Source organism: Peribacillus sp. QJM3NY_7 (assembly GCF_056173225.1).
The window spans coordinates 225,172-282,842 of sequence record NZ_CM149663.1 but is presented as its reverse complement, the minus strand read 5'-3'; the positions used below and the strand labels follow the sequence as shown (position 1 = coordinate 282,842).

Below are 57,671 nucleotides of genomic sequence, written 5' to 3'. Positions count from 1 at the left end.
CCTGACCTTGCAGCTTACGGATCCAGCCGTCAGCATATCCGATTGGCAAAGTTCCAATCCATTCATCACCTTCAGCCGTATAAGTCGCTCCATAGCTAACGCTTTCACCCTTAGCAAGCTGTTTAACCGCGACCATCTCCGTTCTCAATGATATAGCCTGTTTTAATGGAAATGGCAATATCGGCTTCATCTCCATGGAAGGACTCAAACCATACATGGAAATCCCCATTCTTACTGCATTCCATTCTGAATCGGTGAACCTTAGAGAAGCTGCACTATTGGCTGCATGAACATATTCCGGCTTTCCCGTCAATTCGGAAAGCATCCCTTTAAAAAAGGCAAGCTGCTTTTCATATAAGTCCGTCTTCATTTCATCCGCAGTCGCGAAATGAGTGAATATCCCTTGGAAATTGAAACAAGTTTCCCTCTTAAGCAAACTTTCCACTTTCATGAGTTGACCTTTATCTCGAATGCCGATTCTCCCCATGCCGCTATCCACTTTTACATGGATTTGCAAAACTTGTCCCGGTTTCAACAAATCCTTCGCCTTCTCCAACCATGCTTCATCGAAAACCGTCACGGAAATACCATGCTCGGCAGCAAGCGCTGCACTTTCAGGCCTAGAAGCCCCAAGGACAAGAATCGGAGCCAATATACCTTTATTCCGTAAGGCAAGAGCTTCATCCAAAAAAGCTACACTTAAAAAATCCGCCCCCGCATCAAGCGCCGTTTTAGCCACTTCATAGTCCCCGTGGCCATAAGCATTGGCTTTGACGACAGCGAAAAGACTAACGCCCTTTTTCAGACTTTTTTTCATTGAAGAGATATTTTCAAAAATATTATCCAAATTTACTTCTGCCCACGTATCTCGATGAAATACTTTCGTTTCCAAGACCTTTTCCTTCTTTCCTATACTCACCATAAGATTCTTCCCAGTAGAGAAGTTTTCGTTTCATTATAGGACCATTCTATAACCAACCGCTAGAAAGATAAAGTGCTTTTTCACCTTGATCCTCATTTCCCGGCTGCCAGCCTAAATCGAATAATGGGTTAAAAAGGTCAACAAGCCGCTTTCCCGCCTATCCTTCCCAGAAGAAAACCTTCGTAAGGAGACGGGAAACATCAGCTTGTTATGTAATCCTATTTGACTGGATCTTCCCCAACCGAACGGGCGACTTCTATCATCTCTTCCTGTGACAAATCCTTTGATGCTAGCATGTAATCGACACCTTCAAAAGTCCATGCAATCGTATTTCCCGTCATTGCCCCGACAGTATAACCCAAATCAACAGGTTCTCCATTCACATTCGTCGAAACGGAAGTTTGGACTACCTCAGCTTTTTCCTGAACTAATGTAAAACTTTTTGTACCCTCATAGGTCAAAACGACACGTTCTCCCTTTTCCGTCGTAATTTCTTTTTCTTCCGTTAAATTCATATCGCCAATATTTTCAGGGTATTTCACTGCAAACCCCTCATTTTGGACTTCTGCCATAACGGGAGCTTCAAGTTGTGCACTTGTCATGTTTTTCTTCATGTCAAATGAATCTTTATCAAAACTCGTATCGAATTTTACTTTTGAGAATTCAACAAGAACCAAAGCGGTCCTATCAGGGTCCATGACTTTTACACTGACTGGGGATAAATCCTTTTTGTTTATAGTAATCTCTTGATATGGCAACATTTTATTGTTTTGGTAGCGCGTTTTCGTTTCAAAGACATAGTGTTTATCCGTTTCTTTATATGTTGCACTTTTATCTTCCGTAATGTCTTTCACCAACGACTCGAACAAATAGGCCTGACTGCTGTTCTCCGGCCACTCGCTTTGAAATTTAAAACTTTTATTCAAAGCAGGCGTCAAAACGTATACACCATCATCATTTTTCAAAATCATCTGGCTTTGATCTTTCTCTTCATTTTTCAGATTCACGCGGTAAAAAGAAGGGTCCTTATGCCAAATCTCCACATTATACACTTGAGGTTCCGTCCCCATCTTTAATGTCATCTTCGCGTTAGCTTTATATCCTTTCATTTCACCAAGCTTCTCATTCAATTCACTAACTACGTCACTCTGCGATTTTTGGCCGCAAGCAGAAAGAGCAAGCAAGAGCATGATCCCTGCAAAAAGCATTACCATCTTCTTCATCTTTTCAACCCCTTTTTGTCATTTGAACGTAAAAGGGAGAGGAAAAGGCAGGATCCGGACATTGGCTCGACTGATGTCTTAAATTCCTCAGTATTTTAGACAGGACCATTTCTCGATCCGGCTAAAAACTTTTCGAGAGCACCTACTCTGCCATGTACCTTTTACCGGGCCTTGTCTCCCTATAGCACTAAATGTATATGAGACAACCTTAAGGTTTATGACCCGATTGGACAAAACTCCACTCACCCTTCAATTACGACTTGAGCAACCGCATAATCCCTGCTATGGCTAATCGAAAGATGGACCCCTTCAGAAAACGGCTTTGAAATCACCGGCTTTCCTTTATCATCCGAGATGATTTCAATATCCAAAAAGGATAAGTGCTTACCGATCCCTGTACCGTTCGCTTTTGAAAATGCCTCCTTAGCTGCAAAACGGCCAGCAAAATACTCGACCTTTCTTCTTCCATTTAACTTTTCGAAAATCAAGATTTCACTTTCCGTCAATATACGCTCCTTTAAACGGGGTTGCCGATTAATCAATGTTTCCATTCTATCCAACTCAGTAATGTCCACGCCTATACCTTTAATCACTTTGACACCTCTTCTATTAATTTAATAAGTTGCATATCATTAGGAGGACTCTTTTACATGAAAATGATAATATTGTATCCAATTAAAAACGATATAAGGAGGAATTTATGTTTACAAGAACAGAAAGCTTCCGCGAATATGCAAATTCTTATCGAGCTGTAACTGTGCTCATACTCATTATGATGCTTGTATTCGTTATCGTCCTTTTCCCCGTACTTCCCGGCAATGTACTCTTTTATTATGGCACAGGTGTGAATTTATACATCGCTGATGGACAATGGTGGCGTTTGATCACCCCCATCTTTCTACATAGCACGTTTACACATTTACTGTTTAATGGATTCTCACTTGCCATCTTTGGTCCATTCCTGGAGAAGTTACTTGGAGCCTTCAAGTTTTCAATTTTCTTTTTATCGACAGGGATCCTTGCCAATATCGCAACCTTCCTGATTAACCCACTGACATATAACCACGTAGGTGCCAGCGGAGCAATTTTTGGTTTACTCGGATTCTTTCTATATCTTGTACTGTTCAATAAAACCAATTTTACGAACAACGAAAGAAATACAGTATATACATTGACCGGAATTGCCATTATCATGACTTTCATCCAACCGCATATCAACGTTGTCGGTCATTTGGCTGGAATGGCAAACGGCTTTTTAACAGCTCCATTATTCTTAAGAAAAAAATGGTAGGCCAAACAGCCGACTCTTCCCTTCAATCATTGGGAGTCGACTGCTTTTTTAGGTGAATACCATGATTTAATTATTAGGCAATCCTTTTCTTCCACATCAGCAACCATACCGACCCGGGAGGTAATTCCTGATTTAATCGATGCTGTAATGGTGGCTAATTCTTTTCGATTTTGAAACCAGCTTTTTTTATATGTGATTGATTGAATTCTGCTTCTCTGCATGATCAATGTTTGCTTCGAGAAAAAACGGCTGCTCAATAGCAATAAATTCCCTTCTATGCTCCAACCTGCATCTCTATATTGCATGTATGCCCAAAAAACCGCCAACGGTACAAGCATGATGGAAAGATAACCCCAAGGTCTGAAAAACCATACCAAGGCACCGATGATCGGGATAAGGTATAGAAACTTTCGAAACACATACCTGGAAAGTGCACGCTTGGGTATTGGTTTCATCTTCGTATCCGTTTCATAAACCGGTAAAATTTCCAGGATTTTTCCCTGTAAATGCTTCTTTCTGATTAAAGGGAACAGCATGATGGAAAGACTTTCTTTATCTTCCATGCTCCCTCCCGCATATTCAATATAAACCGTCGCCAATCCCAATGGCTTTCGAATTAAATTCTCCATGATCCGGATACCTTGAATTTTATGGATAGGGATTGTCAGCCGTCTTTTCTCGAGAAGCCCCCTGGAAATAACGATCTCCTCATCCGTTTTTATCACGGTAAAGGAAGCGTATTTAATTACCATACTTAATGTGGCCAGCACATAAACCGCCAATAAAGCCACAAGGGCAAACAAGGTCAGAATGAAGGTCCCCATTTCAATAAAATCTTCATAATCCTTAAATATTCTCTGAAAAGGTATCATTTCATCGAACTGTGAAATAAAAGCGACTGCCCCGGATAGGAAGACACCTACTGCTCCCGAAGTGGCAGCCATAGCGAATAACTGCGGCAGCGTCTGCTTAAAAACGGAAGATGATTTTGCAACAATTTCATTATCCGCGACTTCATCTTTATCAGATGGGTTATTCGCATTTTTTTCCTCACTTATATAAGCATTGAGTCGATCAGCATCACTTTTCCTTATGGCTGATAATATGGCATCCGCCTGAGACCCGCCTGCCGTTTCAATATTCAGCTTCACCAGGCTGAATACCCTCTGGATGATGCCCTCTGATATATCTATGCTATGAATCCGATCAAACTTTATATACCGTTTCTTCCTTACGAATACCCCGGACTCAATTCTGAATTCTCCCTCTTCTATCCGATATGTAAAGCGTAACCATTGAAGGAATGCATTCCCTATAATCAAAAGTATAATAATGGCAATGACTAGCGGTTGTATCCATCCAGGAATTCCTTCATTCTTCCCAGGAATGACGACAACTAATAAAAAAGGGATGACTAACTCCTTAATCGATTTAATGATGTTGAGCAATACAGCTATGGGGTGAAGCCTTTTAGGTTCAGACATCTTCTTCCTCCACACTTGCCATTCTCGAAATATAATGCCGCAATTCATCTGCCTCTGCAAGGTCCAATGCAGGGATAACATGAAGGGTCGCTGCAGTGGAAATTTCAACGGAGGCTAAATCGTATTTTCTTAATAATGGCCCTTGCTTCGTTTCAACATGCTGAACCCTTATCATGGGTATGAGTGTTCTTTTAATGATGAAAATACCACTTTGGATATCAATTTCAGTATTTCTTACTTCGTAACGCCACCTCTTCCATTTCACCGACGGAATCAGAAAGATGGCCAGATAGGATTGGATTATTGAAATTAGGAGCAACGCGCCAAACACCCAATATGTCCAATCAAAAATGATTGTAAGCACGAGTACGGCGATGCTTATAATCCAGGTTATTGAACAGCTTATAAGACCACTGATTTTCCATACGGTCAAGGCCTTATTCGATATGCGATTTTCAGGTTCCATGTGCTTCTCCTCTTCCGGACAGGTAATGCTAATTGAATCTTCATCATCCATCCTTGCTTTCATCCATTATACTATAATTAAATACTGGAAATTAACCCCTTTTCAAACAAAGGCTGTGGGCATTCCATCCAAAAACCGCGGATACCTTACATGAAGAAGTTGGAGATGCACATAAAAAAATGCCGCTCAAATGAGCGGCATTTCCAATTCAATTAAATCTTATTTGTTTTTTCTCTTTTTTGGCTCGTGCTGCGGTTTCCGTAACCATTCGATTTACGGTTCGTGCTTGGGCGTTTACTTGATCCGCTGCCGTAATCTTTTCTGCCTGAAGAACTGCGGCCATTGCGCTGTCTGTTGCCAGAAGAACTGCTGCCACCGCGATTGCGACGCATTGGAGATGGAGATTCTTCCGTTAACTTGATAGGCGTTTGATCCGGTTCTTTTGTCATTGATTTAAGCATGGCTGCAACTAAATCCGCTGCACTATGTTTTTGTAATAATTCTTCCGCTTGACCAAGGTATAATGTTAAATCCTCATTCTCGATTGTATTAAGAATTTTTTCCGTTACTGCTTTTTGTTGACCTTCCAACGCTTCAGTTAACGTAGGAGTCTTAAGTTTCTCCATACGTTTTTTCGTTGTATGTTCAACTGCATGCAGTTGGCCTCTTTCTCTTGGTGTTACAAACGTAATGGCTATACCATGTTTACCCGCACGTCCTGTACGTCCAATACGGTGAACGTAGCTTTCCGGATCTTGAGGGATATCAAAGTTGTATACGTGAGTAACGCCGGAAATATCAAGTCCACGTGCAGCAACGTCAGTAGCGACAAGTACGTCGATGTTTCCATCTTTGAATTTTTTCAAAACGGATAGACGTTTTGCCTGACTAAGGTCACCATGAATGCCTTCAGCCATATAGCCGCGGATATTCAATGCAGATGCCAATTCATCCACACGGCGTTTCGTACGTCCGAAGACGATGGCAAGATCCGGTGTTTGAATATCGAAAAGGCGTGCAAGTGTATCGAATTTTTCACTTTCTTTTAACTCCAAGTAATATTGTTCGATACGATCCACTGTCATTTCTTTTGCTTTTACACGTACAAGAACGGGTTCCTGCATGAATCTTTCAGCAATTTTACGGATCGGATCAGGCATTGTAGCTGAGAAAAGCAATGTTTGCCTTTCGTCAGGAACCGTTGAAAGGATCAATTCGATATCCTCAATGAATCCCATGTTAAGCATTTCATCCGCTTCATCTAGAACTACAGTGTGAACTCCGCCTAATTTAATATTTTTACGTTTGATATGGTCTAAAAAACGACCAGGCGTACCAACGATAATATGTGGTTTTTTCTTTAAAGCACGGATTTGACGGTCGATGTCTTGTCCACCATAAACTGCAAGTACACGAGCACGTTTTCCGTAACCAAGCTTGAAAAGTTCCTCTGAAACTTGAATCGCAAGCTCACGTGTAGGTGCGATGACGATCCCTTGTACGTTTTCGTTATTAATATCGATGTTTTCCATCAATGGAATACCGAATGCTGCTGTTTTACCTGTTCCTGTTTGCGCTTGACCGATTATATCTTTACCTTCAAGTGCTAGAGGTATCGTTTGGGCTTGAATCGGGCTCGCTTCCTCAAATCCCATTTTTTCAATTGATTTCATGGACGTTCTATCTAATCCTAATTCGCTAAACAATGTCAATGTTTTCGTACTCCTTTTATATCGTAAATTTACACGTGCATATCATGCACAGATGTTTTAGTTCAAATCCTCATCATCATGACGGATGTTCTTCTTTATCTCTTATAAAAAGTTTATCATTATCACCTAAAAGTATGTCTGCCTTTTAGTTCAAATGAACTCAATATGATTTTTTAAAAAGGAAATATACCAGTACGGACATTCACCGGCATTTTTAACTTCGCGCACGTGTAGACTTATCATTTACATACGCTCATCTTTTTAAAAGTACATGTAACCAAAATTAAATTCAATATGGAAAATTAAAAGTAGCATAAACGGGTGTTTCACCGTTTTATTCAGGTGAGGGCTGCTGCACCTATTATTCATCAGACTTAAAAAGGCTGTATGAACAAAACTTGACGAGAGCCAAGATTCTTATACAAAACAGGCCCGGTGCGTTGAGGATTTGCAGAAGTGGAAAAGCGCTTAAATGCGGCTTGATTCCCTAATAGCTACTAAAGCCGCCAAGAGATGCAGCTTTTATATATGACCAGACGCGCGGCCTATTTAATCTAAAATAATCTCAAGAATGAACTCATGAAACATGTAAGAACATACAATTTTGTTGCCTCAACCTGATTAATTTAAATAATCATCAATGATAAGACATTTAAACTCATACTCATATTACCATTTTCAAACTGTTAATGCAATAAAGGATATCGCCCCATTCAGAGTTACTAAAACTTTAGATCGTTTTAAAAACGGTTAAATTGGATATCTCCACCTGATAATTGTGCAGCTGATTTATTCAACAGAATTACCTCAGTTACTATAACCTATCATGCGTAAGTGGATTCAGACTGCAAACGACAGTTGGCTTAAGGAATCCAGTTGGAAGGATTTCAGTAACCTATTCCTGTTTTAAAATAACGATTCAGGATAGACCACTCCAAACCACTAACTATATTCATGTGAATTTTTCACAAAACGAACATCCCCATTTATATATGATATGAGTTTAAATCAAATAGTTTCAACAAACCTTTTTCAAGAAGGATTAAATCTAACGATTACCCCCGTTGGAGGAAAGGGCTTATCATGAATGAATTTCCAGGTATATGGGATCATTCATTTTTCGAAAATTTCATCTTTTTGTATAAAAATTATAGTAAATTAGTCTAAATGCAGTATGATTGACCTATCAACAAATCAACGGGGGGTTATATGAACATATTCACAATAGATGTTCCTTTATGTAAGGATTTTGGTCGAATCTTAAAGAAAATGAACAAGAAAGTCACTTTTTTGGAGGATCCACTCAATCAAAGTCATCTATTCGAAGATTCATCGGACTTAATGAAATCATTATTTATTTTGCCTTTGCACATATCAACAGATTCTTGGCAGCAAACTTCTTTATTTGCCTTAGCTGAATCTCACGAAATCCCTATCTTATTCATTTACAAACGCGCTTTAGGAATGGAGCCCCCTCAGGCCTTACCGGAAAAGACCTTTTATGAAACCATGGCAGTCCCTGCCGATTCAGTAGAAGTCCGGATTAAATTAAAGTCACTCAAAAACATCAGCATGCAATTGTTTTCGGCAAAAATGAAGGGGCAAGAGCTTGAAAAGATACACCAAAAATCAGCAAGGAGCCTGCGAATTGCAAAGGGGATTCAACTTTCAAGTTTACCTTTGTCGATCAATAATGAAGATATAGAGGTCAAAGGCCTTTTTCAGCCTTCGAGTGAGCTTTCTGGGGATTTATTTTACTGGGCCGAGGTCGGCGACAGGATATACGGCTTCATCATGATCGATGTATTTGGAAAAGGCATCCACACAGCACTTATAAACATGTCCATAAGGACTTTGATGCCCGACCTTATCAAACGGGTAAAAGACCCCATTTACATAACAGAGGAACTGGGCAAACATATTCAGGACCTATTTCAAGGAGTTAATCGGGAAAACAAAAAACATGCTCGTATTACAGCCTTCATCGCATACGTGAATACAAAGGATCGACTCATCGAATATGTGAACTACGGACTTCCTTCGGCCTTTTTGTATTCCCCATGCACCAATCAAATTCTCAACTTAAACGAAGGGGCCACCCCAAGCGGACTGATCCCCGAATTGCCCATAAAAAAAATAGTCTTTCATTATGAACCAGGAAGCCGTTTCATCATCTATACAGACGGACTGTCTAAAACGCCCACACCTTCCGCCATTGACCGAACTGACAATATCGAGAGGGAATTCATTGAAAATGTCCATCTCGATACAAATGACCTTCTTCAGGAGCTATTGGTCTCAAGGATGAGGCATTCAGTGATTAACGATGACATCTGCATTATAGCCGGGACACTGTTTTAAAGACAATAAAAAAGGCCGTTTCAAAAAAGAAACGGCCTTTTCTTTATTTTTTATTTTTGTAGAGCTTGAACGACTTCCTCCAGCTTCATGCCCCTGGAAGCTTTAACAAGTATGATGTCATTTTCCTGTGTGAACGACTTAAGTTCCTCTATAAGCTCCTGCTTATCTTGAAAAGGGCGAACCTGCTCCGATGAAAAGGACTTGCTCGCTCCCTTGGCAATAAACTCGGCTAAAGGACCATATGTGAAAATCTTATCAATCCGCTCATTGGAAATCAATTCACCAATTTTCGTATGAAAGTCTTTTTCCTGCGGCCCTAACTCCAACATATCTCCCAATACAAGGATCTTATTCTCGAATCCAGATAAGCCCTCAACCAACTCCACTGCCGCCTTGACTGAAGTTGGACTGGCATTATATGCATCATTGATGATTTTCTGCCCTTTTGCGCCTTCAACCAATTCCATCCTCATATTAGTCAACTGAATGGTCGATAGGCCTTTACGGATCGAAGAATCATCCACATTGAATTCTTTAGCAACCAAGATGGCCGCCAACGCATTAAGAACATTATGATGACCTAACACAGGTAGCTCATAACCGATCTCCTTATCACCGCTTGCGATTGTAAACGCGGTACTGTCCGCCCCTTGGCTAATGGCCTGTGGATATAAATCATTTTCTTCCGTACGTCCAAAAGATATTACGTTTAAATCAGGAAAATCCTTTTTGATCCGATTGCGAAGCAATGGTTCATCACCATGATATATCAGCGTTCCATCTTTCGCCAAACCTTCGACAATTTCCAACTTCGCATTCGCGATTTCCTCGCGTGATCCTAAATCCAATAAGTGTGATTCACCGATATTGGTAATGATCGCTACATCAGGCTTTGCCATTTTGGATAAGAACTCGATTTCACCGCGGCTGCTCATCCCCATTTCCAAAACAGCCGCTTCCGTATCCTGTGCCATAGAAAGTATCGTTAGCGGCAAACCTAAATGATTATTGAAGTTTCCATTGGTTTTATGAACCTTATAGGCAGTGGCCAGCAGCGCAGCGGTCATATCTTTCGTAGTGGTCTTACCATTGCTCCCTGTTATCCCAATGACTTTTATATTCAACTCCTGGCGGTAAGAACGCGCCAATTGCTGAAGTGCTTTCTCAGTGTTTTCGACAATGATTATCGGTAAATCATCAGGAGGATTCGGAACATCCCTTTGCCAAAAGGAAGCTGCAGCCCCTTGCGCTAAAGCCTGCTTGACATACTCATGGCCGTCAACCTTCTCTCCCTTAAGCGGAATGAACAAACATCCTTCCTTAACCGTTCTTGAATCGATGGTAACCCCATTAATTCCTTTGGACTGGAATGGACTGATATCATTCAATCCCTCTGCCATTTCATGTACTTGTTTTAACGTTCTCTTTATCATTTTGTTCCTCCTACATTCATCGAACCGTTAATCGCTCTCCGTTAACCAAACGAAGCAGAAACCAGTTTAAATCGCACCGGTTCCTGCTGATTGGAATCCATCAAATCAAGGCATGATGGATTGGGAGTTTACTGATACTTTACCTGCATGATCAAACTGTATATTTGATTTGTTGTTTTTCCTGATGACGTTCCAAGGCAAGTTTCACGAGTGTTTCAATTAACGCTGGATAGTCGACACCTGTGTGCTTCCACAATAACGGAAACATGCTGAAAGGAGTAAAGCCAGGCATTGTATTCACTTCATTAATATAGATTTGCCCCTCATGCGTCAAGAAGAAATCTGCGCGGACCAATCCAGAGCAATCCAATGACTTAAAGGCAGTAATGGCCATTTCGGATAAAGCTGCATACTCGCTTTCCGTTATCTCCGCCGGAATGACCATCGCTGAATTACCGTCTACATATTTTGCTGAATAATCATAGAAGGCAAAATCTTTCTTAGGGATGATCTCGCCTGCCACTGAACAAGACGGTTCATCATTACCAAGAATACCAAACTCGAGTTCACGAGCAATGACCCCTTCTTCAATGATGATCTTCCGATCGAATTGAAAAGCTTCCGCTACCGCTTTTTCCAGTTCATCAGCATCATTACATTTGCTGATACCGACACTTGAACCTAAATTGGCAGGTTTGACAAAACAAGGGTACCCCAATTCATCCGCTACCTTTTTGATGGCACTTTCAGTATTCTTCTCCCATTCGGAACGAATGAACCAAGTGTATTTCACTTGAGGTAGTCCTGCCTGGGCAAAAATGTTTTTCATGATGACCTTATCCATTCCTGCTGAAGAAGCTAAAACGCCATTCCCTACATAAGGAAGGTTCAACAGTTCCAGCATCCCTTGTACGGTTCCATCTTCTCCATTCGGTCCGTGAAGCAATGGGAAAATTACGTCATACCCTGTTGATTCACTATCTTCATCAGTTGAATGTGCTTGCAGGGCAAGAGGCGAGCTAGATTTTTCCGGTGAAAATGTCAAAGCCTCCACGTTCTCGGCAGGACCTGTTAACTTTGGTCCATTAATCCATGAACCATCTTTTGTTATGTAAATCGGATATATATCAAACTTTGCTAAATCGAGAGCTTTAATGACCGCTAAAGCCGTCTGCATAGAAACCTCATGCTCCGCAGATTTTCCACCATAAAGCAAACCAAGTTTAGTTTTCATGAGTTATTACCCTCCAATATTCTTTTAACCATGTTCATTGTATCACTTTACACTAAAACGGATAAAGCGAAACTTCCATCATTGAGGCTTTTCCAATGATTACTATTTTGCAGAACACAGAATAAAACCGCCACATCCTGTGGCAACTCCTGTGCTAGCACGTCCTGTGCGTCGCAATCGGGCATTTACAGGCTGTTGGCTCACCACATTTCTTTTTCATTACATTTATCATCAGGCCTCGCTTACAGCCTGTTAATGCGGGGTAAAGCGAAACTTCCATCATTGAGGCTTTTCCAATGATTACTATTTTGCAGAACACAGAATAAAACCGCCACATCCTGTGGCAACTCCTTTGCTAGCACATCCTGTGCGTCGCAATCGGGCATTTACAGGCTGTTGGCTCACCACATTTCTTTTTCATTACATTTATCATCAGGCTTCCTTACAGCCTGTTAATGCGGGATAAAGCGAAACTTCCATCATTGAGGCTTTTCCAATGATTACTATTTGCAGAACACAGAATAAAACCGCCACATCCTGTGAACACCTCTACGTTTCCCTCTCTTATCTTTTATGCATGAGACGGTAAGTCTTACACCTAAAAAGTTCAAAGACTTCAAATAAAATCAGGAGGATGGTGTATTTCTAATAACGCTTTCCCAAATCTTCTCTTTTCGATTGAAAATAATAAATGCATCGGGCTCCTTACTATCTCTATCCAAAAAGGAATCATGCATTTCATCCATGTTTAAATAATCCCCTACGACCCATGCCGGTATCTCAATTTTCGTTCTAGTATACTTAACATCCCGAAAGGAAAAAACGAGCCCCTCTGCCAGAATATGAGCCAAGGAAACGATGATTTCTGCAGGAATCGCCGTCAGCTCTTTTTTCTTTCTGATTCCAAGCCACGTCCTCTCTACTTTTAACGGCTCCAGCTTTAGCGGAATCAGCCTTCCTAACATCATATAATATGTCGAAAGAGAACGAAAATAAATTTTATTGAACCAGCCATCATCCTGGGCAAGGTACACATATTGGTTATTCAATTTACGGAAAAACGGGGGATCCAGATGGGTTTTAGCGTGTCCTAAATATAAAAGTTCCGCTATTTCCCTTCCATCCAATTCATCCAGCCCTTCCGCTTCTTCAAAATCGATCCAACAGAAATCTCCATATGTCCGGACATTTTCTTTAACGAGCTTCGCAATAGCTTCAGATGAAGCGCTCTCAAGCAGGACATTCAAATTGTATTCCCCACCATCGAATTGATGTTTCAATAATAAGATCGAATCCAAGGTATACGGAAGCGAATTGACGAATTCACGAAAATTGAGTCCATTAAAAAGGACAAACCGTTCGGAAGCCTGCATATACATGTATAAGATATCATTACTTTCATTCTTCATAACCTGACCCCCTCCGAGCTCTCAATCAATAATGTTATTTTATCAAACTTTTGGAGTTTCACGTAAGTTATATAACCCCAATATTAATCATCATCATCTGCATCAGGTAAATAACATGAATCAAAATCCATATTAACCAATAGGAAAAAATATAGGGCCACTTCCCTTTTTGCTGATGCTTCCCCAACTCAAAATGACCGACATTAGCTTTTGAAAACAAATCAACCGTATTTTAAAGCCGGAAGGTAGTTTCATTTCACAACACATGACCTTCTGGGCCGAGAGGAAATGATTTGGTTTTGGGGTAAACAAGATGAAAGGCTTTATGAATTTGGGGGTATTTTGACATCCGGGAAGACGCGTCAAGAAGGTAGTTTCCTCCATAAAACAATTCAACTTGAAGTGCTTGAGTATCTGAAGGAAGCAGAGTTTACAGTCAACTAGAAAAATTAAGGAAGCGCTTTTTCATTCAATAAAAAAATCCAGAGTGACATTTCACTCTGGATTTTTTATATTAAGAAACTTGCTCTAACTCTTTTTTGGAAGGAGGGTTGAATTGACCTTCCCATTTAGAGATGACGATTGCCGCAAGTGAATTACCGATAACGTTTACCACTGTACGTCCCATATCAAGAATACGGTCGATACCGGCAATAAATGCTAGACCTTCAATAGGAATACCGACAGTTCCCAATGTCGCTAAAAGAACTACGAAAGATACACCCGGTACACCCGCAATTCCCTTGGACGTGATCATTAACACTAGCATCAGCGTAATTTGCTCATACGCGCTTAAATCGATTCCGTACATTTGAGCGATGAAGATAGCTGCTAACGCTTGGTATAATGTAGAACCATCAAGGTTAAAGGAGTATCCAGTCGGAATAACAAATGTAGCAATATGTTTTGGACATCCCGCTTTCTCCATTTTTTCCATGAGTTTCGGAAGAACCGCTTCTGAACTTGCAGTAGAGAAAGCAAGAATCAATTCTTCTTTTAGAAGTTTAATCAGCGTAAAGATATTGAATCCGACAAATTTCGCAATAAGACCAAGAATGACTATTACAAAGAAAATCATTGTTCCGTATACAGAAAGCGCTAACTTCCCTAGCGGAATTAAAGATTCCAAACCGAACTTGGAGATCGTCACACCGATTAGTGCAAATACACCGATAGGAGCGAATTTCATGACCATGTTTGTTAGGTAGAACATTCCTTCAGCTGTACCTTGGAAGAAGCGGAATACTGGTTTACCCTTTTCACCGATGGCTGCAATACTAAGCCCAAACAACACGGAGAAGAAAATGATCGCTAGCATATCGCCTTGTACCATAGCTTGAACTGGATTGGATGGTACAATGTGAACGAGTGTATCTACAAACGATTCATGCTGCTTAGTTTCTGCTGTATCCACATATGTGGAAATATCAGTTTGTTCCAGCTTATCCATATTCACACCAGCACCAGGCTGGATGATATTCGCTGAAATTAAACCAACAGCAATCGCTATCATAGTTACCACTACAAAGTATGATAATGATTTAGCACCTAGCTTACCTACCGCTTTCAAATCGCCTACACCAGCAACTGCAACGATAAGGCTTGAAACGATGATCGGCACTACAATCATTTTAATCATTCGTAGGAAAATGTCTCCGAATGGCTGTAAAAAGTTTTGGGCCGTCTCATTACCATAAAAAATGGCACCAACGATAATCCCTAAAATTAAACCAATGAAAATTTGGCTAGCTAAACTTAATTTGAATTTCTTCATTTACTTTCCTCACCTTCCATAAAGTCTTTGATGCAAAAACATTTTTGTCTCGGTAAGGGAAACAAGATACTAATAAAAGAAAGTAATTTTTCTTTTTTGAAAAACTCTGTCTTTACGCCGAAAAAAAAGACACTTCATGTGTCGATTTCTTATAGGCGTGAATATTCACACATGTTCCCTTGAAGACGCTGACGAGGTTAGCTGTCGGGTTAGGATTGGAAACACAAAAAGCCCTTTCATTTCTGAATTCACCCCTAGCGGATAAAATCCACAAAAATGGGTCCCCCGTTCTTGGAATAAGATTAAGCGAGTTAACTTATAATAAAATATTATACTAAAAATGATAATCTGTAAATATTTATTCGCATCCGTTCTAGAAAAAGGTCTTTAAATATGTCTGAATATTCTGTATTATTAGCTATTCTATCTATAATTACTCTTCCTGATTTTTAATCAAATAAGTTATATTGATATAATTAATAAATAATTTGACATCACCTCTCTTGTTGAAGGAATGGTTATTTTTCCAAAATGCCAAGTAACAGGTATCTTACTTTTTCCCTAGAGGTGAATTTTTTATAAGTTGCAACTTTCACTTTTTCAAATTGAATCGGAGTAATAAAATCAGAATGGTTCTTCACGGCCACATTCGGCTTCAGCAGGATGACGTCACCTACCGACGGTCCCTTTATGATTTCCTGCTTTCCTTCAGCCTTAAGACCTTTTGTAATGTAATGTTTATCCACATGGCCTTTATTCGTCAACTTGTAAATATAAGGATGCTTTTGGTATTGTACCGCCTCTATCGGTATGGAGGGTACACCGGCTTTCTCATTGGTTATTACAGTAAGATTCACTTTCGATCCCACCAACAGAGGTTCCGTTTCCGTTTCTTCGCCTTCCGGTTCGATTAAAGCCTGAAATGGAAATCTGTTATCTTTTTTTAATGATGGCTCTTCAGCGGGATAGGAATGGATACGGCCTATCGTCCCTTTCAATGCCTTTTTTGAATCAGAGGAACTTGCTTTTATAGTCATGCCCACTTCAGCCTTTTTCATTTCCTCCCCGGAGAAATACCCTTCAATTGCCATATTTGTCGAAACGATGGATATAATGGGATTATCAAGGTTTTTATTGATTTTTTTAACGACACCATCAGCCTCGCTCGTCGTCACAATTGCACTGGACTGCTCCTCAATCGAACTTAATTGAACGTCAAGCATTTTCACTTTTTCATCCAACCTGTTTTTTTCTAGTTCCTGCTTGTACATTTCTTGCTCAATGTTACTTTTAATAAGGTCTGAAGTGCTTGTCGTTATATCAATATTCAAGTTTTTTTCCACCGATTCATCAATTGCCGCTTCAGGTTCACTGTTCACGGTCCCCTGATAAGACCTCAATTCCCCTATGTATTCCTCAATCCCTGCCCTTTCCCCCTCAGCTGCCGTTTTCTCCGCTTCCAAACTCACTTTAAGCGCATCAAGTTCGGTCGCCTTATACTCAAACAACGAGGAGCCAGCCGTAATCGAATCGCCTTCTTTTACAAGGAATTTCTTAAAATCATTTTTCTTGGCATCAAAATAGATATCATACTCTTCTACTGGTTTAATTACCCCATTTGTTTGAATAGTATCCGTAATTGTATCTTTTTTTACCTTAGTCCAGTTTTCAACGAAAACCGTCCGTTCCACTTTGCTTTCCTTTTTTTCAATAAGGTATAAGTTAACGGTTATTAACACTATCGACGCAACGGAGACCGCCGCTATTTTCCAGTTACCGCTCATTCATTTCACCCGCTTTATACAAATACGCCTACTTGGATGTATCCTAAAAAGGCTTTAACAAACCATGTGGCCAAATAGAATAGAACAATCATTAAAAGGACCAAATAATTATTACGTTCTGTAAATTCCTTTAAATAAAAATATTGCAGAGCAATAATGAGAAATTGAAAAATGGTAATTTCACTGAAAAAGTGAATGAAATAATCGCTTCTGAGAAAATACTGACTGATGATCCCCAAAGAAAAAGGATTGGCATCGCTGCCTATATCCATTAAAACGAATAAGGGAATCAATAATATTTTTTCCACTAATTGCAGGCCAAAAAGAATCATTTGAACGATAACTAATTTTATATAGGGGATATCAGTAACGATCCAAAAGAATAGAGCTGCTAAAAATATGTATATGGAAGGGTGGATTATTCCTGTTATTATATTGCCGCTCAAAATCAGCAACTTTGCTGCTTCAAATTCATTGGCGCTCATCTTCGTGATTTCTTTGGAAAATGATTCTGAACCAATCCCAAAATATCCCCCAACGGCGAATACTATAAGACTAAGAAAATATATAAATATTAATTTCAATCCAAACTTTGTGACTGCCTCTGCACTTTGCAGCTGATAACGACTCCGATAAGGCTGTAAAATGCCCTTTAACAATCCGACCTGGTACACCATAATTGGTCCTCCTGCAAAAAATGATATATCATCATACATTTTATCCTATTTTGGAAACAATTGCAGAAATAAGGAATGAATATACAAAAAAAACACATAAGCCTTTCCTTTTAAATAGAATCCCCATACTAATTTGGTTTTAATACCGACAAATGGTGGGCAAGGACTTTAATGCGTGAAGGAGTTTGCCTATAGTTCTCTCCATCCATATCCACATCAAGCGGCCTCTTGGATTCAATAGTCAAGGTACCAGCTTGTAAATAAGTCACCCCAGAGTCAGAACTCATATTTTGAGTCCATGAACGTTTCATCGCTATTATTTCTAAAAATGCACCAAGGTTTGCATTTTCCAAGATGGCAACGCCAAAGAGCCCATCGTCTGGTCTAATCATGGGAAAGGGCAATAAATTAGTGCCGATAAAACAACCATTCAAGACCAAAATCATAACTGCTTCCCCTTCAATGAAATTCCCATCATATTCCACTTTATAGGGAAAGGGAGCATTCTCACCAATCGTCCTTACAGCGCTTAATAAATATCCTATCTTTCCGAACCTGCTTTTTTCCTGCTCATCAATATTATTTGAAGCATCTGAAATAAGCCCAACTCCCCAGAAATTGGAAAAATAATCGTTATTGGACTTACCAATATCAATTGGACGAACCTTGCCGTTTACTAATGCTTCCGCAGCTTGACGAACATTTTGAGGAATCTTTAATGTCCTGGAGAAGTCATTGCAAGTCCCTCCAGGTAAAATCCCAAACAACGGCCGCCTCTGAAGGGGTGAAAGGCCATTTACACACTCATGTACCGTTCCATCTCCTCCCAATACGAAAACTACATCCATTTCTTCACCATATTCCAAACAATAACGGCATGCATCGCCTTTTTGCTTTGTTTGTAGAATGAGAAACTCATCAATATGTGGAGCTAATACCGGAAGACACCCTCCTAGATTCCTTTCGAGTTTATCATTCCCTGCATTTTTATTATAAATCAGCATTCCCTTTTTCCATCGCATGATTCTAGCCCCCATATTATTGAAAGAATTGTCTTCTTCCCATCACTTTTTACTTTTCCCTAAATCTCCGTTTTTAAATCTCATTAAAAATTTAAATGAAAAAGAGGCTTTCGCCCCTTTCAGTAAAGCCTTCATATATTCAGCAAATAATCCTTCATCAATAAGATAAGCTTTGAACACAAGGGGCTCCTTTTTTCATTTTTTTCCAAAAATAACAAAAGGCTTTCCAAGATGATTGAGCTTGGCCTAACTTTTGAAAATTCTTCCTGGAGTGCCTTTAAGGCTTCCGTAATTTTACGTGTCTCCATTCCCTCTTCTTTACGTGTTTCCACTTCCAGCATCCTGGCGATAATCGAATGGATTTCTTCTTTTGGGCTCATATCCCGCATCGAGCAACCTGGTAGGGGAAATTGTTTCAATAATGGATCTTCCATGTTCTCCAGACTTGCGACAATGGAATCCATAAGGTTCAATATGAAGCTAGGTAACAATTCTACATCGAAAGCATTTTGTTTCCTGATCAATATTCCGATATAGCCTTTGAAAAGCGAATCTAAAATAATGGTGCAATCGGGCAGAAGATCAGATGAAAGTCCCGGGTATAACTCAATGATTTTACGCTTGAACCAAATCAAGCCCTCTTCATGGATATAATGTAAAAATCCATCTAGTTCCTTGCTGATATGAACCATTTGTTCCTGCATCATCATTTGAATCAAGTTGGTATTTCCCGTCATATGCTCAATGTGAACAGTGATCTGCCTCATGAATTTGTCTTTACTGGACAATGAAGCATCCAGTTCAAGATCAAGTAATGAGTCTGTCAACGCTTCATAATAAAATTTAAAAATGGAGACTAGTAATTCCTCCTTCGATTTAAAATAATTATAAAAGGACCCTTTTGCTATCCCGCATTTTTCAACAATTTCCTGAACCGAAGTTGCATGATAGCCTTTCTCCGCGAAAAGCTCCACAGACTTATCTATGATCATCTTATTTTTTTCTTTCATCAAATTCATCCTATCTCTTAAAATTGTCCACCGGTGACCAATGGGTCATATCTTCCAAATTGTATCCCAAAACCCTTGAAATCACAACGTTAGCACTAACGGATATTATCTATTGCAATCATAATCCATATACTATATATTTGAGTTTGTGACCGGCTGGTCACAATTTTATGTATGGAGGGTACAAGCTTGAATTCAATAATTAAATTTTCATTAAAGAATAAATTGGCAATCTGGTTGCTTACCATCATCATCGTTGCAGCTGGTTTATACTCCGGTTTAAACATGAAACAAGAAACCATACCAAGCATCTCCACTCCTTTAATAAGCATCTCCACTGTTTATCCTGGAGCTGCACCTGAAGAAGTAGCAGATAAGCTCACAGACCAGATTGAGCTAAAAGTAACAAATTTGCCAGGAGTCGAATTAGTCAGTTCTTCGTCCATGGCCAATGCCTCTTCCATCCAATTACAATATGATTATGATACGGATATGGATGATGCAGTAAAAGAAGTGAAAGAAGCTTTAGAGAAATTGGAACTGCCAGAGGGAGTAGATGACCCGAGCGTATCTAAATTAGAATTAAACGCTTTTCCTGTCGTCGCACTCAGTGTAACAGATAAGGCTTCTGATTTACCAGCCCTTACAAAAAATGTCGAAGAGGTGTTAGTACCTAAACTTGAAGGAATTGACGGCGTGACATCCGTATCCATTTCCGGACAGCAAGTAAATGAAGGAAGCCTTGTATTCGACCAGGACAAGATGGCTCAATACGGGCTCGATGAAGAAACCGTAAAGAAGGTTATCCAGGCTGCAAACGTCAGTATGCCGCTTGGCATATATAACTTTGATGATAAAGAGAAAACGATCGTTGTGGATGGAAACATTTCCACATTAAAGGACCTGAAAAATATAAAGATACCTTTAACCGGCAGCCCGAAAACAGAAGCGCCAGCACAAACTGGACAGGAAACCAATCAATTATCTCCTGAAATGGAAACAGGTCCTGCCCAACTGCAAAATGTGAAATTATCAGATATTGCCGATGTTAAAATTACCGGTAAGGCTGAATCGATTTCAAGAACAAACGGTAGCGAATCGATTGGAATCCAGGTTACAAGATCACCTGATGCCGATACAGTTGCAATCGTCGACGAAGTAAATGAAGAAGCATCGAATTTCAAAGAAGAGTTTAATGGGGTAAGTGTACACACTACTCTCGATCAAGCTAAACCGATTAAAGATTCCGTTGAAACCATGATCAGCAAGGCACTCTTCGGCTGTCTGTTTGCCGTTATTGTTATCATGCTGTTCCTTAGGAACTTTAAAACGACTCTCATTTCCGTCATTTCGATTCCATTATCCCTGTTAGCAGCCCTTTTGGTGCTCAAACAAATGGATATTTCATTGAATGTCATGACACTTGGTGCCATGACCGTTGCGATTGGCCGAGTCGTCGATGACTCCATTGTCGTCATAGAAAATATTTATAGAAGAATGGCTTTAAAAGGCGAACAATTAAAAGGCCGCGAATTAATACGATCTGCCACTAAGGAAATGTTCATCCCCATCCTTTCATCGACAATCGTTACTGTAGCCGTATACTTGCCTTTAGCAAGCGTTACAGGACCTGTCGGGGAACTATTCACGCCATTCGCCTTAACAATGGTGTTTGCATTAGTCGCTTCATTAATAATCGCCATCACACTTGTTCCGGCAATGGCAGACTCTTTATTTAAAAAGGGACTATCTAAAAAAGAATTAAAATCACATGAAGAAAAACCAAGCAAACTATCAGCATTCTATCGAAAATCACTGGATTGGTCATTAAACCATAAACTAATCACTTTTGGCACAGCCATTGTATTATTAGTTGGCAGTTTATTCCTAATCCCAAGCATCGGTGTAAGCTTCATGCCTGCAGATGAAGAAAAAACGATCATCGTCACTTACACTCCCGCACCTGGAGAGTTAAAAGCGGATATTGAAAAGCAAACGGAAAAAGTGGAAAAATACTTCATGGATAAAGACGATGTGAAGACCGTTCAATACACACTTGGTGAAAGCATGATGGGCGGAGGCATGATGGGCGGCTCGAGTAACTCGGCTCTCTTCTATGTACTCTATGACGAAGACACCGAAAATTTCGGGGACAAAAAAGAAACTGTCATAAAAGAATTAACTGAACTTGATTCACCTGGAACATGGAAACAACAAGATTTCACATCAACATCAAGCAACGAGACCACTCTGTTTGTTTACGGAAATACACAAAAAGATATTGAACCGGTAATTGATGATATTCAAAATATCATGAAGAAAAATAAAGATTTAAAAGATGTTGATACAAGTCTTTTAGATGCTTATGAGCAATACACTTTAGTTGCAGACCAAGAAAAGCTAAGCGACCTTGGACTGACAGCTGCACAAATTGGAATGTCCATCGCCAATACGAATAAGGATGATGCTTTAACTACCATTAAGAAAGATGGAGAAGAAGTCAAAGTATATGTCGAGACAAAAGAAACGACATTCGAAGACAAAAAAGATCTAGAGAATACGAAAATTTCTTCTCCAATGGGAATGGAAATCCCATTGAAAGAGCTTGTAAAAATCGAAGAAGGCAAAGCTTCCGATACAATCAGCCGCCGCGATGGAAAAATTTATGCCGACGTGTCTGCAACAATCAAATCGGATGATGTGGCCGCAGTGACAGCTGATGTACAGAAAGAAGTTGATAAATTAGACCTTCCTGCAAGCGTCTCTATAGACTACGGCGGAGTGACGGAAGATATCCAAGAATCATTCACTCAACTTGGTATCGCTATGTTAGCGGCAGTTGCTATCGTATACTTTGTCCTAGTGGTTACTTTCCATGGTGGTTTAGCACCAATAGCCATTCTCTTCTCCTTACCATTTACGGTAATCGGGGCATTGGCAGGGCTATTCATTGCAGGTGAGACCATCAGCGTTTCGGCAATGATGGGTGTCCTGATGCTTATAGGTATCGTCGTGACCAATGCCATCGTATTAGTCGACCGTGTTATCAAGAATGAAGAATCCGGGCTATCTACCAGGGAATCTTTACTCGAGGCAGGATCCACCCGTCTACGCCCTATCCTGATGACTGCCCTTGCCACAATCGGCGCTTTAATACCTCTGGCAATCGGTGCGGAAGGCAGTGGATTAATATCACAAGGTTTGGGCATTACCGTTATCGGCGGACTGGTGAGTTCTACATTGCTAACACTTGTAATAGTGCCGGTAGTATATGAATTTATAATGAAAATAGGTAAAAAGAAGAAAAAAACAGTTAAGTAACGAAGAAAAAGAAGAGGGGATTCCTTATTTCAGGAATCCCCTCTTTTTTGATTCAACAATTCATCAATATGTTCGGTCCTTTTGACTGAACCATATTCCTCTTCTTTCAACCCGTCCCATCTCTTAAGACAAAACGTCCTATTCGTCATTTCCAAGGAATCTGTTTGTTTAAACAAAAAAAGGAAAGATCTCTCTTCCCCTTTTCATTTCTTTATATTAGTGTTTCGTGAAAGTTTGATCTATCGCATTTGCCAGATCCAGAGATTTTTCTTTTAGATAACGCTTCGTTACGTTTAAATCTTTATGACCGGCAAGCTTTGATATCGTTTGTATATCTATTCCATTATCCACTAACCTTTGACAAAAAGTATGTCGCAGTTTATGCGGATGCACATTGTATTTTTTCAATATATATTGAACTGACCTCGGAGTGATCCTTTGATTATAGCTTGAGATGAATAACGGATCTGCTTTTTCTTTTAAAGAAAAAAGATAATTTTGCACATGTTGAATGGCCGATATCGTAAGGGGTACGGATCTGTCGATTTCACCTTTTGCGTTCCTGACAAGTATATAATTCCGCTCTGTTTCCATGATGACGTCACGGCCATTTAAGTCACATAATTCGGAGACACGAATTCCAGTATGTAACAAAAGGTAGACGATGGCAATGTTCCTCAGATTCCCTTCTGCTTCTATATCTCTTAACAGTATCTGCTGCTCATTGAGGCTTAAAGTTTCAGGTACCTCAAGCTTGTGCTCCTTAACTTTACGTTCCACAGAAAGCATCACTTGCGGTTTACCTAAAAATTTAAAGAAGACATTTAATGCGATATAGTGTTTTTCGATTGTCCCTGGGCTTTTCTTGCAATTTTCTAAATTATCAAGATAACCCTGAACATCTTCAGAATGGATCTCCATCAATATCTTTTGTGTCTGGTCACAAAACTGTGAAAGGACACCAGTATACGTTTTGATCGTATTAGCTGATTTGCCTTGGTCTCTCAACCATTCAGCAAACGAAAAAATCATTTCATCTTTAGCAGAGGTATCCATCGGCTATTCCCCCAATGACAGTTTCAGAACTATGTTAAGTTTAACATATATCCCTACAGAAACGAAGAATTCTGTCCCTTTGTCTTAAACTGATATGGATAAGACAGATAGCTATAGAAATTCAGATGCATTAATAGTATGTCCCACCATTTATCCTGTATATAACTTTCTTTATGGTCTATAACAGGTTTAAATAATAAGTACTGAAGATAACGACCTCAAAAAAGACCAGCCGGATGGCTGGTCTTTTCAAATGGCTTGGCGGCGTCCTACTCTCACAGGGGGAGACCCCCAACTACCATCGGCGCTGAAGAGCTTAACTGCCGTGTTCGGAATGGGAACGGGTGTGACCTCTTCGCTATCGCCACCAAACATAAAAGGAACGTTGTTCCTTCAAAACTAGATAATAAGAAGGTATTTCATTTTTTTAAAAAGCGTTGGTTAAGTCCTCGATCTATTAGTATCAGTCAGCTCCACATGTCACCATGCTTCCACCTCTGACCTATCAACCTGATCATCTTTCAGGGATCTTACTAGCTTGCGCCATGGGAAATCTCATCTTGAGGGGGGCTTCATGCTTAGATGCTTTCAGCACTTATCCCGTCCGCACGTAGCTACCCAGCTATGCCTTTGGCAAGACAACTGGTACACCAGCGGTGCGTCCATCCCGGTCCTCTCGTACTAAGGACAGCTCCTCTCAAATTTCCTGCGCCCGCGACGGATAGGGACCGAACTGTCTCACGACGTTCTGAACCCAGCTCGCGTACCGCTTTAATGGGCGAACAGCCCAACCCTTGGGACCGACTACAGCCCCAGGATGCGATGAGCCGACATCGAGGTGCCAAACCTCCCCGTCGATGTGGACTCTTGGGGGAGATAAGCCTGTTATCCCCGGGGTAGCTTTTATCCGTTGAGCGATGGCCCTTCCATGCGGAACCACCGGATCACTAAGCCCGACTTTCGTCCCTGCTCGACTTGTAGGTCTCGCAGTCAAGCTCCCTTGTGCCTTTACACTCTACGAATGATTTCCAACCATTCTGAGGGAACCTTTGGGCGCCTCCGTTACTCTTTAGGAGGCGACCGCCCCAGTCAAACTGCCCACCTGACACTGTCTCCCACCCCGATAAGGGGCGCGGGTTAGAATTTCAATACAGCCAGGGTAGTATCCCACCAACGCCTCCACCGAAGCTGGCGCTCCGGCTTCTCAGGCTCCTACCTATCCTGTACAAGCTGTACCAAAATTCAATATCAGGCTGCAGTAAAGCTCCACGGGGTCTTTCCGTCCTGTCGCGGGTAACCTGCATCTTCACAGGTACTATAATTTCACCGAGTCTCTCGTTGAGACAGTGCCCAGATCGTTACACCTTTCGTGCGGGTCGGAACTTACCCGACAAGGAATTTCGCTACCTTAGGACCGTTATAGTTACGGCCGCCGTTTACTGGGGCTTCGGTTCAAAGCTTCGCTTGCGCTAACCTCTCCCCTTAACCTTCCAGCACCGGGCAGGTGTCAGCCCCTATACTTCGCCTTGCGGCTTCGCAGAGACCTGTGTTTTTGCTAAACAGTCGCCTGGGCCTATTCACTGCGGCTTTTCTGGGCTATTCACCCTAAAAAGCACCCCTTCTCCCGAAGTTACGGGGTCATTTTGCCGAGTTCCTTAACGAGAGTTCTCTCGCACACCTTAGGATTCTCTCCTCGCCTACCTGTGTCGGTTTGCGGTACGGGCACCTTACATCTCACTAGAGGCTTTTCTTGGCAGCGTGGAATCAGGAACTTCGGTACTATATTTCCCTCGCCATCACAGCTCCGCCTTAATGGAAACGGGATTTGCCTCGTTTCCGGCCTAACTGCTTGGACGCGCATATCCAACAGCGCGCTTACCCTATCCTTCTGCGTCCCCCCATCGTTCAAACGATGTATAGGTGGTACAGGAATATCAACCTGTTGTCCATCGCCTACGCCTTTCGGCCTCGGCTTAGGTCCCGACTAACCCTGAGCGGACGAGCCTTCCTCAGGAAACCTTAGGCATTCGGTGGAAGGGATTCTCACCCTTCTTTCGCTACTCATACCGGCATTCTCACTTCTAAGCGCTCCACCAGTCCTTCCGGTCTGACTTCAACGCCCTTAGAACGCTCTCCTACCATCGACACCATACGGTGTCAATCCACAGCTTCGGTGATACGTTTAGCCCCGGTACATTTTCGGCGCGGAGTCACTCGACCAGTGAGCTATTACGCACTCTTTAAATGGTGGCTGCTTCTAAGCCAACATCCTGGTTGTCTAAGCAACTCCACATCCTTTTCCACTTAACGTATACTTTGGGACCTTAGCTGGTGGTCTGGGCTGTTTCCCTTTCGACTACGGATCTTATCACTCGCAGTCTGACTCCCAAGAATAAGTATTTGGCATTCGGAGTTTGACTGAATTCGGTAACCCGTTGGGGGCCCCTAGTCCAATCAGTGCTCTACCTCCAATACTCTCATCTTGAGGCTAGCCCTAAAGCTATTTCGGAGAGAACCAGCTATCTCCAGGTTCGATTGGAATTTCTCCGCTACCCACACCTCATCCCCGCACTTTTCAACGTGCGTGGGTTCGGGCCTCCATTCAGTGTTACCTGAACTTCACCCTGGACATGGGTAGATCACCTGGTTTCGGGTCTACGACCTCATACTCATTCGCCCTATTCAGACTCGCTTTCGCTGCGGCTCCGTCTCATCAACTTAACCTCGCATGAAATCGTAACTCGCCGGTTCATTCTACAAAAGGCACGCCATTACCCATTAACGGGCTTTGACTACTTGTAGGCACACGGTTTCAGGATCTATTTCACTCCCCTTCCGGGGTGCTTTTCACCTTTCCCTCACGGTACTGGTTCACTATCGGTCACTAGGGAGTATTTAGCCTTGGGAGATGGTCCTCCCTGCTTCCGACGGGATTTCTCGTGTCCCGCCGTACTCAGGATCCACTCAGGAGGGAACGAAGTTTCAACTACAGGGTTTTTACCTTCTTCGACGGACCTTTCCAGGTCGCTTCATTTACCCCGTTCCTTTGTAACTCCATGTTGAGTGTCCTACAACCCCAAGAGGCAAGCCTCTTGGTTTGGGCTAATTCCGTTTCGCTCGCCGCTACTCAGGAAATCGCGTTTGCTTTCTCTTCCTCCGGGTACTTAGATGTTTCAGTTCCCCGGGTCTGCCTTCAGTACCCTATGTATTCAGGTAAAGATACTGTTCCATTACGAACAGTGGGTTTCCCCATTCGGAAATCTCCGGATCAAAGCTTACTTACAGCTCCCCGAAGCATATCGGTGTTAGTCCCGTCCTTCATCGGCTCCTAGTGCCAAGGCATCCACCGTGCGCCCTTTCTAACTTAACCGTTAAAAAAGATCTTACAGATGCTTTGAAAAAAATTAATTGCCTTCTATCTATTATCTAGTTTTCAAGGAACAAAGCAGAAAGAATCCATCACATCGTGATGTTCGTCTTTCCTATTTGAATGAATTACTCATTCAAAACTGAACAAAACAAAAGCGCTCTCGTAATTATCCTTAGAAAGGAGGTGATCCAGCCGCACCTTCCGATACGGCTACCTTGTTACGACTTCACCCCAATCATCTGTCCCACCTTAGGCGGCTGGCTCCATGAAGGTTACCTCACCGACTTCGGGTGTTACAAACTCTCGTGGTGTGACGGGCGGTGTGTACAAGGCCCGGGAACGTATTCACCGCGGCATGCTGATCCGCGATTACTAGCGATTCCGGCTTCATGCAGGCGAGTTGCAGCCTGCAATCCGAACTGAGAATGGCTTTATGGGATTCGCTTACCTTCGCAGGTTTGCAGCCCTTTGTACCATCCATTGTAGCACGTGTGTAGCCCAGGTCATAAGGGGCATGATGATTTGACGTCATCCCCACCTTCCTCCGGTTTGTCACCGGCAGTCACCTTAGAGTGCCCAACTGAATGCTGGCAACTAAGATCAAGGGTTGCGCTCGTTGCGGGACTTAACCCAACATCTCACGACACGAGCTGACGACAACCATGCACCACCTGTCACTCTGTCCCCCGAAGGGGAAAGCCCTATCTCTAGGGTTGTCAGAGGATGTCAAGACCTGGTAAGGTTCTTCGCGTTGCTTCGAATTAAACCACATGCTCCACCGCTTGTGCGGGCCCCCGTCAATTCCTTTGAGTTTCAGCCTTGCGGCCGTACTCCCCAGGCGGAGTGCTTAATGCGTTAGCTGCAGCACTAAAGGGCGGAAACCCTCTAACACTTAGCACTCATCGTTTACGGCGTGGACTACCAGGGTATCTAATCCTGTTTGCTCCCCACGCTTTCGCGCCTCAGTGTCAGTTACAGACCAGAAAGTCGCCTTCGCCACTGGTGTTCCTCCAAATCTCTACGCATTTCACCGCTACACTTGGAATTCCACTTTCCTCTTCTGCACTCAAGTTCCCCAGTTTCCAATGACCCTCCACGGTTGAGCCGTGGGCTTTCACATCAGACTTAAGGAACCACCTGCGCGCGCTTTACGCCCAATAATTCCGGACAACGCTTGCCACCTACGTATTACCGCGGCTGCTGGCACGTAGTTAGCCGTGGCTTTCTGGTTAGGTACCGTCAAGGTACCAGCAGTTACTCTGGTACTTGTTCTTCCCTAACAACAGAACTTTACGACCCGAAGGCCTTCTTCGTTCACGCGGCGTTGCTCCGTCAGACTTTCGTCCATTGCGGAAGATTCCCTACTGCTGCCTCCCGTAGGAGTCTGGGCCGTGTCTCAGTCCCAGTGTGGCCGATCACCCTCTCAGGTCGGCTACGCATCGTCGCCTTGGTGAGCCATTACCTCACCAACTAGCTAATGCGCCGCGGGCCCATCTATAAGTGACAGCGTAAACCGTCTTTCCATCTTCTCTCATGCGAGAAAAGAACGTATCCGGTATTAGCTCCGGTTTCCCGAAGTTATCCCAGTCTTATAGGCAGGTTGCCCACGTGTTACTCACCCGTCCGCCGCTAATCTCAGGGAGCAAGCTCCCGTCGATTCGCTCGACTTGCATGTATTAGGCACGCCGCCAGCGTTCGTCCTGAGCCAGGATCAAACTCTCCGAAGAAATGTTTGACTTGCTCATTTGCTTTTTTGATAGTGTGTGCTCACTTAAAATTTAACGTTGGCGCTTTGTTTTGTTCAGTTTTCAAAGAGCAATTTCCACAATCGTTCTTTCGAACGGCTGTTTATTCATCATAACATCTTATTGATTAGTTGTCAACTTCTGCGAAGTTTTTAACTTATTTTAAATCGCTGTGTTTTTCAGCGACCATTTCATCTTATCATTTTCATAGTAAGAAGTCAATAGTTATTATTTCTTTCAGCAATCAGCCAAAAGCGATGATGTTTTTGCGTTTGTCTTAGTTGGTGCTTATTTATATTAATCCTTTCCCACCATTAAGTCAACACATTTCACAATAAATAATTCTTTTTCTTAAAGTTAGGTGAAGAATGCTTCAAGATCCTTTTTACTAGTTGGACAGATCTGAAGCTATCCCTGTATTTTTTTGCGCTGTTTTCGCGTTGTTTTGAACAAAGGGATAGTAGGGATATAGTGTGATGAAATAGTAAGCAATCTTTTTAAGGAGTGATTAAATGGCATATGCTTATAGTCCATTTGTTATTACTGTAATATGCTTTGTTTGTTATCGGCTGATTAAAAAGAAATCAGCACCTTCAAATAGATACACACCTTATGATGACATCACAAAGGAAAATAAAGATGACATATAAAACCGTTACAGGATACTACAAATCATCACATACAATATGAAGAGAAATCAAATAACAACAAGACCATTTAAACAGCATTTAATTATGTGTGCAAGAAAGCGACACTGTATGCGAAAAATGATGGCTGTTTCCATGACCTTATGAACACAAAAAAAGACCAGCCGATGGCTGATCTTTTTAAATGGCTTGGCGGCGTCCTACTCTCACAGGGGGAAACCCCCAACTACCATTGGCGCTGAAGAGCTTAACTGCCGTGTTCGGAATGGGAACGGGTGTGACCTCTTCGCTATCGCCACCAAACATAAAAGGAACGTTGTTCCTTCAAAACTAGATAATAAGAAGGTATTTCATTTTTTAAAAAGCGTTGGTTAAGTCCTCGATCTATTAGTATCAGTCAGCTCCACATGTCACCATGCTTCCACCTCTGACCTATCAACCTGATCATCTTTCAGGGATCTTACTAGCTTGCGCCATGGGAAATCTCATCTTGAGGGGGGCTTCATGCTTAGATGCTTTCAGCACTTATCCCGTCCGCACGTAGCTACCCAGCTATGCCTTTGGCAAGACAACTGGTACACCAGCGGTGCGTCCATCCCGGTCCTCTCGTACTAAGGACAGCTCCTCTCAAATTTCCTGCGCCCGCGACGGATAGGGACCGAACTGTCTCACGACGTTCTGAACCCAGCTCGCGTACCGCTTTAATGGGCGAACAGCCCAACCCTTGGGACCGACTACAGCCCCAGGATGCGATGAGCCGACATCGAGGTGCCAAACCTCCCCGTCGATGTGGACTCTTGGGGGAGATAAGCCTGTTATCCCCGGGGTAGCTTTTATCCGTTGAGCGATGGCCCTTCCATGCGGAACCACCGGATCACTAAGCCCGACTTTCGTCCCTGCTCGACTTGTAGGTCTCGCAGTCAAGCTCCCTTGTGCCTTTACACTCTACGAATGATTTCCAACCATTCTGAGGGAACCTTTGGGCGCCTCCGTTACTCTTTAGGAGGCGACCGCCCCAGTCAAACTGCCCACCTGACACTGTCTCCCACCCCGATAAGGGGCGCGGGTTAGAATTTCAATACAGCCAGGGTAGTATCCCACCAACGCCTCCACCGAAGCTGGCGCTCCGGCTTCTCAGGCTCCTACCTATCCTGTACAAGCTGTACCAAAATTCAATATCAGGCTGCAGTAAAGCTCCACGGGGTCTTTCCGTCCTGTCGCGGGTAACCTGCATCTTCACAGGTACTATAATTTCACCGAGTCTCTCGTTGAGACAGTGCCCAGATCGTTACACCTTTCGTGCGGGTCGGAACTTACCCGACAAGGAATTTCGCTACCTTAGGACCGTTATAGTTACGGCCGCCGTTTACTGGGGCTTCGGTTCAAAGCTTCGCTTGCGCTAACCTCTCCCCTTAACCTTCCAGCACCGGGCAGGTGTCAGCCCCTATACTTCGCCTTGCGGCTTCGCAGAGACCTGTGTTTTTGCTAAACAGTCGCCTGGGCCTATTCACTGCGGCTTTTCTGGGCTATTCACCCTAAAAAGCACCCCTTCTCCCGAAGTTACGGGGTCATTTTGCCGAGTTCCTTAACGAGAGTTCTCTCGCACACCTTAGGATTCTCTCCTCGCCTACCTGTGTCGGTTTGCGGTACGGGCACCTTACATCTCACTAGAGGCTTTTCTTGGCAGCGTGGAATCAGGAACTTCGGTACTATATTTCCCTCGCCATCACAGCTCCGCCTTAATGGAAACGGGATTTGCCTCGTTTCCGGCCTAACTGCTTGGACGCGCATATCCAACAGCGCGCTTACCCTATCCTTCTGCGTCCCCCCATCGTTCAAACGATGTATAGGTGGTACAGGAATATCAACCTGTTGTCCATCGCCTACGCCTTTCGGCCTCGGCTTAGGTCCCGACTAACCCTGAGCGGACGAGCCTTCCTCAGGAAACCTTAGGCATTCGGTGGAAGGGATTCTCACCCTTCTTTCGCTACTCATACCGGCATTCTCACTTCTAAGCGCTCCACCAGTCCTTCCGGTCTGACTTCAACGCCCTTAGAACGCTCTCCTACCATTGACACCATACGGTGTCAATCCACAGCTTCGGTGATACGTTTAGCCCCGGTACATTTTCGGCGCGGAGTCACTCGACCAGTGAGCTATTACGCACTCTTTAAATGGTGGCTGCTTCTAAGCCAACATCCTGGTTGTCTAAGCAACTCCACATCCTTTTCCACTTAACGTATACTTTGGGACCTTAGCTGGTGGTCTGGGCTGTTTCCCTTTCGACTACGGATCTTATCACTCGCAGTCTGACTCCCAAGAATAAGTATTTGGCATTCGGAGTTTGACTGAATTCGGTAACCCGTTGGGGGCCCCTAGTCCAATCAGTGCTCTACCTCCAATACTCTCATCTTGAGGCTAGCCCTAAAGCTATTTCGGAGAGAACCAGCTATCTCCAGGTTCGATTGGAATTTCTCCGCTACCCACACCTCATCCCCGCACTTTTCAACGTGCGTGGGTTCGGGCCTCCATTCAGTGTTACCTGAACTTCACCCTGGACATGGGTAGATCACCTGGTTTCGGGTCTACAACCTCATACTCATTCGCCCTATTCAGACTCGCTTTCGCTGCGGCTCCGTCTCATCAACTTAACCTCGCATGAAATCGTAACTCGCCGGTTCATTCTACAAAAGGCACGCCATTACCCATTAACGGGCTTTGACTACTTGTAGGCACACGGTTTCAGGATCTATTTCACTCCCCTTCCGGGGTGCTTTTCACCTTTCCCTCACGGTACTGGTTCACTATCGGTCACTAGGGAGTATTTAGCCTTGGGAGATGGTCCTCCCTGCTTCCGACGGGATTTCTCGTGTCCCGCCGTACTCAGGATCCACTCAGGAGGGAACGAAGTTTCAACTACAGGGTTTTTACCTTCTTCGACGGACCTTTCCAGGTCGCTTCATTTACCCCGTTCCTTTGTAACTCCATGTTGAGTGTCCTACAACCCCAAGAGGCAAGCCTCTTGGTTTGGGCTAATTCCGTTTCGCTCGCCGCTACTCAGGAAATCGCGTTTGCTTTCTCTTCCTCCGGGTACTTAGATGTTTCAGTTCCCCGGGTCTGCCTTCAGTACCCTATGTATTCAGGTAAAGATACTGTTCCATTACGAACAGTGGGTTTCCCCATTCGGAAATCTCCGGATCAAAGCTTACTTACAGCTCCCCGAAGCATATCGGTGTTAGTCCCGTCCTTCATCGGCTCCTAGTGCCAAGGCATCCACCGTGCGCCCTTTCTAACTTAACCGTTAAAAAAGATCTTACAGATGCTTTGAAAAAAATTAATTGCCTTCTATCTATTATCTAGTTTTCAAGGAACAAAGCAGAAAGAATCCATCACATCGTGATGTTCGTCTTTCCTATTTGAATGAATTACTCATTCAAAACTGAACAAAACAAAAGCGCTCTCGTAATTATCCTTAGAAAGGAGGTGATCCAGCCGCACCTTCCGATACGGCTACCTTGTTACGACTTCACCCCAATCATCTGTCCCACCTTAGGCGGCTGGCTCCATGAAGGTTACCTCACCGACTTCGGGTGTTACAAACTCTCGTGGTGTGACGGGCGGTGTGTACAAGGCCCGGGAACGTATTCACCGCGGCATGCTGATCCGCGATTACTAGCGATTCCGGCTTCATGCAGGCGAGTTGCAGCCTGCAATCCGAACTGAGAATGGCTTTATGGGATTCGCTTACCTTCGCAGGTTTGCAGCCCTTTGTACCATCCATTGTAGCACGTGTGTAGCCCAGGTCATAAGGGGCATGATGATTTGACGTCATCCCCACCTTCCTCCGGTTTGTCACCGGCAGTCACCTTAGAGTGCCCAACTGAATGCTGGCAACTAAGATCAAGGGTTGCGCTCGTTGCGGGACTTAACCCAACATCTCACGACACGAGCTGACGACAACCATGCACCACCTGTCACTCTGTCCCCCGAAGGGGAAAGCCCTATCTCTAGGGTTGTCAGAGGATGTCAAGACCTGGTAAGGTTCTTCGCGTTGCTTCGAATTAAACCACATGCTCCACCGCTTGTGCGGGCCCCCGTCAATTCCTTTGAGTTTCAGCCTTGCGGCCGTACTCCCCAGGCGGAGTGCTTAATGCGTTAGCTGCAGCACTAAAGGGCGGAAACCCTCTAACACTTAGCACTCATCGTTTACGGCGTGGACTACCAGGGTATCTAATCCTGTTTGCTCCCCACGCTTTCGCGCCTCAGTGTCAGTTACAGACCAGAAAGTCGCCTTCGCCACTGGTGTTCCTCCAAATCTCTACGCATTTCACCGCTACACTTGGAATTCCACTTTCCTCTTCTGCACTCAAGTTCCCCAGTTTCCAATGACCCTCCACGGTTGAGCCGTGGGCTTTCACATCAGACTTAAGGAACCACCTGCGCGCGCTTTACGCCCAATAATTCCGGACAACGCTTGCCACCTACGTATTACCGCGGCTGCTGGCACGTAGTTAGCCGTGGCTTTCTGGTTAGGTACCGTCAAGGTACCAGCAGTTACTCTGGTACTTGTTCTTCCCTAACAACAGAACTTTACGACCCGAAGGCCTTCTTCGTTCACGCGGCGTTGCTCCGTCAGACTTTCGTCCATTGCGGAAGATTCCCTACTGCTGCCTCCCGTAGGAGTCTGGGCCGTGTCTCAGTCCCAGTGTGGCCGATCACCCTCTCAGGTCGGCTACGCATCGTCGCCTTGGTGAGCCATTACCTCACCAACTAGCTAATGCGCCGCGGGCCCATCTATAAGTGACAGCGTAAACCGTCTTTCCATCTTCTCTCATGCGAGAAAAGAACGTATCCGGTATTAGCTCCGGTTTCCCGAAGTTATCCCAGTCTTATAGGCAGGTTGCCCACGTGTTACTCACCCGTCCGCCGCTAATCTCAGGGAGCAAGCTCCCGTCGATTCGCTCGACTTGCATGTATTAGGCACGCCGCCAGCGTTCGTCCTGAGCCAGGATCAAACTCTCCGAAGAAATGTTTGACTTGCTCATTTGCTTTTTTGATAGTGTGTGCTCACTTAAAATTTAACGTTGGCGCTTTGTTTTGTTCAGTTTTCAAAGAGCAATTTCCACAATCGTTCTTTCGAACGGCTGTTTATTCATCATAACATCTTATTGATTAGTTGTCAACTTCTGCGAAGTTTTTTACTTATTTTAAATCGCTGTGTTTTTCAGCGACCATTTCATCTTATCATTTTCATAGTAAGAAGTCAATAGTTATTATTTCTTTCAGCAACCTGCCAAAAGCGATGAAGTTTTTTGCATGTCTTAGTTGGTGCTTATTTATATTAATCCCATTTCACTTTAAAGTCAATGCTTTTTCTCCATTTCTTACATTTATATATTACCGGTGATTAGCATCTTCAGTTTATCAACAATTCCAAGACAGCACTTATATAATAGAAAGACGAAAATGACCTGATAATTATCTTTATATCCTTTTGATGCTTCTTAATAATAGTGAAGTTTTGGAACATAACCAAGTTGACTTCATAATTTTCATTATGCTATTATATAACCAAGTAAAATAATCGGAATAGTTAATTTTATTAAAACCTTCTATTAACAAAACTTAGCTAAATCAAAGGAGATGGGAATATGACAGCAGCAATGGTAATACCAGGTGCGGAATCTTTTTTCTTACCCGGCAATTCTATCGGCATCCTTATTTGCCATGGTTTTAACGGAACGCCACAAAGCGTAAGGTATTTAGGTGGAAAATTTGCCGCCAAAGGCTTTACTGTCTTCGCTCCTCGACTGGCAGGCCACGGAACGGATGAATATGAAATGGAAACAAGTCATTATCAGGAATGGATACAAGATGTTGAAACGGCTTATGCAAAATTAAAGCGAACCTGCACCCATGTTTTCGCCATCGGACAATCAATGGGAGGCGCCCTTGTTCTCGATTTAGCGACAAAATTGGCTTGTGATGGAATTCTTACTATCAACGCCGCTCTCCAAGTTCCTGAATATGAAAGATATCGTAACCAATCGGTTCCACGCTTCATTCCCGAAGGCAAGCCTGACATAAAAGACGATATACCTAAAGAAATCACATATGACCAAGTTCCATCAAAAGCGATTAATCAATTGCTTGATATAATGGAACATACCAGCCAAAAACTAATAGACGTTTCGTGCCCGATTCTTATCTTCCATTCACCAGAAGACCACGTTGTACCGGACTCGTGTTCCTATCAGATTTACGATACTGTCATGTCCGGTGATAAAGAGATGGTGCGCCTTGAAAATTCATATCATGTGGCGTCGTTGGATCATGACAAAGATCATATCATTGAACATTCCTATCAGTTCATTCAAAGGTTAAGTAAAAGGGAAATAATCGCTTCTTAAAACTCCTTTCTCCATAAATCAGGTTTACCCATACACTTCATGGGTAAATACAGTATATAAAGAAAAAGGAGGTAACATAATGAGCGGTTTATCAGACAAAGTAAAGAGTGCTGTAAATAAAGTTAAAGGTGAAACGAAAGACCAAGTCGGAAACGCGAAAAATGATCCTCACTTACAAGCAGAAGGTAAAGCCGATAAATTAAAAGGCAATCTCCAAGATGGCATTAGTAAATTGAAAAATGACCGTTAATTGCAAATAGCCGAATACAGGATTCACTCTCTTAACGAACATTCTCATTTCATATAAAAGTGACCCCCCTTTTATAGAGAAGAGGCGGCAGATGATCTGCCGCCTCTTCCTTCTTCAATTCGCTTGAATAACCACAACACACATATCATCAGGCTGATCTTGCTGCATTTCAGGTGACATCAACAAATCGATAGGGGGAGATTCTTTGCAATCAAACCATCTTGTCGAGACCGCTTCTTTTATTTGGTCGAGCCCTTCCGTCCCTTCTCGATCTATTGCTTCCATGACTCCATCCGTAAATAGCATAAGCTGAATCTTCTCTTCATAATGAATGACGGATTTCTCTATTTTCATCTCGGTGAAGAAACCAACAGGACATGTCCCTTTCAAAAGGGAGACCACTTTTCCATCGTCCATTAAAGCAAATCCAGGAGGATGTCCGGCATTTACATATTCCACTGTCTTTTGCTCTGTATCAATGATCATATAAATAGCGGTAAAATAATAATGCACTTGATTATCATCTTTATTAAGGGTACTCATCCAGCGATTCATTTCATTTATTACTGACACTGGGTCCGAATGGGTCCTGATGGCATCCCTCAATACGGAGGATATGAACATACACACAAGTGAGGCGGATATGCCATGCCCCATCATATCCAACAGGATGATCCCATACCGATTTTCATCAATGCGGTGCCAATAGTACATATCCCCTGCTAATTTATTCGCAGGTAAGTATGATGCCCTTATAGTTAAGTGGTCATTTATAATGGGTTCACTTAATAAGCTGCTTTGAACCTGCATGGAAAGATCTAATTCATTGCGTATTTTTTCATCCTGCATTTTATGCCAATCTTTTTCATATTTAAGTCTTAACCCCACGCGAATCCTCGCAAGTAAATCTATTTTATTGATGGGCTTCATTATATAATCAATTCCGCCAACATCAAGTGCCTCGGCCACCTTGTTTGAATCTTCAAGGGCGGTCACAAAAATGACGGGAATATCTCTAAGGTGAGGAATACTTTGAAGTCTCCTGCACGCCTCTATCCCATCGATCTCCGGCATCATGATATCAAGCAGAATGATATCAACTGAAGTCTCTTTAGGTTGCGGACTATCCACCTGTAAATATTCAAACATCTCAACAGCTGAAGTTAATGATAGAAAATCCGTATAGCCAGCTCGTTTTAGAATTTTCTCTATAACGAAAAGGTTAACCTGGTTATCATCTACGATTAAAATCGTCATTCTTTCATTCCCCTTTTGGCTTATATCGAGCGGCAACATTTGTCTTTTTTATATGGAACAGTACTTATATAAAGCTCCCTTAACAGGGATTTTTCCATTATATTATAACGAAGTTCAGTCTCTTTTAATAATAATAAACTGCAGTCGAGATTCTGCATGGAGACCAACTCATTTTATATACCCCTTCGTATGATTCCTTAAACATAGTGAAGCAAAAAAAATGAAAAATAATTAATCAAAAAAGAAAGAGTCCGCATAAATGCGAACTCTTTCTTTTTTACAGTTTCCGATAAATCCGTTCCTTTGAATCAAAGTCCTCATAATCCTCCGAAAAGGATGATGTACGAAGAGTTTCCTTGCTGCCGACTGCAAGGAAGCCATCTTTACAAAGACTGTCATAAAACAACTGATTAACATAGGTCTGTAATTCACCGGTAAAATAAATCATCACATTCCGGCACATGATGATATGGAACTCATTGAACGAACCATCAGTAACTAAATTATGCTGGAAAAACACAATGTTTTTAAGGAGACCCGAATCAAGATAAGCATTTTGATAATCGGTTGTATAATACTCCGAAAATTCCTGGTTACCTCCAGCTTGCAGATAGTTTTTCGTATAAGACTGCATTCTATTTAAAGGTAATATCCCTTTTTCCGCATGACGGAGGACTTCATCATTCATATCAGTGGCATAAATCCTCGCCTTATCATAAAGTCCCTCCTCCTTGAGGATGATCGCCATGGAAAAGGCTTCTTCACCGGTTGAACATCCCGCATGCCAAATTCTGATTTCAGGAAGTTTTTTCAGGAGCGGTACAATATTTAAACGAAAGGCTTTAAAGAAATCCGGATCGCGAAACATTTCAGTGACATTTATTGAAAAATCTCTCAATAGCTTCTCGACATACCCTTTTTCATATAAAACCATTTCAATCATTCCGCTGATCCTGCGAACATGGTCCAGCCTCATTCTATTTTCAACTCTTCTTTTTATTGAAGAACGCATATATTTACGAAAGTCATAGCCAGAAACGGAATAAATGGCCTCTAGCAATAATTCGATTTCTAAATCTTCTCTTTCTTCAATCGTTAAAGTATCCTTCATGAAAATCCTTCCTCATCCATACTATCAATCAATTAGTCAGCCATACTCTTAGGACTGATAGCAGCTGATCCAATTTTAATGGTTTGCTGACATAATCAGAAGCGCCGGCCTTCAGGCATTTTTCCCTATCGCCTTTCATCGCTTTTGCAGTTAACGCGATGATTGGAAGATCCTCGAATTTACTTTGCTCGCGAATTCTGGTCATCGTTTCGTAACCGTCCATACCCGGCATCATGATATCCATCAATATAACATCTATATTGTTACCTTTTTCAAGGAGTTCCAAACATTCAAAGCCGTTTTCAGCTGTAAGGATTTCCATCCCCTCATGCTTCAGCGCATTTTTCAGGGCAAATATATTGCGGTGATCATCATCGACTACCAGTACTGTTTTATTGCAGAAAGGTTTGGCCTTATCCTGATCTTCTTCATCCATCATACCTGCATCCGATTCTCCCTGCTCGCCAAAAGGCGAGGCAGAATCATCGTTGTTAGCTGCTGCCACTTCCGGAGAAGCAGCTATTGCTTCGTCGACATTTTTGAAGCCCTCTGGCATGCTTGGAATAAAGAAAGTAAAGGTACTGCCTTGCCCTTCTTCACTATCTACAATGACCCAGCCTCCCAGAAGTTTGGCAAACTCCCGGCAAATTGATAGCCCAAGTCCTGTACCGCCATATTTTCTCATTGTAGCTCCGTCACCTTGCTGGAATGCTTCAAAGATAAGCTTTTGCTTCTCTTTTGATATTCCGATGCCAGTATCCGTCACCTTAATTTCAACCCAATTGCTCGCTCCTTTTGTCTGTATCCATTGTGCTACATTTTCTTCATCAGCTTTTTTGATTTGGACAGACACAGAACCTTTTTCCGTGAATTTAAATGCATTGGATAGCAGGTTTTTCAAAATTTGCTGGAAGCGCTGTTCATCCGTAAAGAAAATATCCGGAACGTTTTTACTTTTTTCGATTATAAAGTCAATGTTCTTTTTCTTCGCTACATGATCGAAGTTACGGTGCAATAACTCAGGAAGCTCACTCAGATTCATTTCATCAAAGACCACTTCAAGCTTTCCGACTTCAACTTTTGATAAATCCAAAATGTCATTGATCAACGTTAATAAGTCTTGACCTGATGAATTAATGACACGAGCGAACTCCTGTTGCTCTTCATTCAATTTACTATCATTAGGATCTGAAAGCATTTCCGATAAAATCAGGATACTATTGAGCGGTGTCCGCAATTCATGGGACATATTTGCCATGAATTCCGATTTATATTTTGAACTTAACTTCAATTCTTCCGCTTGTTTTTCAAGATTCAGTTTAGCGACTTGAAGCTCTTTCGATTTTTCTTCCGTTTCACGATTTCTCTCTTCCAATTGTTCATTGATCATTCGCAACTCTTCAGCCTGTGTTTGCAGTTCCTCTGATTGGGCTTGCATCTCCTCTGACTGTGATTGCAACTCTTCCGATTGAGCCTGTAACTCTTCAGTCTGTGCCTGTGATTCTTTCAATAAACGCTCTATTTCCATCCGGCCCTCAACATTATTGATCGTGATGCCCAGAGTATCAAGAACCTGGTTCAGGAACGTTTTTTGCAGCTTCGTAAAGGCCTCCAAACTCGCCAGTTCAACCATCGCCACCACTTCATCCTCAAAAATGACTGGCGCAATGACAATGCTTTTCGGGTTGACTTCCCCCAATCCTGTCGTAACCAATTGGAAATCCTCAGGGATATCTTCGATGACTTTGGATTTCTTTTCAAGGGCGCATTGACCGATCAAACCTTCGCCAAAACGGAATTCACGCCTGCCCGAATCTTCGCCATCTCCAGCAAAGCTGGCAAGCTTCACAAAGCGCATATCCACACCCTCACCCCGTTTGACGTAAAAAGCTCCAATTGAAGCTCCCATCATCGGTGCAAGTCTTGTAATGAACCGGTCAGCTAGGACTTCCACATCAACAATGCGCTGATACATGGTAGCTATATCTGCAACACGGGTCTGAATCCAGTTCTGTTCACTGATCTTTTCAGTGAAATCTTTTTCTTTTTGGTTATAGATTTCAAGCGATTCCGCCATATCATTGAACGATTTCGCTATATCCCCAATTTCATCAGTGGTCCGAACCGGAATTCTTGGTATGACCGACAAATTTTTAAAATCGATATTTTTGATGACCTTCGTAATCGATTGCAGATCTTTCGATGTGCTCCGAATCATCCAAACAACCGTTACGGAAATGACCAAAATGCTGAGAATAACCGCAAAAATTACAAAACCGATCATATCTTCATAGGTTTGTTTCGAATTACTTAAGGTATCTTTCATGACACCTTCTTGGTAATCCTTAAATTCATCCATCGTACTGATGACTTTCTTTCGTTTTTCCCTTTGGTCATCCATCAGGCTTGAAAGATTATCAGAAGAGTTTCCCGATTTTATCTTTTGGATGAGCTCAGCCTCCGTTATGGAGTAAGAAGCATATTGGGTCTCGAACTCCTTCAATAGCTGCTTCGCTTTCGCCTTATTTAACGAACCTGATAACCCGGCAATTTTTGATTCAATCAAACTATGATTTTCATTGATGATTTCGAGGCTCTCTGCTCTTTCTTCTTTATTTGCATCATTAGCTGCAAACAAAATCTCACGGTCCGATCTAGAAAAAAGCTGACGGATTTCCATCGAAGCTTGAACCTTATCATAGCGATTCTCAACTATTTCAGTCATGCTGCTCTTTAAATTGTTTAGCGTAAACATCATGAATGAAAGTAAAATAGCCAAGAAAAGCAAGATCAAACCAAATCCCAACATTTGCTTTTTCTTAAAACCCATTTTCCCGCCCACCTTCAATACTTATTTATACCAGCCCGAAATAGCGGCATTGCAAAATACTAGAACTCACCTTATATTCTTTGAAATGATATATAGATAGTTTCATTGTTCAAAATCAATTTTAACATTTTCCAATCTTAAATGGTTACCTCCACTATCATTTTACATGAATTCCTTTTCCAATTAAGTAACAGTCTGCCTTACCATTGTCGTAAACACCCAAATGAATGGTTCGTACAAAATAAAAGCCGAAAGTTTTCACTTTCGGCTTTTGGTGTGATCCTGTTTATTTAATCTTCTTCACTTCAACATATAAAACATGGTGGCCGTCCATTTCCTTTACAGTAAATTCATATCCGGCGTATTCAATTCTATCCCCGACAGCAATTTCAAATCTGCCTGTCAGGAACCATCCACCCAATGTATCGATATCTTCCTCCGGCAAATCGATCGCAAGGGTATCATTGACATCTTCAACCAATGTTTTAGCATCGAATACATAATGCCCTTCATCAATTTTTTGAATGAGCGGACGTTCATCCTGATCAAATTCATCACGGATTTCCCCGACGATTTCTTCAAGGATGTCTTCAACCGTTACAAGACCAGCTGTTCCGCCATATTCATCGGTCAAAACTGCCATATGGATCCTTTCCTTCTGCATTTTTAGCAGCAGATCATGAATGGCGATCGTTTCAAGAACACGGATGATGGGTGTTACAAAGGAATCCACCGTTAAAGCCGTTACATTATCTTCTGTAATCGTCGCTGTATAAAGGCGTTTGATATTGACCATTCCCACGACATTATCTTTATCACCGTCTATGACCGGATACCTTGTGTACTGTTCTTCCTGAATCAGTTCAACAACTTCCAATAATGGCATGCCTTTTTCGATAACGGTCATTTCCGTACGCGGAACCATGATTTCATTGGCAATGCGCTCATCAAATTCAAATATCTGATTGACATATTTGTATTCCGATTGGTTGATCTCACCGCTTTTATAGCTTTCCGATAAGATGATGCGCAGCTCTTCTTCGGAATGGGCCATTTCGGACTCGGAAGCAGGCTTTAATCCGAACATGCCCGTCAGGAGACGTGCAGAACCATTCAGTACCCAAATGAATGGGTACAAAATGCGGTAAAAGAGAATTAATGGCTTTGCAAATAGCAAGGTCACCTCTTCTGCCTTTTGAATCGCAACTGTTTTCGGTGCGAGTTCGCCGACTACAACATGAAGGAATGTCACGGAACCGAACGCGATCAGGAACGAGATGATGTGACTTACAGATTCCTCTAATCCCCATTTAGTGAACAATGGTTTTAAGATTGCCTCGACCGTCGGTTCACCCAACACCCCTAAACCTAAGGCTGTTACTGTAATCCCCAATTGACAGGCAGATAAGTACTCATCGATATGCGATGTCACTTTCTTGGCTGCGAGGGCATTTCTATGCCCTTCTTCAATTAATTGATTGATCCGGGAACTTCTGACTTTCACGATTGCAAATTCCGATGCAACGAAAAATGCGGTTAATGCTATCAATGCAGCTACTGCGAATAATTTTATAAAAATCTCCAATATGTGCGGGTTCTCCATATAGTTCCAATCCTACTGTTCTTCGGATTAGACATATATGGCTTAATCCCAAGCACCTCCTGTATAAATGGTTATTTTCGTTTAATAAGCATTTTTGCCTTATAACATGAACCAAAACCATTTAGCCTATATCGTTACTATGCACCTTTGTGCATAAAACTATAGAGATAAATTTTAATCATACGAGCAACACTAGTAATGATTGGATCAAGGCCATGCTTTCACGGGATATCTGTTTTTTTAGAAGAAGCTCACTTTTTCCGTCCTTTTCAATCAAGCTGATGAATTCCTGAAGTTCTTCGTTCAGGCCATCCATTTTATTCTTGAGCTGAAGACCTTTTGCCTCAATTGCTGATGCGGCTTCCTTATCCTTTTTAAGTATTTCTTTAATATCTTCCAATGAAAGGTTTTCTCTTTTGTATCCTTCGATACGGCGGAGCCTTTCAAGTTCACCGACTGAATAATAACGGTAATTAGAGGCGGAACGTTCTGCTTTAAGCAAACCAAGATTCGTATAATAATCTACGGTTCGTTTCGTAACATTCGCCATTTCCGCCAACTCACCAATTTTTAAAGTCTCGTTCCCAACATAGCCCCTCCTAACCGTCACGTTATGGTTTAGACAAATCTTCATGACGTTTTATTCTATTCTATAATCGTACATTATTTTAATTGAAATGAAAAATATTTATTATGCTCTTTACCCCTTATTGGAAAAATAAAAACCGATTAATTGAATAATCGGTTCATTTTTTGAGAGTGTATAAAATATGAACGCTGATTGGAACGTAAGGCACTTGTTTTCCGCGGTCGGTCCGGGAGCCTCGAACAACCGCTCCAATCAACTTTGTTTAAAAATTAAGATGGAACCCTTTTTATATACAAACTCAAACCGATTAATGGTTTAGTTTATGATCTATTCCAGTGGAGTTTATTTTTTTGTTTTATCTGAGAGTTGATTGCTCAGTATCTTAGGACCGCACTGGCATAGGGAAGAATGCTTTAGCTTTTTTATTGGTGTTCCACATGTTTCACAAACTTTTGCTACCATTTATACTGTCCTCCTAACTTTTGTTTCATGATAAATATATTATACTACTTTTATAATGATAATCAATACTAAATTAAAATAATTATAAATAAGATCACCTTTTGTTTTATTAACCTTTCTCTTCACAAGTGATTAAAATAAGGATAAAATATAATAAAACACATAAGGAAGGTTGGTATTGTATGACGAGTGAAATTCGTTCCATTCCCCGTCCCTTAGTACGTACGAATCAATGGGTCATTTTGTTAAGCGTAGCTACCGCCTTATTGACGGGACAAATATGGATATTAGCCATTCCTTTAACAGCGGGGCTTTTGGGTCTTCTCTTTAATTTCAATCCAGTGATGCGTCTGGCAAAGCTCTTTCTTAAAAAGAAACCGTCCGATTATATTCCTGAAGATCATTCACAGCAACAATTCAACCAGGCAATAGCAGTCGTTTGCTTAGGACTTGGATTCACTTCTTTTTTGCTTGGTTGGAATGTTACCGGTTATATATTTACCTTGATGGTCGGAGTGGCTTCACTCATAGCCATTCTTGGATTCTGCATCGGCTGCTTCATCCTTTATCAATGGAAGCAATATTCCTATCGCCGATCACTACGCTAATAGCACACATAAATGGGACTGACATTCGTCAGTCCCATTTTATTATTCGGTTGCACGTAAGGAATTACTCTTTTTGACCCAAATGGCGGCCAATGCAATCAGCAATAATAATACAGCTTGCGGCACCAGCGTTTCCATTGTTGGATAAAGACCTATCGTTTCTGCAAATGGGAAGGAGCTGATCGTATTTGTCTGTATCACTTGAGAAACCTGAAGTGAGTGGATGGAGACTCCAAGAATCTTGAAAGCCAAGGCATATATGAGTATCGTTGCCACTTTAAAGAATAGGGTCATCGGTAATTTCACACTGTACCGCAGCATGATGAAACCAATTACCACTAAAATGAGGAAGGCAAGGAAAATCCCGCTCAGCAGCTGCTTTAATTCCATATAAGGAGCCATTCCAGCATAAAAGATAATCGTCTCGGCACCTTCACGGAAGATGGATAGAAAACTGATTAAAGCGAAAGAGATGATGCTCCCCGTCGCAATGGCTTGGTTCATTTGCTTGCTGATATATCGGTTCCATGCATGGACGTTCGATTTACTATGAAGCCAAAGACCAATTGTCAACATCATCAATACGGCTATTATCCCAGTGATTCCCTCAATATATTCCCGGCTTGAAGCAGCCGTGATCTGAGAGAAAACGATATTGATTATGACCGCCAATATGGAACTGGCAACTAACCCCGCACCAACTCCTGTCCAAATCCATTTTTGTTTGTCCGCTTGCCCGATTTTCTTTAGGAAAGACAGCAATGTAGCTACAATCAAGAGTGCTTCCAATCCTTCCCGTAAAAGGATCAGAGCTGCATCCCATGTTGTATAACCCGTATCCTCAATTAAAGGGAGTAACCTTGTGTTTAAATCGGTTACGATTCCCTTTGCTTCATCCGCCTTTACATTTTTCGATTGCAATAGGCTGATTGCGGTCGGGACCTTCGTTTCCATATCGCTGTAAAGTTTGCTGTCCCTTGTGGAAACCTCCCCTTCTACATTAGGCCAAATTGTTAAGATTTCATTTAGCTTATCAACGGCAGAATCAATTTCATCCTTTTCAATATCCGTTGCACTTCCTTGTAAAAGTTGTGTTACATCCCCAAGTGAATAGGTGTTTTTCTGGCTTCCTACTTCAACTTTACCAGCAAGGAAATCCTCGATTAAACCCTGCAATTCAGTTAGATTTTTTTGGGCTTTTTCCGGATCAGGTGGATCTTGGGTAATCGCTATCCGCACAAAGGCCATTTTCGTTTCGAACTCACCATATGTAGCAACACTTTTCTCCCTGACAATGACCTCTGCATCGGTCCATTGATTCAAGAGATTGGTATATTGAACTTTAGCTTGATCAAAGTCACCTTCAGTTATCAAAGCCTCCAACTTATCTATTAATGGAAGTATCGCTTGTAACCGTTCTTTATAGTCAGTCTTGTCAACAGGGTTTTCGTTTGTATCATAAATAACAAGCGTACTTGATAATGCCGATAATCGCTTTTTGATTTCATCTGTGGAGGCTCGGTCGCTCACAGCACGTTTTACTGCGGATAGCTTCTCGTCGACTTTCCTCGCACTTTCGCTGTCCGTTTTTATCGTTTTCCAATCTTGCTCGAATCGCTCGATATTTTTCGATACTTCCTCAAGGTCGCCTGATTTCACCTTCATTAAACTATCGCCAATATAAACAAAGAGCTGATCATGGTTTTCACCCGCCGAAACCATCTTAATATCAGTCGAAAGAAATAAAAGACTGACGACTAAAACAAATATTCCACTCTTCCATCTAGAAACGGTCATAGTGGTCCCTCCTTATTCATGAACTAAAATCGCCAACTGGATAATATCCATGCTGGCGATTTTCATCCTTATTTGAAATGATATTTATCCAAAAAGGGAATCCCCGATATAGCCACCCTTTTTCACACCTGGTAAACAAGCGAACATGGCACTGCCCCTGTGAACGATATATTCGTTGAGCTTATCATTCTTTGCCAGTCGCTCTTGTATCGGTATGAATTGTTTACTTGGGTTTCGCTGAAAACAAATGAATAGCAAGCCTGCATTGAAGCTCCCTGTTTTGGGATCCATTCCATCTGCATATGAATATGGACGCCGCAATATCTTTGCTTTTCCGTCCCCTCTGGAGAGACTTACATGTGAATCTTCTGGAATGATCCGGTTTCCATTTGGGTCTTTAGCTTCGAGATCCACGGTATCGAACTCATTTTTCATTCCTAGTGGAGCTCCACTGTCGCGATGACGGCCAAACGTATTTTCTTGTTCTTTCAAAATAGTCCGGTCCCAAACTTCAATGTACATCTGGATTCGCCGCACCACCATATAACTGCCTCCAACAAGCCAGTCAGGACCGTCCTCGCCCTTCACCCAAACATGCTCATTCATTTCATTATTATCATTCGTATCCGGATTGACGGTCCCATCCTTAAACCCGAAAAGGTTACGTGGCGTCGTTTTTTGTGAATCGGCTTGCTTAGTCCGTTGAAAACCTGTTTGTGCCCAATGAATGATCGCTTTCCCTCTGCCGATCCTCACTAAGTTCCGGACGGCATGGAAAGCCACTTGAAGATCATCTGCACATGCTTGAATACAAATATCCCCACCGCTCCATTCTTCTTCTAAAGCATCTAAAGGGAATTGGGGCAGGTCCTTTAATTCAGCAGGTCTTTTTGATTTCAAACCAAATCGATCTTTGCCATCCTTCGAAAACAGGGTCGGACCCACTCCAAAAGTGATCGTTAAATTGGAAGGTGATAATTCTTTCGCTTCCCCCGTATCCTTTGGGGGCATATTCGTATTAAGGGATGTATCACCAATCAAATCCCCCGCTGTCATCTGAGCCGCAGCCTCTGTCCAATCCTTGAATAACTGGATTAAGTCTGATCTTTTATCCGTGGTTACTTCCAATGACGCGAAGTAAAGGTTATCTTGCGCTTCAGTGGTGATACCAGCTTGATGCGCTCCATAAAAAGGTACAATATCCTTAGTTTGTCCCTTCGCCTTTTGTTCAGAAAGTGTCAGCAGCCCACCAAATCCGGATGCTCCTATCACGACTCCGATTCCACCCACTCCTGCCGTTTTCAGCATGTTACGACGACTCACCTTTTTTGTAAAAAGTCCGGTTTCATCTTTCGGCGTATGTTCTTTCAATTAAGATTCCTCCGTTACAATCCCTATTTGCGAAAGTGGTTCAGCCAATGCATCAATTGCTTGACTTAACTCTTTGACTTCAGATTCCTTTAAATCCGTATATGAGATGTATCCATCCCCTTCTTTATGCTTTTCAAGCAAGTCGTATACATCGTCAAAACGTTGTTGGATTTCCGCAGCAAGCTTCGCATCCTTTTCTTTCAGCGCTGGAGTAAGCAGTTCATAGATCTTCTCTGCACCTTCAACATTAGCCACGAAATCATATAAATCGGTATGGGAGTATCGGTCCTCTTCTCCTGTCACTTTACTTGTTGAAACTTCATTCAATAAATCCACCGCACCCGTGATCAACAAATCGGGTGTTACCTCAACCGTTTCAACTTTGGCACGAAGCAAATTGACATCACTCATTAATTGATCTGCAAACTTTTCGTATCCTTTCGTTGTATTTTCTTGCCATAACCCCATTTCAATCCTATGGTAACCGCCCCATTCTTCATCTTTGACATCCCCTTTACGCGCATCTATTTTGGGATCAAGATCGCCAAAAACTTCAGCGATGGGTTCCGCTCTTTCATAATGCATCCGTGCTGGTGCGTATAATTCCTTCGCCTTTTCAATATCACCGGCAGATACGGCCGTGGTGAATTCTTCTGTAGCGTTTACGAACTCTTCTATTTCACCAATGGCATATTCCCGGTACTCGCTAGATACACCATCAAGCTTACTCGCACTCACTTCTTTAGCATTATCATCTGCCTGTTCAGTTCCTTCCTTTTCCTGCGCACAGCCAAATAATAGACTGGTTGATAGTAAGACTGCTAATGACGCCTTTGCTTTCTTCATATTGTATTCTCCCTTTGAAATGATTTGTAGATTCATATTAGCAGATAATGAAATTCATTATCAATATATATTTTAATGGAAACAGACATTGTTCATTCTCTTCCAAAATATTCAACTCTATCCCTTACGCAGGATAAGTAGCTCCCAGCTGGCTAAAAATAAAAAAGGCAGCCTACATATCAGCTACCTTTCACGCTCACTCATTAACTTGTCATTTTCTTTATCCATGATTTTTGTGATTTCCTCAACAAATTGATTGATCAATATTAGCTCTTGCTCATTATAAGCTGAGCATAATTCTTTTGTGGCAATGGAGAGCGATTGATAGTGCGATTTAATCTGTTCCTGCCTTTCCGGTATCGGCATAATCATGACCTTTCTTCCGTCCAATTGATCTCGTTCCCTTTTAACATAACCCGATTTCTCAAGGCGATTGATCAGTGCCGTAACCGAACCCGTGCTCAATCCTGTAATTTTGGATAATTCACCAGCGGTAATCGGTCCTGTTTCATTCAATATTTCAGCACTCTTTAAGTCCGTATGGGACACCCCTATTTTCTGGGCCATATTTTGTTGAAATAAAACGGATCTCATTCCATACCGCTGCAATCTGTGTGTTAAACTCTCTAACAGAGCTGAATTCAACCTATTATCGCTTGACATAAAATGCCACCCCTTTTACACTTGAATTTATCTTGATTATCAAGATAAATGTTTTGTTTCATCTTAACGTTTACCCTTCAACCATGTAAAGGAAAATTCATGAGCTGGTTGATATGAAGGAGGAAAATAAATGAACGTTCAAAAAAAACAAAAATTCATTGTTGCCGGTTTACTACTGGGTATCCTGATGTCAGCAATGGATAATACGATTGTTGCAACTGCGATGGGAACGATCGTTTCTGATTTAGGCGGATTTGATAAGTTTGTATGGGTGACATCTGCCTATATGGTCGCCACGATGGCAAGTATGCCGATATTCGGTAAGCTTTCGGACATGTATGGAAGAAAGAGGTTTTTTATTTTCGGACTTATAGTCTTTTTGATTGGTTCCGCATTATGCGGCATGGCTCAGAGCATAGTGCAGTTAAGTATCTTCCGTGCAATCCAAGGGATCGGCGGAGGCGCCTTGATGCCTATAGCCTTTACGATTATTTTTGATATTTTCCCACCTGAAAAACGGGGAAAATTAACTGGCCTTTTCGGTGCTGTATTTGGGGCATCAAGCGTATTGGGACCACTTTTAGGTGCTTATATTACTGAATACTCCAGCTGGCACTGGATTTTCTACGTCAATGTTCCGATTGGAATCATTTCTTTATTTTTCATCTGGAATTATTACAAGGAGTCACCCAACACCCAGGAACAAAAAATTGATTGGGGTGGCGCAGCAACTCTCGTCATAGCTGTTATTAGCTTAATGTTCGCTCTTGAACTAGGCGGGGAGTATGGCTGGAGTTCCTCTCCCATCATAGGCCTGTTTGCCAGTTTTGTGGTTTTCTTCGTTTCATTTTTCTTTTTCGAAAAAAGAGCAAAAGATCCCATCATTTCATTATGGCTGTTTAAAAGGCGATTATTTGCCACTTCTCAGATTTTAGCCATTCTTTATGGCGGCACATTCATTATTTTAACCGTCTATATCCCGATTTTCGTGCAGGCAGTTTACGGTGGTTCCGCAACAAATGCCGGACTGATCCTAACTCCCATGATGCTTGGTTCTGTATTCGGCAGTGCAATTGGCGGGATATTCAATACAAAGACAAGTTTTCGCAACTTAATGACGATTTCCGTCATCTGTTATTTTGCAGGTATGCTTCTATTAGGGACCATCACCCCTGATACCAGCAGGACTTTATTAACTTTGTACATGATTCTGACTGGATTTGGCATGGGCTTTTCTTTCTCCCTTTTGCCTATTGCGTCCATTCACAACTTGGAACCTAGATTCAGGGGGTCGGCCAATTCAACAAACTCCTTCCTCCGGTCATTTGGGATGACACTCGGTGTAACGATTTATGGAGCGATTCAGACCAATGTATTCCAAAGTAAAATGACGGATGCATTTAAAGGAATGCAAGGAAGTCCGGATACAGCCGGATTGATGGAGGACCCACGTCAGCTCTTCCAATCGGAAGCACGTGCGGAGATTCCGGATTTTATCCTGGATAAAATCGTTCATGCGATGTCCGATTCGATTTCATTCATCTTCACCTTGGCCCTCATTCCGATCGGTCTTGCTGCAATCACTGTGTTCTTCATGGGAAAAACAAGGGTGGAAACACCTTCAAAAAAGGAATCCTTACAATAAACAAAAAGCGCTGCACTCCCAGCGCTTTTTGTATTTTCATCTCCCTTCTATAAAGGAGGTGAAGATTGCCGAAATATCATTCCACTACTAAAATATAAGTAACACATTCACATACCGAGGTGAGAAGTTTGAAGATCGTATGTTTTGGAGACAGTTTAACCAGAGGCATCTCTTATGTTAGGGGGCGCCTTCGCATCATTAAAGAAAATTATCCAAACTCTTTAGCTAAGCTAACAGAATCTTTGCCATTCGTCGAAGTTTTGAATAAAGGGGTTTTCAATGATAACTCCGACCTGTTGGTTAGCCGGATCGAGAAAGACGTCATGTCGGAAAATCCCGATATCGTATTAATAGAGGTAGGTGGAAATGACTGTAACTTCCATTGGGACGAAGTAGCCAAGAATCCAGAAGCTGACCATGAGCCCATCGTTCCAATCGAACGCTACCTGGAAAATGTCACAAAACTTGTCAAGCAGGTTCAGGACAAGCATATAACCCCTTTCCTTTTAACTCTTCCGCCACTGGATCCTGCCAGATATTACAGATCCATCGCCGATAAGTTCGGTCATTCAATCGGCCATTTCGTTTCCCATGTCGGCGGTATTGAACATTGGCATGGGATGTATAATCGCCAATTGAAAAGCCTTGCAGAGGAACTAAAGGTGCCTTTGATCGACGTCCGTTCCCATATTAAATCCTCCGGTGACTTGGGTCCCTTGATTAGCGATGATGGCATCCACCTCACTTCAGAAGGATACCAGCAAATGAGCCTGGCCATTTTCAGTGATTTGCTGAAGCATATGGAAGAAGATATGTTTCCTAAAGCCATAAAACGGTAAAAAGGCAAAGCATGGCGCTTTGCCTTTTTGGGTTTTACAGACTTTTCACTTCCACGTTTTCCGGAAGCTTGAAAGGGTTTTCGGTATTGATCCGGTCATAAAACATCATCCCGTTCAAATGATCTAGCTCATGTTGAAACACGATTGCAGCAAAGCCCTTCAGCCGCATCTCTATTTCCTCACCATTACCGTCAAAAGCTTTGATTTTAACCCGTTCATAACGAGGTACATATCCTTTAATATCACGGTCGACAGAAAGGCAGCCTTCACTTTGCGGTAAATAGATCATTGTGGCCGAGTGGCTGATGATTTTCGGATTCACAAGGGCATATTCAAACAGCTTCCCCTTTTCGTCTGGGAAATACATGACGAACATGCGTTTATTCAAGCCTATCTGATTGGCAGACAACCCAACTCCTTCACGCAAGTTGAACTTCTTTTGGAGTTTTGGATCCTGACTGTTTTTCAGGTATTGCATCATGCATTCCAGCGTTTCACGATCTTCATCCGAAATCGGCAGGCTAACTTCATCCGTTACCTGACGCAGAATGGGATCCCCTTCTCTAACGATATCCTTCATCGTAATCATATAGTCTTTTATAAATTTACTCATAGAACTTCACACTCTTCTACCATTTTATTTTTTCATGACTTAGACCATTTCACTTTAGCATTTCGCATTTAAAAAGTCTAATATCCCGGATAGATTAAATATTTCTAAATTCCGGACTCTTTAAACTCTCATACATAAGTGTTACTTCTTTCCTTTAACATTATTTACCTTTAATTTAAGGTACAAAGACCTATAGATTACATGTTTAAAAATTTTATACTGAATATATATACTTAAAGGAGATGAAAAATTGAACTCGAACTCTAAATTAGTTTCGAAATTGCTGCCGTTCCTTACGGCTCTCATTGTGATAATTGCTGGAATCAGTTGGTATGCTGTTACTCAGTCAAAGGATATGGTCATTCCTTTTTCATCGGTGGAAAAAACGATTAAAGCCCAAAATGGAGCTCCTGTCACCATTGAAGAAAAAAGAAATGGCACTCTTCACATTTCCACACCAGATGGAGAATACGTTTCAAGTATTCCTCCCAACAGTCAAATGATCAATAAACTTGTCGAAACTTATAACGTTCAATATTCTTTTTCATCAACTAATAAATCAGCATTATGGATTTTAGGCGGGTTAATGGCGGCCCTCGTCACAACCGGTGTCATTATACAGAAAAAATCAAAGGGCGGATTGCGGATCGGCAGCAAAAAACAAAGCCTTTCCACCCCAAAACCCCTGCCAGAGATAACTTTGGATGATGTAGGCGGTTTGCAATCCGAAATCAAACAGGAGATCCTTCAGACACTTACTACACTAAAGGAACCTGAACGTTCAGCTAAAATTGGAATTAAGCCGCCTCAAGGCATTTTATTATACGGCCCTCCTGGAACGGGGAAAACGCTGCTTGCACAGGCAATTGCAAAAGAGCTTGGTGCAAACTTCTTCTCAACGAGCGGTTCAGCCTTCAACGAAATGTTTGTTGGAGTCGGTGCAGCCCGTGTCCGCAGCCTTTTCCAAAATGCACGTAAACAATCGCCAGCTGTCATTTTCATCGATGAAGTGGATGCATTGGCTGGTAAAAGGAAACCCCACGGCGGGGAAGAAGGCGAAAAAACGTTAACCGAACTGCTTGTCCAATTGGATGGGGGCCATCCAAATGAAGGCATTTTATTCATTGCAGCGACCAACCGGAAAGATATGCTCGATGAGGCATTTCTACGTCCGGGCAGGATCGATTTCTCTTTCCAAGTCCCACTTCCGGATACACAAGGAAGAAGGGAAATCATCGATATCCATACGAAGGGAAAGCGTCTAGCGACAGATGTCCTGGCTTCCCTGGATGAGTTGGCTGAAAGTACATCCGGTTTCTCCGGCGCTGACTTAAGCTCCCTGTTCGATACTGCCTCACGTCATGCCCTGAGGAATGAACAGGATATGATTCGTAAACAGGATCTTGATTACGCGATTGACCGTACGATACTTGGAGCGACATCACGTACTTTGAATGATGCGGATACGAAGCGGCGTGTGGCCATTCATGAAAGTGGACATGCCCTGATTGCTGCTTTGACAAAGCCTGGCTCCGTTAGAAAGGCGACCATCATTCCGCGTGGGGAAGCCCTTGGATATGTAGCGCCGATACCAAAAGAGCTCCATCTGGCAACAGCCAGTGAATTGCTCGATCAAGTCAAAATGATTTTGGCAGGCGGCGTGGCGGAAAGAATGTATCTAGGGGAACATAGCATAGGTGTAGGCGGAGATGTACAGCAGGCGAAACATCTGCTGGAACAAATGGTCGATACCGGAATGCTTCAAGATGGATTCACCCTCACCTTCAATAAAGGTGAGAAGGAGCAAAAGATGCAGGAATTATTCACGAAAGCGATTCAGGAAACGGAAATGTTGATTGACTCGAATCGCCTACAGTATGAAGAACTCGTTGAAGAGTTATTGAAAAAAGAGACACTTGAGGGATCTGAAGTTCAGCGTATCGTTGACGCTTCGGAAATAACCGGTATATGCTCGAATGCATAATACTCTTCTCCACTAAGTCTTAAGAACTAATTTCCAGAGCCTGTTTGCAATAAAACAGGCTCTTTTTTTCAGCCGCAAAGCCAATCTTTAATTAATATTTTATGTAGGCAGTCCCTGTGCCGCTAGCAAAATGAAAGGGAGGTCACTGGCAAAATCACAGTGGCCTTCCTGTTACTTAACCGCTTCTGACCTGTTTTACACCAAGGGATTTAGCCATATGTTGTTTCGGTATCTTGGCCTTAAAATCATCCTTTTTCAAACGCATCGCAAATAATAGGGCTATGACGAGCAAAGCCACAGAACCTAAGAGAGCAAATTGATAGGATATTAAATTAACATGGTGCTCCCCATTCGTTCCTATCGAGCTAGTGCCCACTTCCCCCAGAATGCTGGCTAGGATGGCTACACCAATGGCCGAGCCAATCCGGTTTTGGACATTGAACAATGTGGCCGCCATTCCCATCGAAGCAGAGTTGATATTGGTGAAAGTGGAAAACTGTACGGCCACAACAGTATGTCCCAAACAGATACCGACGCTAAATAATAAGGTACGAAGGAACCAGGGGTTGGCTGTCGGCCCGACAATGCTGATCAATGTATAAATGATGATTGTACCAAGCAGCCCTATCCGGATCACCTGATGTATGCCCAGTTTCTTCGTAGTCCAAGGCATCATCCGGGAGGCCACCATCAAACCTATAGCTTCCGGGAAAGTGGTCAGCCCGCTTTCTAAAGCTGAAGCATGAAGCGAACTTTGATACATTAACGGGAACACGAAGAGCATCCCCAATAAGCCCGCCATTGAAAATAATGAAATGATGCCCAATGTCCGAAACAATCGATCGGATAATAAACGCAAATCAAGCATCGGTTCGTTCACACGCAGCTCCAATAGAATAAATGAGAGAACAAGAACTGCACCGATAATTCCTGTATACATGATAACGGGGGAACCCCATCCTTTAGATGGCCCTAAGCTCATTGCATACATCAGCATGGAAAAGCCTGCAGCTGACAATAAGAATCCTGGAATGTCCAATCTGCCAGCAGTTGATTCTTTATTTTCTTTTAAAAACCATACACCGAATATCAGGACCATAATTCCGAAAGGGACATTTATATAAAATGCCCAACGCCAAGACAGCTGCTCCGCAAGGAATCCGCCAACAATCGGACCAACAGCTGGTGCGAATGCTATGGGAAGCACAAGGGAACGGGACACCTTTGGGCGTTCTTCAACAGAGAACGTTCTAAATAATATGGCCATTCCAATTGGTGTAAGGATCCCGCCTCCTGCCCCCTGCAAAACCCTAAACAAATTCAAGGTTTGAAGATTATTAGCGAATCCGCATAAAAAGGAGGCTGCCGTAAAGACACCCAATGCCATCAAGAAGATTTTCTTGGTTCCAAAACGATCCCCAAGCCACCCAGCTACCGGAAGGAATACAGCCAGGCTTACTAAATATCCAACATTAATGCCACTGGCTGAAGAGGGATCAAGGTTAAATTCACTACTGATCGTTGGAAGGATCACATTGACAATCGTCCCGTCCATCGAAACCATGAACATCGCTATGACATAAACGATGCTAACTACTATTTTAGGGTCCATTTGCATCCTAACTTTCATTTTGTTCCATCAATGCTAGCAACTAGTTTTATGTATTTCCAGCAGTCCTTTCGATATATCAATGACCAGCCTTCCGGAACAACCAAAAAGGCGGGCCAAAGGGAATTTCGACCTTCTTCAATTATAAATTCATTGTAGATCCCATTTTCATTCACGAAACGTTTAGTCATCAGTCATTGTCCTCCTTCATAATTTTTTCAAATTCTCGATAGAGAATGTTTGTTAGCTATCTCCTAGACAACCAATAATGATAATCATTATCAATCATAATCTACAGGTAATGATATATATTTATAACTTACTGGTCAAGTGCCTTCCGTGGATTTACTGAGAAAGTCCTATTTCTTACCAGTCACATTTCTCTTCAAAGCAAAACGCAAAGCCCTGTTAATCAAAGCGGTAAAACTGAAAGATGCCCTTCCCCTTCAGACTCGTTGAATTGAACATTCACTCTGCTATCCTTCAAGGATAATCGTTTTGATAATTCCAAAGCATTTTCATTCGTGCCGCTTTTATGGTTGCCTTCCAGCTCCCCCACGCCAAGCAAAAAGGAAATATCACCATCCTTTCCTTGATTCAATTGGGAAAGGAACTTCTCCTCCTCCATCAACTAGAGGTTTTGCAAATAGTTGAAAAGCTTAATAAAGAAGACAATTTATCACATCAAGAAGTATATAAAGAAGCCGTCTTATCCAATTGAAAGGTGTGGTTCGTAAAACGTATAATTCATCAAATGATATTCCCGAATCAACTGATTCAAACCAACACCTCCGACTCCTCGGGCATGGTTTCCATCTGAATTTTATAACATAGTTGATTGGAGCGGGTGTTCGAGACTCCTGCTTAGAAAAGCGCGTCTTGGGGAGACCCTTAGGTGCAAGCCGAGGAGGCTCCCTGACCGCCCGCGGAAAGCGAGTGCCTGGATTTGGAAATCAGCATCCAAATTGTACAAGCCATAAAAAAACTGCAGGCAAACTCACTTTTCTTTGAGTTTGTCTACAGTCTAAAGTCTAAAGGGATGTCGACAAGACGACACCTCTTTTTTAACCGTTTTATAGTTTTTCCAACTGGATGATATCTGGTGTATTTTGTTTCTGGATCCCTGACTTTTGCAACTTCACTGCCGTTCCTTCAGGTAAGTTAGTGAATATAATAGGAGTGACCGTTGATGGTGCATTCCGTTTAATGAAATCTAAATCAATTTCCAAAAGAGGTGTTCCCT

Annotated in this window: 39 protein-coding genes, 6 rRNA genes and 1 riboswitch (2 of these 46 only partly in view); of the genes, 10 read left to right on the top strand and 35 right to left on the bottom strand. The window is 42.2% G+C overall.

Features of this window, described 5'->3' with window-relative positions; all coding sequences use genetic code 11:
• The 3 genes from alr to acpS form a co-directional block, all read right to left on the bottom strand.
• Positions 1-922, bottom strand: the 5' portion of a protein-coding gene (gene alr, locus AC0VX1_RS01465) for an alanine racemase (protein WP_475469650.1). The gene continues 266 nt to the left of window position 1, outside the view; only the first 922 of its 1,188 coding nucleotides appear in the window; its start codon is at positions 920-922; the stop codon falls past the left edge of the window.
• Positions 923-1,140: 218 nt separating this feature from the next.
• Complete coding sequence (locus AC0VX1_RS01460) at positions 1,141-2,145, bottom strand: LolA family protein (protein WP_053537120.1); 1,005 nt, start codon at positions 2,143-2,145, stop codon at positions 1,141-1,143.
• A gap of 242 nt (positions 2,146-2,387) precedes the next feature.
• Positions 2,388-2,738 carry a holo-ACP synthase gene (acpS, locus tag AC0VX1_RS01455; protein ID WP_053537119.1) on the bottom strand — a complete coding sequence of 117 codons (351 nt, stop codon included), beginning with the start codon at positions 2,736-2,738 and terminating at the stop codon, positions 2,388-2,390.
• Between the two features lie 107 nt (positions 2,739-2,845).
• Here acpS and AC0VX1_RS01450 point away from each other — a divergent pair, with 107 nt between their 5' ends.
• Complete coding sequence (locus tag AC0VX1_RS01450; protein ID WP_475469649.1) at positions 2,846-3,436, top strand: rhomboid family intramembrane serine protease; 591 nt, start codon at positions 2,846-2,848, stop codon at positions 3,434-3,436.
• A gap of 26 nt (positions 3,437-3,462) precedes the next feature.
• Here the strand turns inward: AC0VX1_RS01450 and AC0VX1_RS01445 are convergent, their stop codons facing one another.
• The 3 genes from AC0VX1_RS01445 to cshA form a co-directional block, all read right to left on the bottom strand.
• Positions 3,463-4,920 (bottom strand): PH domain-containing protein, encoded by a 1,458-nt coding sequence (locus AC0VX1_RS01445; protein ID WP_475469648.1) that lies wholly within the window; start codon positions 4,918-4,920, stop codon positions 3,463-3,465.
• Positions 4,913-5,386: a PH domain-containing protein gene (locus AC0VX1_RS01440; RefSeq protein ID WP_475471677.1), complete on the bottom strand. Its 474-nt coding sequence runs from the start codon at positions 5,384-5,386 to the stop codon at positions 4,913-4,915. The genes AC0VX1_RS01445 and AC0VX1_RS01440 overlap by 8 nt, the downstream gene beginning before the upstream one ends.
• A gap of 212 nt (positions 5,387-5,598) precedes the next feature.
• A complete protein-coding gene (gene cshA / locus AC0VX1_RS01435) occupies positions 5,599-7,098 on the bottom strand; it encodes a degradosome RNA helicase CshA (protein ID WP_475469647.1) in 1,500 nt (499 codons plus the stop codon).
• A 1,209-nt stretch (positions 7,099-8,307) separates the two neighbouring features.
• Between cshA and AC0VX1_RS01430 the strand changes: the two genes are divergently transcribed.
• Positions 8,308-9,459 carry a PP2C family protein-serine/threonine phosphatase gene (locus tag AC0VX1_RS01430; protein ID WP_475469646.1) on the top strand — a complete coding sequence of 384 codons (1,152 nt, stop codon included), beginning with the start codon at positions 8,308-8,310 and terminating at the stop codon, positions 9,457-9,459.
• Between the two features lie 50 nt (positions 9,460-9,509).
• Here the strand turns inward: AC0VX1_RS01430 and AC0VX1_RS01425 are convergent, their stop codons facing one another.
• The 8 genes from AC0VX1_RS01425 to AC0VX1_RS01390 all read right to left on the bottom strand — a co-directional run bounded on the left by AC0VX1_RS01425 (position 9,510) and on the right by AC0VX1_RS01390 (position 19,802).
• Positions 9,510-10,892 (bottom strand): UDP-N-acetylmuramoyl-tripeptide--D-alanyl-D-alanine ligase, encoded by a 1,383-nt coding sequence (locus AC0VX1_RS01425; protein WP_475469645.1) that lies wholly within the window; start codon positions 10,890-10,892, stop codon positions 9,510-9,512.
• A gap of 151 nt (positions 10,893-11,043) precedes the next feature.
• A complete protein-coding gene (locus tag AC0VX1_RS01420; RefSeq protein WP_063574489.1) occupies positions 11,044-12,126 on the bottom strand; it encodes a D-alanine--D-alanine ligase in 1,083 nt (360 codons plus the stop codon).
• Between the two features lie 626 nt (positions 12,127-12,752).
• Positions 12,753-13,535, bottom strand: coding sequence for a hypothetical protein (locus AC0VX1_RS01415; protein WP_413024244.1), 783 nt, complete (start codon positions 13,533-13,535; stop codon positions 12,753-12,755).
• Positions 13,536-14,049: 514 nt separating this feature from the next.
• Positions 14,050-15,309, bottom strand: coding sequence for a cation:dicarboxylate symporter family transporter (locus AC0VX1_RS01410; RefSeq protein ID WP_057277202.1), 1,260 nt, complete (start codon positions 15,307-15,309; stop codon positions 14,050-14,052).
• A 171-nt stretch (positions 15,310-15,480) separates the two neighbouring features.
• A riboswitch (cyclic di-AMP (ydaO/yuaA leader) is annotated at positions 15,481-15,628 on the bottom strand.
• A 199-nt stretch (positions 15,629-15,827) separates the two neighbouring features.
• Positions 15,828-17,093 carry an efflux RND transporter periplasmic adaptor subunit gene (locus AC0VX1_RS01405; protein WP_475469644.1) on the bottom strand — a complete coding sequence of 422 codons (1,266 nt, stop codon included), beginning with the start codon at positions 17,091-17,093 and terminating at the stop codon, positions 15,828-15,830.
• A 14-nt stretch (positions 17,094-17,107) separates the two neighbouring features.
• Positions 17,108-17,770 carry a hypothetical protein gene (locus tag AC0VX1_RS01400; protein WP_475469643.1) on the bottom strand — a complete coding sequence of 221 codons (663 nt, stop codon included), beginning with the start codon at positions 17,768-17,770 and terminating at the stop codon, positions 17,108-17,110.
• Between the two features lie 128 nt (positions 17,771-17,898).
• A complete protein-coding gene (locus AC0VX1_RS01395) occupies positions 17,899-18,792 on the bottom strand; it encodes a YegS/Rv2252/BmrU family lipid kinase (RefSeq protein WP_475469642.1) in 894 nt (297 codons plus the stop codon).
• A gap of 131 nt (positions 18,793-18,923) precedes the next feature.
• Entirely contained in the window at positions 18,924-19,802 is an 879-nt protein-coding gene (locus AC0VX1_RS01390) for a TetR/AcrR family transcriptional regulator (RefSeq protein ID WP_475469641.1), read from the bottom strand.
• Positions 19,803-19,991: 189 nt separating this feature from the next.
• On the opposite strand from AC0VX1_RS01390, the gene AC0VX1_RS01385 reads away from it, so the two are divergent.
• Positions 19,992-23,123 (top strand): efflux RND transporter permease subunit, encoded by a 3,132-nt coding sequence (locus AC0VX1_RS01385; protein ID WP_475469640.1) that lies wholly within the window; start codon positions 19,992-19,994, stop codon positions 23,121-23,123.
• Positions 23,124-23,339: 216 nt separating this feature from the next.
• Here AC0VX1_RS01385 and AC0VX1_RS01380 read toward each other — a convergent pair whose 3' ends face one another.
• The 4 genes from AC0VX1_RS01380 to AC0VX1_RS01365 form a co-directional block, all read right to left on the bottom strand.
• A complete protein-coding gene (locus AC0VX1_RS01380; RefSeq protein WP_034306417.1) occupies positions 23,340-24,179 on the bottom strand; it encodes a tyrosine-type recombinase/integrase in 840 nt (279 codons plus the stop codon).
• Between the two features lie 256 nt (positions 24,180-24,435).
• Positions 24,436-24,551: ribosomal RNA gene (gene rrf, locus AC0VX1_RS01375) — 5S ribosomal RNA — on the bottom strand.
• A 65-nt stretch (positions 24,552-24,616) separates the two neighbouring features.
• Positions 24,617-27,549, bottom strand: a 23S ribosomal RNA gene (locus tag AC0VX1_RS01370).
• A gap of 176 nt (positions 27,550-27,725) precedes the next feature.
• A 16S ribosomal RNA gene (locus AC0VX1_RS01365) occupies positions 27,726-29,276 on the bottom strand.
• 530 nt (positions 29,277-29,806) lie between these two features.
• Between AC0VX1_RS01365 and AC0VX1_RS01360 the strand changes: the two genes are divergently transcribed.
• On the top strand, positions 29,807-29,944 hold the full coding sequence (locus tag AC0VX1_RS01360) for a DUF3951 domain-containing protein (RefSeq protein ID WP_134402069.1): 138 nt from the start codon (positions 29,807-29,809) through the stop codon (positions 29,942-29,944).
• A 184-nt stretch (positions 29,945-30,128) separates the two neighbouring features.
• Here the strand turns inward: AC0VX1_RS01360 and rrf (AC0VX1_RS01355) are convergent.
• From rrf (AC0VX1_RS01355) to AC0VX1_RS01345, 3 genes are all read right to left on the bottom strand, one after another.
• Positions 30,129-30,244, bottom strand: a 5S ribosomal RNA gene (gene rrf, locus AC0VX1_RS01355).
• Positions 30,245-30,308: 64 nt separating this feature from the next.
• A 23S ribosomal RNA gene (locus tag AC0VX1_RS01350) occupies positions 30,309-33,241 on the bottom strand.
• A 176-nt stretch (positions 33,242-33,417) separates the two neighbouring features.
• Positions 33,418-34,968 (bottom strand): 16S ribosomal RNA (locus AC0VX1_RS01345).
• Together the 16S, 23S and 5S rRNA genes form the textbook arrangement of a ribosomal RNA operon.
• 624 nt (positions 34,969-35,592) lie before the next feature.
• On the opposite strand from AC0VX1_RS01345, the gene AC0VX1_RS01340 reads away from it, so the two are divergent.
• Together AC0VX1_RS01340 and AC0VX1_RS01335 are read left to right on the top strand one after the other, a co-directional pair.
• Positions 35,593-36,351: an alpha/beta hydrolase gene (locus AC0VX1_RS01340; protein WP_475469639.1), complete on the top strand. Its 759-nt coding sequence runs from the start codon at positions 35,593-35,595 to the stop codon at positions 36,349-36,351.
• A gap of 79 nt (positions 36,352-36,430) precedes the next feature.
• The gene (locus tag AC0VX1_RS01335) at positions 36,431-36,601 is read left to right on the top strand and encodes a CsbD family protein (protein WP_065310846.1); all 171 of its coding nucleotides are present in this window, start codon (positions 36,431-36,433) and stop codon (positions 36,599-36,601) included.
• Positions 36,602-36,715: 114 nt separating this feature from the next.
• On the opposite strand, the gene AC0VX1_RS01330 is transcribed toward AC0VX1_RS01335, so the two are convergent.
• From AC0VX1_RS01330 to AC0VX1_RS01310, 5 genes are all read right to left on the bottom strand, one after another.
• Positions 36,716-37,858, bottom strand: a complete 1,143-nt coding sequence (locus AC0VX1_RS01330; protein WP_475469638.1) for a PP2C family protein-serine/threonine phosphatase — start codon at positions 37,856-37,858, stop codon at positions 36,716-36,718.
• A gap of 277 nt (positions 37,859-38,135) precedes the next feature.
• Complete coding sequence (locus tag AC0VX1_RS01325) at positions 38,136-38,969, bottom strand: CheR family methyltransferase (RefSeq protein WP_413003561.1); 834 nt, start codon at positions 38,967-38,969, stop codon at positions 38,136-38,138.
• A gap of 28 nt (positions 38,970-38,997) precedes the next feature.
• Complete coding sequence (locus tag AC0VX1_RS01320; protein WP_475469637.1) at positions 38,998-41,799, bottom strand: response regulator; 2,802 nt, start codon at positions 41,797-41,799, stop codon at positions 38,998-39,000.
• A gap of 286 nt (positions 41,800-42,085) precedes the next feature.
• The gene (locus AC0VX1_RS01315) at positions 42,086-43,384 is read right to left on the bottom strand and encodes a hemolysin family protein (RefSeq protein WP_413023341.1); all 1,299 of its coding nucleotides are present in this window, start codon (positions 43,382-43,384) and stop codon (positions 42,086-42,088) included.
• A gap of 196 nt (positions 43,385-43,580) precedes the next feature.
• Complete coding sequence (locus AC0VX1_RS01310; RefSeq protein WP_223256011.1) at positions 43,581-44,036, bottom strand: MerR family transcriptional regulator; 456 nt, start codon at positions 44,034-44,036, stop codon at positions 43,581-43,583.
• A 599-nt stretch (positions 44,037-44,635) separates the two neighbouring features.
• Between AC0VX1_RS01310 and AC0VX1_RS01305 the strand changes: the two genes are divergently transcribed.
• Entirely contained in the window at positions 44,636-45,061 is a 426-nt protein-coding gene (locus AC0VX1_RS01305; RefSeq protein WP_095679765.1) for a DUF4395 domain-containing protein, read from the top strand.
• Between the two features lie 42 nt (positions 45,062-45,103).
• On the opposite strand, the gene AC0VX1_RS01300 is transcribed toward AC0VX1_RS01305, so the two are convergent.
• The 4 genes from AC0VX1_RS01300 to AC0VX1_RS01285 all read right to left on the bottom strand — a co-directional run bounded on the left by AC0VX1_RS01300 (position 45,104) and on the right by AC0VX1_RS01285 (position 49,738).
• Positions 45,104-46,858 (bottom strand): FTR1 family protein, encoded by a 1,755-nt coding sequence (locus tag AC0VX1_RS01300; protein WP_475469636.1) that lies wholly within the window; start codon positions 46,856-46,858, stop codon positions 45,104-45,106.
• An 84-nt stretch (positions 46,859-46,942) separates the two neighbouring features.
• Complete coding sequence (efeB, locus tag AC0VX1_RS01295; RefSeq protein WP_475469635.1) at positions 46,943-48,229, bottom strand: iron uptake transporter deferrochelatase/peroxidase subunit; 1,287 nt, start codon at positions 48,227-48,229, stop codon at positions 46,943-46,945.
• Positions 48,230-49,075, bottom strand: coding sequence for an iron uptake system protein EfeO (gene efeO, locus AC0VX1_RS01290; protein ID WP_283929794.1), 846 nt, complete (start codon positions 49,073-49,075; stop codon positions 48,230-48,232).
• Between the two features lie 183 nt (positions 49,076-49,258).
• Positions 49,259-49,738, bottom strand: a complete 480-nt coding sequence (locus AC0VX1_RS01285) for a MarR family winged helix-turn-helix transcriptional regulator (RefSeq protein ID WP_413010821.1) — start codon at positions 49,736-49,738, stop codon at positions 49,259-49,261.
• 130 nt (positions 49,739-49,868) lie between these two features.
• Here AC0VX1_RS01285 and AC0VX1_RS01280 point away from each other — a divergent pair, with 130 nt between their 5' ends.
• Positions 49,869-51,383: an MDR family MFS transporter gene (locus tag AC0VX1_RS01280; protein WP_063574505.1), complete on the top strand. Its 1,515-nt coding sequence runs from the start codon at positions 49,869-49,871 to the stop codon at positions 51,381-51,383.
• A 128-nt stretch (positions 51,384-51,511) separates the two neighbouring features.
• The gene (locus AC0VX1_RS01275; RefSeq protein ID WP_475469634.1) at positions 51,512-52,222 is read left to right on the top strand and encodes an SGNH/GDSL hydrolase family protein; all 711 of its coding nucleotides are present in this window, start codon (positions 51,512-51,514) and stop codon (positions 52,220-52,222) included.
• Positions 52,223-52,256: 34 nt separating this feature from the next.
• Here AC0VX1_RS01275 and def read toward each other — a convergent pair whose 3' ends face one another.
• Complete coding sequence (def, locus tag AC0VX1_RS01270; RefSeq protein WP_034304843.1) at positions 52,257-52,835, bottom strand: peptide deformylase; 579 nt, start codon at positions 52,833-52,835, stop codon at positions 52,257-52,259.
• A 250-nt stretch (positions 52,836-53,085) separates the two neighbouring features.
• Here def and AC0VX1_RS01265 point away from each other — a divergent pair, with 250 nt between their 5' ends.
• Positions 53,086-54,819, top strand: a complete 1,734-nt coding sequence (locus AC0VX1_RS01265) for an AAA family ATPase (protein WP_063574507.1) — start codon at positions 53,086-53,088, stop codon at positions 54,817-54,819.
• 175 nt (positions 54,820-54,994) lie between these two features.
• On the opposite strand, the gene AC0VX1_RS01260 is transcribed toward AC0VX1_RS01265, so the two are convergent.
• From AC0VX1_RS01260 to nagE, 4 genes are all read right to left on the bottom strand, one after another.
• On the bottom strand, positions 54,995-56,449 hold the full coding sequence (locus tag AC0VX1_RS01260) for a DHA2 family efflux MFS transporter permease subunit (RefSeq protein WP_475469633.1): 1,455 nt from the start codon (positions 56,447-56,449) through the stop codon (positions 54,995-54,997).
• Complete coding sequence (locus AC0VX1_RS01255) at positions 56,446-56,619, bottom strand: MbtH family NRPS accessory protein (RefSeq protein WP_475469632.1); 174 nt, start codon at positions 56,617-56,619, stop codon at positions 56,446-56,448. The genes AC0VX1_RS01260 and AC0VX1_RS01255 overlap by 4 nt, the downstream gene beginning before the upstream one ends.
• Before the next feature lie 221 nt (positions 56,620-56,840).
• A complete protein-coding gene (locus AC0VX1_RS01250) occupies positions 56,841-57,029 on the bottom strand; it encodes a hypothetical protein (RefSeq protein ID WP_475469631.1) in 189 nt (62 codons plus the stop codon).
• Between the two features lie 472 nt (positions 57,030-57,501).
• Positions 57,502-57,671, bottom strand: partial view of an N-acetylglucosamine-specific PTS transporter subunit IIBC gene (gene nagE, locus AC0VX1_RS01245; RefSeq protein ID WP_098866091.1) — the end only. 1,741 nt of this gene lie beyond the right edge of the window; only the last 170 of its 1,911 coding nucleotides appear in the window; its start codon lies off the right edge, out of view — the gene reads right to left on this strand; its stop codon occupies positions 57,502-57,504.

Excerpts from the sequence above, each read along its gene's own strand:
- AC0VX1_RS01460 (WP_053537120.1), bottom strand. The coding sequence starts at position 2,145 with ATGAAGAAGATGGTAATGCTTTTTGCAGGGATCATGCTCTTGCTTGCT.
- AC0VX1_RS01450 (WP_475469649.1), top strand. The coding sequence starts at position 2,846 with ATGTTTACAAGAACAGAAAGCTTCCGCGAATATGCAAATTCTTATCGA.
- AC0VX1_RS01445 (WP_475469648.1), bottom strand. The coding sequence starts at position 4,920 with ATGTCTGAACCTAAAAGGCTTCACCCCATAGCTGTATTGCTCAACATC.
- AC0VX1_RS01440 (WP_475471677.1), bottom strand. The coding sequence starts at position 5,386 with ATGGAACCTGAAAATCGCATATCGAATAAGGCCTTGACCGTATGGAAA.
- AC0VX1_RS01430 (WP_475469646.1), top strand. The coding sequence starts at position 8,308 with ATGAACATATTCACAATAGATGTTCCTTTATGTAAGGATTTTGGTCGA.
- AC0VX1_RS01425 (WP_475469645.1), bottom strand. The coding sequence starts at position 10,892 with ATGATAAAGAGAACGTTAAAACAAGTACATGAAATGGCAGAGGGATTG.
- AC0VX1_RS01420 (WP_063574489.1), bottom strand. The coding sequence starts at position 12,126 with ATGAAAACTAAACTTGGTTTGCTTTATGGTGGAAAATCTGCGGAGCAT.
- AC0VX1_RS01415 (WP_413024244.1), bottom strand. The coding sequence starts at position 13,535 with ATGAAGAATGAAAGTAATGATATCTTATACATGTATATGCAGGCTTCC.
- AC0VX1_RS01410 (WP_057277202.1), bottom strand. The coding sequence starts at position 15,309 with ATGAAGAAATTCAAATTAAGTTTAGCTAGCCAAATTTTCATTGGTTTA.
- AC0VX1_RS01405 (WP_475469644.1), bottom strand. The coding sequence starts at position 17,093 with ATGAGCGGTAACTGGAAAATAGCGGCGGTCTCCGTTGCGTCGATAGTG.
- AC0VX1_RS01400 (WP_475469643.1), bottom strand. The coding sequence starts at position 17,770 with ATGGTGTACCAGGTCGGATTGTTAAAGGGCATTTTACAGCCTTATCGG.
- AC0VX1_RS01395 (WP_475469642.1), bottom strand. The coding sequence starts at position 18,792 with ATGCGATGGAAAAAGGGAATGCTGATTTATAATAAAAATGCAGGGAAT.
- AC0VX1_RS01390 (WP_475469641.1), bottom strand. The coding sequence starts at position 19,802 with ATGAAAGAAAAAAATAAGATGATCATAGATAAGTCTGTGGAGCTTTTC.
- AC0VX1_RS01380 (WP_034306417.1), bottom strand. The coding sequence starts at position 24,179 with ATGGATACCTCTGCTAAAGATGAAATGATTTTTTCGTTTGCTGAATGG.
- AC0VX1_RS01360 (WP_134402069.1), top strand. The coding sequence starts at position 29,807 with ATGGCATATGCTTATAGTCCATTTGTTATTACTGTAATATGCTTTGTT.
- AC0VX1_RS01340 (WP_475469639.1), top strand. The coding sequence starts at position 35,593 with ATGACAGCAGCAATGGTAATACCAGGTGCGGAATCTTTTTTCTTACCC.
- AC0VX1_RS01335 (WP_065310846.1), top strand. The coding sequence starts at position 36,431 with ATGAGCGGTTTATCAGACAAAGTAAAGAGTGCTGTAAATAAAGTTAAA.
- AC0VX1_RS01330 (WP_475469638.1), bottom strand. The coding sequence starts at position 37,858 with ATGACGATTTTAATCGTAGATGATAACCAGGTTAACCTTTTCGTTATA.
- AC0VX1_RS01325 (WP_413003561.1), bottom strand. The coding sequence starts at position 38,969 with ATGAAGGATACTTTAACGATTGAAGAAAGAGAAGATTTAGAAATCGAA.
- AC0VX1_RS01320 (WP_475469637.1), bottom strand. The coding sequence starts at position 41,799 with ATGGGTTTTAAGAAAAAGCAAATGTTGGGATTTGGTTTGATCTTGCTT.
- AC0VX1_RS01310 (WP_223256011.1), bottom strand. The coding sequence starts at position 44,036 with ATGAAGATTTGTCTAAACCATAACGTGACGGTTAGGAGGGGCTATGTT.
- AC0VX1_RS01305 (WP_095679765.1), top strand. The coding sequence starts at position 44,636 with ATGACGAGTGAAATTCGTTCCATTCCCCGTCCCTTAGTACGTACGAAT.
- AC0VX1_RS01300 (WP_475469636.1), bottom strand. The coding sequence starts at position 46,858 with ATGACCGTTTCTAGATGGAAGAGTGGAATATTTGTTTTAGTCGTCAGT.
- efeO (WP_283929794.1), bottom strand. The coding sequence starts at position 49,075 with ATGAAGAAAGCAAAGGCGTCATTAGCAGTCTTACTATCAACCAGTCTA.
- AC0VX1_RS01285 (WP_413010821.1), bottom strand. The coding sequence starts at position 49,738 with ATGTCAAGCGATAATAGGTTGAATTCAGCTCTGTTAGAGAGTTTAACA.
- AC0VX1_RS01280 (WP_063574505.1), top strand. The coding sequence starts at position 49,869 with ATGAACGTTCAAAAAAAACAAAAATTCATTGTTGCCGGTTTACTACTG.
- def (WP_034304843.1), bottom strand. The coding sequence starts at position 52,835 with ATGAGTAAATTTATAAAAGACTATATGATTACGATGAAGGATATCGTT.
- AC0VX1_RS01260 (WP_475469633.1), bottom strand. The coding sequence starts at position 56,449 with ATGAAAGTTAGGATGCAAATGGACCCTAAAATAGTAGTTAGCATCGTT.
- AC0VX1_RS01255 (WP_475469632.1), bottom strand. The coding sequence starts at position 56,619 with ATGACTAAACGTTTCGTGAATGAAAATGGGATCTACAATGAATTTATA.